Source organism: Allobosea sp. 05T438 (genome assembly GCF_056396025.1).
Genome location: NZ_JBFTKQ010000011.1, coordinates 108,115 through 163,907 on the forward strand (window position 1 = coordinate 108,115; position 55,793 = coordinate 163,907).

General features: G+C 66.6%; 49 protein-coding genes and 1 pseudogene (2 of these 50 only partly in view). 20 read left to right on the forward strand and 30 right to left on the reverse strand.

Annotated features, from left to right (window positions below; all coding sequences use genetic code 11):
• Positions 1-206, reverse strand: partial view of an aa3-type cytochrome c oxidase subunit IV gene (locus AC1DIN_RS20550; protein ID WP_441472945.1) — the 5' portion only. 79 nt of this gene lie to the left of the window's left edge; 206 of the gene's 285 nt are visible here — the first part of the coding sequence; its start codon is at positions 204-206; its stop codon lies beyond the left edge, outside the window.
• Between the two features lie 278 nt (positions 207-484).
• Here AC1DIN_RS20550 and AC1DIN_RS20555 point away from each other — a divergent pair, with 278 nt between their 5' ends.
• Complete coding sequence (locus AC1DIN_RS20555; RefSeq protein ID WP_476811121.1) at positions 485-703, forward strand: hypothetical protein; 219 nt, start codon at positions 485-487, stop codon at positions 701-703.
• Positions 704-708: 5 nt separating this feature from the next.
• On the opposite strand, the gene AC1DIN_RS20560 is transcribed toward AC1DIN_RS20555, so the two are convergent.
• Positions 709-2,076 (reverse strand): ABC1 kinase family protein, encoded by a 1,368-nt coding sequence (locus AC1DIN_RS20560; protein WP_476811122.1) that lies wholly within the window; start codon positions 2,074-2,076, stop codon positions 709-711.
• Between the two features lie 132 nt (positions 2,077-2,208).
• Here AC1DIN_RS20560 and AC1DIN_RS20565 point away from each other — a divergent pair, with 132 nt between their 5' ends.
• On the forward strand, positions 2,209-2,583 hold the full coding sequence (locus AC1DIN_RS20565; protein ID WP_476811123.1) for a DUF4180 domain-containing protein: 375 nt from the start codon (positions 2,209-2,211) through the stop codon (positions 2,581-2,583).
• Between the two features lie 13 nt (positions 2,584-2,596).
• On the opposite strand, the gene AC1DIN_RS20570 is transcribed toward AC1DIN_RS20565, so the two are convergent.
• Together AC1DIN_RS20570 and AC1DIN_RS20575 are read right to left on the reverse strand one after the other, a co-directional pair.
• On the reverse strand, positions 2,597-3,493 hold the full coding sequence (locus tag AC1DIN_RS20570) for a 3-keto-5-aminohexanoate cleavage protein (protein WP_476811124.1): 897 nt from the start codon (positions 3,491-3,493) through the stop codon (positions 2,597-2,599).
• Between the two features lie 47 nt (positions 3,494-3,540).
• Complete coding sequence (locus AC1DIN_RS20575) at positions 3,541-4,776, reverse strand: MFS transporter (RefSeq protein ID WP_476811125.1); 1,236 nt, start codon at positions 4,774-4,776, stop codon at positions 3,541-3,543.
• Between the two features lie 151 nt (positions 4,777-4,927).
• Between AC1DIN_RS20575 and AC1DIN_RS20580 the strand changes: the two are divergent.
• Positions 4,928-6,549: pseudogene (locus AC1DIN_RS20580) on the forward strand (acyl-CoA synthetase).
• Positions 6,550-6,666: 117 nt separating this feature from the next.
• Here AC1DIN_RS20580 and AC1DIN_RS20585 read toward each other — a convergent pair.
• Genes AC1DIN_RS20585 through AC1DIN_RS20595 form a run of 3 tightly spaced genes read right to left on the reverse strand, consistent with a single transcriptional unit; the run spans position 6,667 to position 10,033 of the window.
• Positions 6,667-7,518 carry a PCC domain-containing protein gene (locus tag AC1DIN_RS20585; RefSeq protein WP_476811126.1) on the reverse strand — a complete coding sequence of 284 codons (852 nt, stop codon included), beginning with the start codon at positions 7,516-7,518 and terminating at the stop codon, positions 6,667-6,669.
• Positions 7,515-9,149, reverse strand: a complete 1,635-nt coding sequence (locus tag AC1DIN_RS20590; protein ID WP_476811127.1) for an acyl-CoA synthetase — start codon at positions 9,147-9,149, stop codon at positions 7,515-7,517. Before AC1DIN_RS20590 ends, AC1DIN_RS20585 begins: the two co-directional genes overlap by 4 nt.
• Complete coding sequence (locus tag AC1DIN_RS20595) at positions 9,146-10,033, reverse strand: IclR family transcriptional regulator (RefSeq protein ID WP_476811128.1); 888 nt, start codon at positions 10,031-10,033, stop codon at positions 9,146-9,148. Before AC1DIN_RS20595 ends, AC1DIN_RS20590 begins: the two co-directional genes overlap by 4 nt.
• A gap of 226 nt (positions 10,034-10,259) precedes the next feature.
• Here AC1DIN_RS20595 and AC1DIN_RS20600 point away from each other — a divergent pair, with 226 nt between their 5' ends.
• The 8 genes from AC1DIN_RS20600 (at position 10,260) to iolB (ending at position 21,231) form a co-directional block, all read left to right on the forward strand.
• Complete coding sequence (locus tag AC1DIN_RS20600; protein ID WP_476811129.1) at positions 10,260-12,128, forward strand: TRAP transporter large permease; 1,869 nt, start codon at positions 10,260-10,262, stop codon at positions 12,126-12,128.
• 61 nt (positions 12,129-12,189) lie between these two features.
• Entirely contained in the window at positions 12,190-13,209 is a 1,020-nt protein-coding gene (locus AC1DIN_RS20605) for a TRAP transporter substrate-binding protein (protein ID WP_441472955.1), read from the forward strand.
• 154 nt (positions 13,210-13,363) lie between these two features.
• Positions 13,364-14,167 (forward strand): SDR family NAD(P)-dependent oxidoreductase, encoded by an 804-nt coding sequence (locus AC1DIN_RS20610; RefSeq protein ID WP_476765861.1) that lies wholly within the window; start codon positions 13,364-13,366, stop codon positions 14,165-14,167.
• A 215-nt stretch (positions 14,168-14,382) separates the two neighbouring features.
• On the forward strand, positions 14,383-15,249 hold the full coding sequence (locus tag AC1DIN_RS20615) for a MurR/RpiR family transcriptional regulator (protein WP_441472957.1): 867 nt from the start codon (positions 14,383-14,385) through the stop codon (positions 15,247-15,249).
• A 110-nt stretch (positions 15,250-15,359) separates the two neighbouring features.
• Complete coding sequence (locus AC1DIN_RS20620) at positions 15,360-17,294, forward strand: bifunctional 5-dehydro-2-deoxygluconokinase/5-dehydro-2-deoxyphosphogluconate aldolase (RefSeq protein ID WP_476811130.1); 1,935 nt, start codon at positions 15,360-15,362, stop codon at positions 17,292-17,294.
• A gap of 172 nt (positions 17,295-17,466) precedes the next feature.
• Positions 17,467-19,317 (forward strand): 3D-(3,5/4)-trihydroxycyclohexane-1,2-dione acylhydrolase (decyclizing), encoded by a 1,851-nt coding sequence (gene iolD, locus AC1DIN_RS20625; protein WP_476811131.1) that lies wholly within the window; start codon positions 17,467-17,469, stop codon positions 19,315-19,317.
• 118 nt (positions 19,318-19,435) lie between these two features.
• On the forward strand, positions 19,436-20,320 hold the full coding sequence (gene iolE / locus AC1DIN_RS20630; protein ID WP_476811159.1) for a myo-inosose-2 dehydratase: 885 nt from the start codon (positions 19,436-19,438) through the stop codon (positions 20,318-20,320).
• A gap of 113 nt (positions 20,321-20,433) precedes the next feature.
• Positions 20,434-21,231 (forward strand): 5-deoxy-glucuronate isomerase, encoded by a 798-nt coding sequence (iolB, locus tag AC1DIN_RS20635; protein WP_476765864.1) that lies wholly within the window; start codon positions 20,434-20,436, stop codon positions 21,229-21,231.
• Positions 21,232-21,299: 68 nt separating this feature from the next.
• Here the strand turns inward: iolB and AC1DIN_RS20640 are convergent, their stop codons facing one another.
• Positions 21,300-21,614, reverse strand: coding sequence for a hypothetical protein (locus tag AC1DIN_RS20640; protein ID WP_476811132.1), 315 nt, complete (start codon positions 21,612-21,614; stop codon positions 21,300-21,302).
• 249 nt (positions 21,615-21,863) lie between these two features.
• Here AC1DIN_RS20640 and AC1DIN_RS20645 point away from each other — a divergent pair, with 249 nt between their 5' ends.
• The gene (locus tag AC1DIN_RS20645; RefSeq protein WP_441472962.1) at positions 21,864-22,166 is read left to right on the forward strand and encodes a hypothetical protein; all 303 of its coding nucleotides are present in this window, start codon (positions 21,864-21,866) and stop codon (positions 22,164-22,166) included.
• 107 nt (positions 22,167-22,273) lie between these two features.
• Here the strand turns inward: AC1DIN_RS20645 and AC1DIN_RS20650 are convergent, their stop codons facing one another.
• Together AC1DIN_RS20650 and AC1DIN_RS20655 are read right to left on the reverse strand one after the other, a co-directional pair.
• Positions 22,274-22,939: a hypothetical protein gene (locus AC1DIN_RS20650; RefSeq protein WP_476765866.1), complete on the reverse strand. Its 666-nt coding sequence runs from the start codon at positions 22,937-22,939 to the stop codon at positions 22,274-22,276.
• 174 nt (positions 22,940-23,113) lie between these two features.
• Positions 23,114-23,407, reverse strand: a complete 294-nt coding sequence (locus AC1DIN_RS20655) for a hypothetical protein (RefSeq protein WP_476811133.1) — start codon at positions 23,405-23,407, stop codon at positions 23,114-23,116.
• A gap of 90 nt (positions 23,408-23,497) precedes the next feature.
• On the opposite strand from AC1DIN_RS20655, the gene AC1DIN_RS20660 reads away from it, so the two are divergent.
• A complete protein-coding gene (locus AC1DIN_RS20660) occupies positions 23,498-23,818 on the forward strand; it encodes a polyhydroxyalkanoic acid system family protein (RefSeq protein ID WP_441472965.1) in 321 nt (106 codons plus the stop codon).
• Between the two features lie 209 nt (positions 23,819-24,027).
• Positions 24,028-25,929, forward strand: coding sequence for a cation:proton antiporter domain-containing protein (locus tag AC1DIN_RS20665; protein ID WP_476811134.1), 1,902 nt, complete (start codon positions 24,028-24,030; stop codon positions 25,927-25,929).
• A gap of 64 nt (positions 25,930-25,993) precedes the next feature.
• Here the strand turns inward: AC1DIN_RS20665 and AC1DIN_RS20670 are convergent, their stop codons facing one another.
• The 3 genes from AC1DIN_RS20670 to AC1DIN_RS20680 all read right to left on the reverse strand — a co-directional run bounded on the left by AC1DIN_RS20670 (position 25,994) and on the right by AC1DIN_RS20680 (position 28,406).
• Positions 25,994-26,413 carry a DUF3830 family protein gene (locus AC1DIN_RS20670; protein WP_476765868.1) on the reverse strand — a complete coding sequence of 140 codons (420 nt, stop codon included), beginning with the start codon at positions 26,411-26,413 and terminating at the stop codon, positions 25,994-25,996.
• 140 nt (positions 26,414-26,553) lie between these two features.
• The gene (locus tag AC1DIN_RS20675) at positions 26,554-27,624 is read right to left on the reverse strand and encodes a patatin-like phospholipase family protein (protein WP_476811135.1); all 1,071 of its coding nucleotides are present in this window, start codon (positions 27,622-27,624) and stop codon (positions 26,554-26,556) included.
• Complete coding sequence (locus AC1DIN_RS20680) at positions 27,621-28,406, reverse strand: 3-hydroxybutyrate dehydrogenase (protein ID WP_476811136.1); 786 nt, start codon at positions 28,404-28,406, stop codon at positions 27,621-27,623. Before AC1DIN_RS20680 ends, AC1DIN_RS20675 begins: the two co-directional genes overlap by 4 nt.
• 112 nt (positions 28,407-28,518) lie before the next feature.
• On the opposite strand from AC1DIN_RS20680, the gene AC1DIN_RS20685 reads away from it, so the two are divergent.
• The 3 genes from AC1DIN_RS20685 (at position 28,519) to AC1DIN_RS20695 (ending at position 32,418) form a co-directional block, all read left to right on the forward strand.
• On the forward strand, positions 28,519-29,061 hold the full coding sequence (locus tag AC1DIN_RS20685; RefSeq protein WP_441472970.1) for a Fur family transcriptional regulator: 543 nt from the start codon (positions 28,519-28,521) through the stop codon (positions 29,059-29,061).
• A 38-nt stretch (positions 29,062-29,099) separates the two neighbouring features.
• On the forward strand, positions 29,100-30,374 hold the full coding sequence (gene ispG, locus AC1DIN_RS20690; RefSeq protein WP_476765869.1) for a flavodoxin-dependent (E)-4-hydroxy-3-methylbut-2-enyl-diphosphate synthase: 1,275 nt from the start codon (positions 29,100-29,102) through the stop codon (positions 30,372-30,374).
• A gap of 79 nt (positions 30,375-30,453) precedes the next feature.
• Positions 30,454-32,418, forward strand: a complete 1,965-nt coding sequence (locus tag AC1DIN_RS20695; protein ID WP_441472972.1) for a potassium transporter Kup — start codon at positions 30,454-30,456, stop codon at positions 32,416-32,418.
• A gap of 143 nt (positions 32,419-32,561) precedes the next feature.
• On the opposite strand, the gene AC1DIN_RS20700 is transcribed toward AC1DIN_RS20695, so the two are convergent.
• The 5 genes from AC1DIN_RS20700 to AC1DIN_RS20720 form a co-directional block, all read right to left on the reverse strand.
• Complete coding sequence (locus tag AC1DIN_RS20700; RefSeq protein WP_476811137.1) at positions 32,562-33,485, reverse strand: DMT family transporter; 924 nt, start codon at positions 33,483-33,485, stop codon at positions 32,562-32,564.
• 96 nt (positions 33,486-33,581) lie between these two features.
• A complete protein-coding gene (locus tag AC1DIN_RS20705; protein ID WP_441472974.1) occupies positions 33,582-34,064 on the reverse strand; it encodes a MarR family winged helix-turn-helix transcriptional regulator in 483 nt (160 codons plus the stop codon).
• A 102-nt stretch (positions 34,065-34,166) separates the two neighbouring features.
• Positions 34,167-34,748, reverse strand: a complete 582-nt coding sequence (locus AC1DIN_RS20710) for an NAD(P)H-dependent oxidoreductase (RefSeq protein ID WP_476765872.1) — start codon at positions 34,746-34,748, stop codon at positions 34,167-34,169.
• A gap of 163 nt (positions 34,749-34,911) precedes the next feature.
• Positions 34,912-36,336, reverse strand: a complete 1,425-nt coding sequence (locus AC1DIN_RS20715) for an FAD-binding oxidoreductase (RefSeq protein WP_476811138.1) — start codon at positions 36,334-36,336, stop codon at positions 34,912-34,914.
• A gap of 135 nt (positions 36,337-36,471) precedes the next feature.
• Positions 36,472-37,800, reverse strand: a complete 1,329-nt coding sequence (locus tag AC1DIN_RS20720) for a cytosine deaminase (RefSeq protein WP_476811139.1) — start codon at positions 37,798-37,800, stop codon at positions 36,472-36,474.
• Between the two features lie 193 nt (positions 37,801-37,993).
• On the opposite strand from AC1DIN_RS20720, the gene folD reads away from it, so the two are divergent.
• Positions 37,994-38,854: a bifunctional methylenetetrahydrofolate dehydrogenase/methenyltetrahydrofolate cyclohydrolase FolD gene (gene folD, locus AC1DIN_RS20725; protein WP_476765875.1), complete on the forward strand. Its 861-nt coding sequence runs from the start codon at positions 37,994-37,996 to the stop codon at positions 38,852-38,854.
• A 119-nt stretch (positions 38,855-38,973) separates the two neighbouring features.
• Here the strand turns inward: folD and lpdA are convergent, their stop codons facing one another.
• The gene (gene lpdA / locus AC1DIN_RS20730) at positions 38,974-40,374 is read right to left on the reverse strand and encodes a dihydrolipoyl dehydrogenase (protein WP_441472979.1); all 1,401 of its coding nucleotides are present in this window, start codon (positions 40,372-40,374) and stop codon (positions 38,974-38,976) included.
• 225 nt (positions 40,375-40,599) lie between these two features.
• On the opposite strand from lpdA, the gene AC1DIN_RS20735 reads away from it, so the two are divergent.
• Positions 40,600-42,261 (forward strand): L-lactate permease, encoded by a 1,662-nt coding sequence (locus AC1DIN_RS20735; RefSeq protein ID WP_476811140.1) that lies wholly within the window; start codon positions 40,600-40,602, stop codon positions 42,259-42,261.
• A 48-nt stretch (positions 42,262-42,309) separates the two neighbouring features.
• Here AC1DIN_RS20735 and AC1DIN_RS20740 read toward each other — a convergent pair whose 3' ends face one another.
• The 6 genes from AC1DIN_RS20740 to sucC form a co-directional block, all read right to left on the reverse strand.
• Positions 42,310-42,711: an MAPEG family protein gene (locus AC1DIN_RS20740; protein WP_476811141.1), complete on the reverse strand. Its 402-nt coding sequence runs from the start codon at positions 42,709-42,711 to the stop codon at positions 42,310-42,312.
• 185 nt (positions 42,712-42,896) lie between these two features.
• Positions 42,897-43,313, reverse strand: coding sequence for a VOC family protein (locus tag AC1DIN_RS20745; protein ID WP_441472981.1), 417 nt, complete (start codon positions 43,311-43,313; stop codon positions 42,897-42,899).
• Between the two features lie 40 nt (positions 43,314-43,353).
• Positions 43,354-44,580, reverse strand: coding sequence for a 2-oxoglutarate dehydrogenase complex dihydrolipoyllysine-residue succinyltransferase (gene odhB / locus AC1DIN_RS20750; protein WP_441472982.1), 1,227 nt, complete (start codon positions 44,578-44,580; stop codon positions 43,354-43,356).
• 125 nt (positions 44,581-44,705) lie between these two features.
• Positions 44,706-47,663: a 2-oxoglutarate dehydrogenase E1 component gene (locus AC1DIN_RS20755; RefSeq protein WP_476811142.1), complete on the reverse strand. Its 2,958-nt coding sequence runs from the start codon at positions 47,661-47,663 to the stop codon at positions 44,706-44,708.
• Positions 47,664-47,859: 196 nt separating this feature from the next.
• Entirely contained in the window at positions 47,860-48,744 is an 885-nt protein-coding gene (gene sucD / locus AC1DIN_RS20760; protein WP_441472984.1) for a succinate--CoA ligase subunit alpha, read from the reverse strand.
• 9 nt (positions 48,745-48,753) lie between these two features.
• Complete coding sequence (gene sucC / locus AC1DIN_RS20765) at positions 48,754-49,950, reverse strand: ADP-forming succinate--CoA ligase subunit beta (protein WP_476811143.1); 1,197 nt, start codon at positions 49,948-49,950, stop codon at positions 48,754-48,756.
• Positions 49,951-50,123: 173 nt separating this feature from the next.
• Between sucC and AC1DIN_RS20770 the strand changes: the two genes are divergently transcribed.
• A complete protein-coding gene (locus AC1DIN_RS20770; RefSeq protein WP_441472986.1) occupies positions 50,124-50,762 on the forward strand; it encodes a 2OG-Fe(II) oxygenase in 639 nt (212 codons plus the stop codon).
• A gap of 62 nt (positions 50,763-50,824) precedes the next feature.
• On the opposite strand, the gene mdh is transcribed toward AC1DIN_RS20770, so the two are convergent.
• The 5 genes from mdh to AC1DIN_RS20795 all read right to left on the reverse strand — a co-directional run.
• Positions 50,825-51,790, reverse strand: a complete 966-nt coding sequence (mdh, locus tag AC1DIN_RS20775) for a malate dehydrogenase (RefSeq protein WP_441472987.1) — start codon at positions 51,788-51,790, stop codon at positions 50,825-50,827.
• Between the two features lie 313 nt (positions 51,791-52,103).
• Positions 52,104-52,703 carry a TetR/AcrR family transcriptional regulator gene (locus tag AC1DIN_RS20780; protein WP_476811144.1) on the reverse strand — a complete coding sequence of 200 codons (600 nt, stop codon included), beginning with the start codon at positions 52,701-52,703 and terminating at the stop codon, positions 52,104-52,106.
• 170 nt (positions 52,704-52,873) lie between these two features.
• Complete coding sequence (zapE, locus tag AC1DIN_RS20785; protein WP_476765881.1) at positions 52,874-54,052, reverse strand: cell division protein ZapE; 1,179 nt, start codon at positions 54,050-54,052, stop codon at positions 52,874-52,876.
• Positions 54,053-54,232: 180 nt separating this feature from the next.
• On the reverse strand, positions 54,233-55,063 hold the full coding sequence (locus tag AC1DIN_RS20790) for an ABC transporter substrate-binding protein (protein WP_476765882.1): 831 nt from the start codon (positions 55,061-55,063) through the stop codon (positions 54,233-54,235).
• 35 nt (positions 55,064-55,098) lie between these two features.
• Positions 55,099-55,793, reverse strand: the 3' portion of a protein-coding gene (locus tag AC1DIN_RS20795) for an amino acid ABC transporter ATP-binding protein (protein ID WP_441472991.1). The gene runs 100 nt beyond the window's last position; 695 of the gene's 795 nt are visible here — the last part of the coding sequence; the start codon falls outside the window, past its right edge; its stop codon occupies positions 55,099-55,101.

Sequence of the window (55,793 nt, forward strand, 5' to 3'; positions counted from 1 at the left end):
CCGACACCGGCGCCGATCACCGCAAGAATCGTTCCGATCAGCGCAGTGCCCCAGGCATGTTTGGAGCCACCGACCGCGAGCGCCGCGACGATCGCGAGACAGGCGACGGTGCCGACCTCGGCGAAGTGCACGAAGCCGGTATAGGTGCGCTCGTGCTCCTCGTAGTCCATCGCGGGGATGTCGGCATGCTGGGCGTGGTCGGCCATGGTCTCGATCCTGAAAAAGACACAGTCTCTCTAAGCCTGTAGCGCACCCGCGACGGACGGGCAACGCACCAGCGCAACGCACCCCGGCACGACATCGTTCAGCGGGCGCTTGCTCGACTAATAGCGACGCCCTGACGGCAATTCAATCGATTTAAAGAACACAAGTTGCCCCGTGTCCGCCAACCCCGCATGATCGCCGTTAACATCGTTTCGGCGCGGGCAAGGACGGCCCTCCCGATCTCGGCTAAACCTCTCGCGACGGAGTGGAGACGCTTGTCGTGAACGATCCTGGAAAGGATAGCAGCAAGGACGATCCCTTTGCCCTCGACCCCGCCCTGCGGGAGAAGGCCAGGCGCTGGTTCGCCGAGGCGCGAGAGCAGACCAAACGCGACGAAGAGGAGATCGCCGCCTGGCGTCGCGACAACGGCCCGGCCGGGGGCGATGGAGGAAGCGGCGATTTCGGCGGCGATGGCGGGGACTGCGGGGGCGGCGACTGAACCGGTCAGGGCTGCGCCTTCAAACCCGCATCCGCCAGCGCCGCGCCCTGCCGCTCGGCGACACCCACCAAGGAAAAGCCTTCGATTTCCGCCTCGAACAGCCGGTGGAAGTTCAATTCGGCGTCGAGATGCAGGAAGACGCCGCCGAGCCCGATCGCGGCGCGGTCCATGAAGACGAATTCGCGCGGCACCGTCACCGGCCCGCGCCGCTTCAGCGCCTGATGCACCTGGAAAGCCTGCTTGCGGCCATATTCGGCCGGGCTGACATCTTCGGCGATGCGCCGTGTCCGGTCTTCCAGCAGCGGCCCGTAGATGAAGCGCGCCCAGATGTTGAGCGTGTCGACGAGGTCCTTGGTCAGCCCCTTGAAGCCCCAGGTCTCGTAGGCATGGACGACCCGTGCCTCCTCGCCGTCCCGCAGCCCCTGATAGAGATCGACCACCCCCCCGACGAAGGACGGCGGGAAGATGCGGATGCAGCCATAGTCGAGCAGGTTGATGCCTTCAGGCTCCCCGTCCTCCGAGAACACCGTGTAGTTGCCGAGATGCGGATCGCCATGGATGACGCCGTGATGGCTGAAGGGGCGCCACCAGGCCTTGAACATCGCTGTCGAGATGCGGTCGCGCGCCTGCTGCCCATCCTGCTTGTGCGAGAGGATCGGGCTGCCGTCGAGCCAGTGCATGGTCAGGAGGCGCCGGGTCGAGAGCCCCGCCTCGACCGCCGGCACGCGCACTTCCGGCGTATCCGCGAGAATGGCTTGATAAAGCGCGATGTGCCGGGCTTCGCGGCGATAGTCGAGCTCTTCGCGGACGCGCGCCCCGATTTCCTTGGCGATCTCGCTGGTATCAATCACAGCCCCCATCCGCCGGTGCAGCGCGAACAGCACCTCGAGCTGCGCGATATCAGCTTCGACTGCTGATTCCATGTCGGGATATTGCAGCTTGCAGGCCAGCGGCGCGCCGCCCAGCGTCGTCGCGCGATGCACCTGGCCGAGCGAGGCCGCGGCGGCCGGCTTCAGGTCGAATTCGCCGAAGCGCTCGCGCCATTGCGGGCCGAGCTCGGCCATCATCCGGCGCTTCACGAAGGCGGCGCCCATCGGCGGCGCCTGCGACTGCAGCTTCTGCAGCTCGGCGGCGTATTCGGGCGGCACGACGTCGGGGATGGTGGCGATGAGCTGCGCCACCTTCATGATCGGGCCCTTCAGCCCGCCGAGAGCCCGGGCCAGCGCCTCGGCATTAGAGGCGTCCCGCCCCTCCACCCCGAAGAGCCGGGAGCCGGCGATCCGCGCCGCCACCCCGCCGACATTGGCGCCGACGCGGGCATATCGCGCGGCACGGGCGGAAAGTCGATTGGCTTCGCTATCGCGTTCGGACATCGGCTCGCTTTCGCGGATCGCTCGTCCCCAGCATTTAAGACGCCGTCGCCGTCATTCCAATGCGGCAGCTTGGCCAACGGCTCCGCAGACGCCCAGCTTGTCACCGCTGGCGGGCGCCACTAGGCAGGAGCCATGTCTCGACTGATCGAAATCGGCGGCACCCGCGCCCTCCTCTTCGCCAGCACCGGACCGCTCCTGGCCAGCCCGGGCGACTCGAATGACTTCATCGGCGAGGCCTGGTCCGTCAGCGCCGACCTGCTCGCGATCCCCATCGAGCGTCTCGGCCCGGACGTGCTGAACCTGCGCACGCGCGTCGGCGGCGAGATCTTCCAGAAATTCGCGAATTATCGCCTGCGCTGCGCGATCGTCGGCGACATCAGCGCTGCCCTCGATGGCAGCGGCGCCCTGCGCGATTTCGTGCGCGAGACCAATGACGGCCCGGCGCTCTGGTTCGTCCGGGATATCGATCAGCTGCGCGCCCGGCTCGAAGCCGAAACCGCCGCCTAGCGATCGAAAGCCATCAAGAGCCGCTTACCGCGTCACGCGCCGCGAGATCGGCGCGCACCTCGGCGACGCTCGCCGGGCGGCCTCCCGCGGCCTCGACCTTGCGGACGAGATCTGCGATCAGCGCCGCATTGCTGCGTATCTCACCGAAGGGTGCATCCTCCAGCCCGCCGCGGACATGGATGCCGCGCGCAACGGCGGGCGCGATCAGCCCGGAGAGGTCGACGCCGAGCCCGGCGATCATCACCGGCGCATCGGGCGCATCCTCCGCCAGCAGCTTCAGATGAGCCTCCAGCGCCCATTCGCGCGGCGGAAAGCCCCAGGCGAAGGCGTCGGAGAACATCAGCCGGTAGATCGGTGTCGGCATGCCCGGATAGACTTGGGCCAGCGCAGCGCCCAATCGCGTGAAGCCCGGCTCGTAGATCGCATAGCTCGGATGAATCTTGTGGCGCTCAGCCACCTCCATCCCCTCGCGGATATGCTCGCCGGGGTTCTGGTAGATGAAGCCGGCCTCGCCCTGCGGGATGCCGGCGAAACTCGTCCAGTTGCAGGAACCGGGATCGAGCACGCCCCACTCGACCAGCCCGCGCTTCGCCAGTTCCTCGAGATGGGTGTAGCGGCCGGAACCGTGCATGTCGCCGGCGTAGGCGGAGCCGAGGATCGGGATCGTCGGATAGATGATGGCGTCGACCTTGGCGCGGATGCCCTCGATCGCCTGCGCATAGAGCTGCCAGTCGTCGCGCTGCCTGCCGGTCGCGACATCGTATACGTGGAGATGGACGATAGCCGCACCCGCCTCGGCAGCCGCAATGCCATCGGCGACGATGTCGGGAATGGTGATCGGGATGCCCGGCTGGCGCTCCTTGCCCCAGGGTCCGTTGATCGCAGCTTCGATCCAGATCGGCTTGGTCATGAGCTTATCCTTCCCGCAAGCCGCATGCGATCGAGCTGTCTGAACGGCTACGCGGCAAAGATCTCTTTTTCCGCCGGTATGATGCCAGCAGGCCTTCGCGCCCATCTTCCATCGAAAGCCAGCGTCGCCACAAGCCACAGCACCAGCGCGAGAATCGCCGTGGTTCCCAAGGTCAGGAACGCAGCCGGGTATCCGAACGCCTGCGCGACCGAGCCGCCGAGCGTCGGGCTGAGTGACGCACCGATGCCCTGTATGGTCATGACCGCGCCCAATCCCACATTGAAATGTCCGCTGCCCCGCAGAATGCCCGCGACGAGGCCCGGTAGGGCAACGCCGAGAAGCCCCGCCCCGACTCCGTCGAGAATCTGCACGGGCACGAGAACCCAATAGCCTTGGAAGCTCGCAGCGATGAGCCCGCGCAATGGCAGCGCGACGAGGGCGAGCACGATCACGATCCAGTACCCCCTGCGCTGCGCCAGCCGGGCGGCGAGGAGTGCCATCGGGATCATGGTCAGTTGCGCCACCACGACGGTCAAAGCGGTCGCCGCGCTCGGGTCGCCCTCGCCTCGGGCCACAATCGCTTGCCCGAGGAGCGGCAGCATCGCGCCATTGCCGAGATGGAAGAGCAGCATCACCAGCGCGGTCACCACCAGCGGCGTCGAGGTCAGCAACACCCGCCAGCCGGAGCCATCGCGTTCTTCGGCGTCCTGTGCCTCACAGCCACGCGCCGCTTCGTGATCGATGGCATCCGCAGGGATGCAGAGCGTCGCCGCGATCGCGCCGACCGCCATCGCGGCCATGAACCAGAACACCGCCTGCAAACCGAAGACGTAGCCGAGGCCGCCGCCGGCCAGCGCCGCGAACATGTTGCCGCCGTGATTGAACGCTTCGTTGCGGCCGAGCTGCTTTGCGAACCCGGCCTGCCGGACGAGCCCAAGCGTGATCGCAGCGATGGCCGGCGCGATGACGGCACCGGCGACGCCCTGTACGATCTGCGCCCCGAGCGTCACCGAGAGGCTGGGGACGTAAAGCATGGTCAGGCTCGCCACGATGATGGCGAGCGAGGCCGCGATCATCACCGCGCGTTTCGCCCGCGTCGCGTCGACGAAGGCTCCCAGCGGCGTCGTCGCGACCATCCCGGCGAGCCCGCCGACCGTCATGACGAAACCGATGTCCTGCGGCCCCCAGCCCTTCTCCTGCAGATAGACCCCGAGGAAGGGGCCGAGCCCGTCCCTGACATCGGCCATGAAGAAATTGAGGGCGTTCAGGGCCGGCAGGGACATCGGATTTCTTCCGCAGGGGGCGGCGGCAGAACGTCCGGAAAGGACGCCGGTTCCCGCAACGGCACGGTGCATGAAAATGCCGGGCGCGTGCCTTGCCGCGTGCTCGTATGGAGGCTCTAGTTGCGGCAGACGATAATGCCGGAGTGAGGACATGCTCGAACGCGGCACGACCTATGACGACACGCAGCGCCGCTTCGCCTGGCGCATTCCCGAGCGCTTCAACATCGGCACGGCCTGCTCGGACGCACATGCCGACGGCACCGGCAAGCCGGCGCTGATCTTCGAGGAGGACGGCGGCAAGGTCGCGACGCTCTCCTTCGACGATCTCTCCCGCGCCTCGAACCGCTTCGCCAATCTGCTCAACGCTCACGGCATCCGGCCGGGCGAGCGCGTCGGCATCCTCTTGCCGCAATCGCCGCAGACCGCGATCGCCCATCTCGGCGCCTATAAGCTGGGCGCCATCGCGCTGCCGCTCTTTATCCAGTTCGGTCCCGAGGCGCTGGAGCACCGCCTCGGCCATAGCGGCGCCAGCGTGCTCGTCACCGATGCCGAGAATATCGACAAGGTTGAGGCCATCCGCGACGCCCTGCCGGGCCTGCGCCGGATATTCGTCGTCGGCGGTGCCGGCCATCTCGATTTCGAGGCGGAGATGGCGAAGGCCTCCGACAGCTTCACTCACGCCGATACCCGCGCCGACGACCCGGCCGTGATCATCTACACCTCCGGCACGACGGGAAAGCCGAAGGGCGCGCTGCATGCCCACCGCGTCCTGCTCGGCCATCTGCCTGGTGTGCAGATGCCGCAGGAGTTCTTCCCGCAGGCCGGCGATCTGTTCTGGACGCCGGCAGACTGGGCCTGGATCGGCGGTTTGCTCGATGTGCTCCTGCCCAGCCTCTATTGCGGCGTGCCCGTGCTGGCCTCCCGCGCCCGCAAATTCGACCCCGAGGCCGCCTTCGCCCTGATGGCGCGCCACAAGGTGCGCAACGCCTTCCGCCGACCGCGCTCAAACTGATGCGGCAGGTCGGCAATCCCAAGCGCTTCGGCTATGCCATGCGCTCGATCGGCACCGGCGGCGAGACGCTGGGCGCCGACATGCTGGACTGGAGCCGCGAGACCTTCGGTTTCCCGGTCAGCGAGTTCTACGGCCAGACCGAAGCGAACCTGCTCGTCGCCAATTGCGCCAGCCTCTATCCCGTGAAGCCGGGCTCGATGGGCCGCGCCGTGCCCGGCCACCGCGTCGCGGTGATCTCGTCGGAAGGGCGCGAACTACCAGATGGCGAGCAAGGTCTGATCGCAGTCGCCAAACCCGATCCGGTGATGATGCTGGAATACTGGAACCAGCCCGAGGCGACGGCGGCGAAATTCATAGGCGACTGGCTGGTCACTGGCGACAGCGGCGCGCGCGACGAGGACGGCTATTTCTGGTTCCAAGGCCGCGACGACGACATCATCTCTTCCGGCTCCTACCGTATCGGGCCCGGCGATATCGAGGACTGCATCATCCGTCATCCCGCCGTGCTGATGGTCGCGGTCGTCGGCGTGCCCGATCCCGTCCGCACCGAGATCGTCAAGGCCTTCGTCCTGCCGAAGCCGGACGTGACGCCCTCGGCCGAACTGGCAGCCGAGATCCAGGCCTTCGTACGCGACCGGCTGGCGGCTTACCAATACCCGCGCGAGGTCCAATTCGTGACGGAACTGCCGCTGACCGCGACGGGGAAGATCATGCGCAAGGATTTGCGCAATCGCGAGATCGAGAAGCAGCGCGGCGGCTAGCACCACCGTCATGCTCGGGCTTGACCCGAGCATCTCAGGCCGGAAGAGACTCCCGCACCTTGTTCGGCAAGCGATTCTCGGGTCTGCGCTGCGCTTCGCCCGAGAATGACGAGGTGGTTACAGCGCCTCCAGGACCAGCTCGAAAGTCATAAGCACCGGGTTGTCGCCGCGGATCAGCCGCCCGCTCGCCAGCGCACCGCTGTAATCGACCAGCGCCACGTCGATCGCCGCCCGCAAACCGTCGCCGCCATCCGTGAAGCGCCCCTCGGTGATCGCAACCTCCGTAGCGAAGTTCTCGACCGCCCCGCCATCCGTGAACCGCGCCCCGATTGTCGAGCCGACGCCGCCATGGATCACCGCCTCGCGGATGCCGCGCTCGGCGCAGAACGCTTCCAGAACCCTGCAGAAATCGACATTCGGCTTCACCCGCAGCGCGAAGAAGCGCCCCTCCCCCGCCGCGCCTGACGGCGCCGGCTTCGGCCCGAACAGCTTGAAATGGGTCTCGCCGTCCGGCTCGGCGACGAAGGTCGCACCGTCGAGTCCGATGGCCGGCACGGTGATCGTCTCGGCGACCGTCGTCTCATCAGGCAGGATGTGCCCGCCGCTGCGCTTGCCGTCGCCTTCCGTCCAGAGCGCATGAGCGTGGAAGAAAGGCGCCCCGTCACGCTGGCCGAAGGTCATTGCGCCCACCTCGATGCGCGCGCCGCCTTCTGGCCGGAAGGTCTCGCTGTAGAATGCGGCATGCTCCGGCGTCTTCGACAGGGCCGGCATCACATAGGCAAAGGGCAAGAGCTTCAGCCCGTCGAGCTTCACCATGCCCGAGGCGAACCCCTCTGCCGCGAAACCGCTCCTCACCGCCTCCAGCAATGGCACACCAGCTGGCAACATCAGCGAAAAAGCGCGCCCGCCGCATTCCACCCATTGGATGCGCTCGGGCGTGCCGGTGCCGGGCTGCTCGATGCGCCTCATGACGCCTTCCCCTTCAGAAAATCGAGCTCGCCGCGCTTCTCCAGCTCGTCCTTGACCAGACGCTTCGGCACCTTGCCATAGCCCGATTTCGGCAGGGACTCCCAGAACAGGAAGCGCTTCGGCATCTTGTAGCGGGCGATCTTCGGCCCGAGGAAATCCGCGATCTCGGCCTCTGTCGCGCTCTGGCCGGGCCGGTTGACGCAGACCGCGATGCCGATCTCGCCCCAGACCGGATCGGGCACGCCGAGCACCGCGACCTCCGCGATCGCCGGATGGGTCAGGATCTTCTCCTCGATCTCGCGCGGATAGATATTGGAGCCGCCGGAGATGTACATGTCCGAGGCCCGGCCGGTGATGTAGACGAATCCCTGCTCGTCCATGTGACCGAGATCGCCGGTGCGGAACCAGCCGTCGCGGAAGGATTTCGCGTTGGCTTCCGGGTTGTCGTAATAGCCTGCGAAGACCGCGGGCCCGATCACGCAGATTTCGCCCTGAACGCCCGGCTCGACCTCCTTGCCGTCCTCATCCTGGATCTGCACCTGCATGCCCGTGCGCTCGAAGCCGCAGGTGCCGATGCGGGCATTCGGCCCGTCCTCGGCCTCGTGCAGGGCCGGCGGCAGCACGGTGATGTTGCCGGTGACTTCGCCCAGCCCGAAATACTGCACGATCACCTTGCCGAGCTTCTTCAGCGCCGCCTTCTGGTCCTCGCGATACATCGGCGCGCCCGCATAGATGATGTAGCGCAGGCTGGAGTGATCGTGCTGGTCGGCGGCGGGATGCTCGACCAGCATCTTCAGGATCGTCGGCACGGTGAAGATGTTGCTGACGCGGTGCTTGGCGATCAGGCGATAGGCCTCGTCGATGTCGAAGCGTTCGGTCGGCAGCAGGATCGAGGCGGCGCCCCGCGCCGAGATCACCAGCTGGTGCACGCCCGCGCCATGCGAAAGCGGCGCCACCACCAGCGAGGCATCGGCCTCGGTCGAGCCCGGCACGAGGTCGCAGAGATGGTTGGTGATGACGAAGCCCATCTGGCCGTGGGTCAGCACCGCGGCCTTGGAGCGCCCCGTCGTGCCCGAGGTGAAGAAGAACCAGCAGGGATCGCCATGCTCGACCGCAGCGTTCTCGACCTTCTCGCCGCGATGGCGTTCGATCACCGCGCCGACCTCGTCTTCGCCGAAGACGCCCGCTCCGATCCGCCAGGTGAACTCCGGCGCGGGGCTCGAAGCAGCGACAGCCGCCGCATGCTCCGGGAAATCGCCATGGCAGAGGAAACCTTTCGCCCCCGAAGCCGTGGCGAGATAGGCGACCTCGTCGGGCAGAAGGCGGAAATTGGTGGGCACCCAGACGGCGCCGAGCCGGAAGGTCGCGAACATCGAGACGAACATCGCGTCGCAATTCTTGGAATGGACGAGCAGGCGGTCGCCCTTGCCGATGCCGCGCGCCCGCAGGCCTGCCGCCAGCGCCGAGACCTGCGCATCGATCTCGGCCCAATCGAGGGTCTTTTCGCCCCAGATGAAGGCGGGATGCCCGGCCAGGCGGCGCGCATTCTGCGTCACGATATGGGCGAGGTTCATCACCCGCCGCGTCATCGGCACGACGCCCCCGATGGGGGCTGCGGTTGCGGAGCTCATCTTGCGGCTCTCCCTGTCTCGATCTGTCGTGGCGCGGCCGCCACAATGGGCTTGCTGCCCTGCTTGGAAACGAACATCTGCGCCAGCAGCGCTTCCATCCGCGCGGCCTCGCGTGCCAGCAGCCGCGAAAGCTCCTCCTGCCGGGCCGGCGCCATGCGGCTGTCGATCGCGGCAATCGAGAAGGCCCCGGCGACGCGCCCGTCCGGATAACGGAAAGCCCGCCCGACGCCCCAGGAACTGGCGACGAGCCGGCCGGGGTTGAGCGAGAAGCCACGCTCGCGGGTCTCGGCGATATCGACCCTCAGCGCGTCCGGCGCAAAGCCGGGGTAGCGCGCCAGCAGCGCCGCTTCGTTGGCGGCGATAATGCGGTCAACATCTTCGTCCGGCAGCGCGGCGAGGAGCGCGAGCGCGCCGGCGCCGACGCCGAGCGGATGCTGGTCACCGGTCTGCAGCGCATGGGTGCGCACCGGATAGGTGCCCTCCTCCCGGTGCAGGCAGATCGCGTAGTTCTCGCGCCGGATGGTGAGAAAGCTCGTATCCTGCGTCTCGCCCGAAAGCCGGCGCAAGCTGTCCATCGCCAGCTCGAGCAGGCCGTGGCGGCGCGCCGCCAGCACGCCCAGCACGAAAGCCTCCTCGCCAAGGCAATAACGGCGCGTCTGCGGCTCCTGTTCGACCAGCCCGGCCCGCATGAGGGCCAGCAGCAGCCGGCGCGTGGTCGGCTTGTTGAGCCCACTGCCGGAGACGATCTCGCCGAGCGGCAGGCCTTCGGCCGGCTCCCGCCCGATCAGCGAGAGCAGCCCGAGCGCACGGTCGACGCTCTGCGAGCCGGACAGGCCGGCTTCGGGCGCGGAACTCTGCGGCAAGCGTTCCTCCTGATAGTCCATATCATGGACCTTGTTCTTATCGCCTGAGCCTAGATTGGCGCATTGCCGATTGCAACGCCGCCTTCGACGTGTAAATCTGCCGACCGTCCGCTGCTCACAGTATGGACCGAAATCGACGCCGGCGACCCACAAGATCGGCGCGAAGGGAGGATGAACGATGGCCCTCGTGGCAACCTGCGTAGCGGGCGCAAGCGCGCGCCGTCCGAGCTTCGGCTGAGGCCGCGGCATGGTCGATGTCGCCGATACCCTGACGATCCCCGAGAATCTGAGCGAGAACGCCGACGCGCGTCCGGGCTCCGCCATCATGCGCCCGGTCGAGATCGCCGCCGCCGCGCTGGTCGCCTTCATCATCGGCGTGCTGCTGCTCGGCGTCGTCTCGCGCTATGTCTTCTCGCTGCCCTTCGTCTGGGTCGACGAGGTCGCCTCGATCGCCTTCATCTGGCTCGCCATGCTCGGCGCCGCCATTGCGGTCGACCGCAACGAGCATCTGCGATTGACGCTCTTCGTCGGCATGATGCCCACGAGGCTGCGCGAATTCGTCGAGACACTGGCGCTGACCGCCGTGGCCGCCTTCCTGGCCGCGATGGTCGACCCGGCCATCGAATATGCGGTGGAAGAGAGCTACGTCACCTCGGCCGCGCTCAACATTCCCGTCAGCTGGCGCGTCTCGGCCCTCGCCGTCGGCATCGTGCTGATGGCGCTGCTCACCCTGCGCTATCTGTTCAAGACCGCGCGCCTGGTCGACATCGCCGCCGCGGCCCTCGTCGTCGGCGGGTTCGGTCTCGCCTTCTGGCTCCTCGGGCCGACGCTGAAGGGGCTCGGCTACTATAACATCCTGATCTTCCTGATCGGCGTCGTCGCCGCCTGCCTCGTCGCGGGCGTTCCCATCGCCTTCTGCTTCGGGCTGGGCACGCTCGCCTTCCTCGCCTTCTCGACCAACGTCCCGATCATCGTCATGGTCGGGCGCATGGACGAGGGCATGTCGAGCCTCATCCTGCTATCCGTGCCCATCTTCGTGCTGCTCGGCTGCATCCTCGACGCCACCGGAATGGGCAAGGCGATCGTCGATTTCCTCGCATCGCTGCTCGGCCATGTCCGCGCCGGCATGTCCTATGTCCTGCTCGGCTCGCTCTACCTCGTCTCGGGCATTTCGGGTTCCAAGGTCTCGGACATGGCGACGGTCGCGCCGGCACTGTTCCCGGAGATGAAGCGGCGCGGCTACAAGCCCAAGGACCTGATCGCGCTGCTCTCCACCGGCGCCGCGATGGCCGACACCGTGCCGCCCTCGATCGTGCTGATCGTGCTCGGCTCGGTCGCCGGCGTCTCGATCGCCGGCCTGTTCAATGCCGGCTTCGTCATCGCCGGCGTGCTGCTGGTCGCGCTCGCGGGCCTCGCCCGCTGGAAGGCGGCGGCGGAGGACATGAAGGGCGTGCGCCGCGCTCCGCTCGCGGTCATCGGCAAGGTCGCGCTCGTCGCGGCTCCCGCCCTGGTCCTGCCCTTCATCATCCGTGCCGCGGTCGGCGGCGGCGTCGCAACCGCGACCGAAGTCTCGACCATCGCGGTGCTTTATGCGCTCGTCATCGGCATCGTCCTCTATGGCGGCATCGGCCCGCGCAAGTTCTACGCGATGCTGGTCGAGACGGCGGCGCTCTCCGGCGCGATCCTGATGATCCTCGGCACGGCGCTCGCCATGGCCTGGGCCCTGACCCAGACCGGCTTCGCCCGCGACCTCGCCAGCTTCATGGCGCATCTGCCCGGCGGCTGGCTCAGCTTCATGGCGGTGTCGATCGTCGTCTTCATGATCCTCGGCTGCGTGCTGGAAGGCCTGCCGGCGATCGTGTTGCTGGCGCCCTTGATGTTCCCGATCGCCAAGAGCCTCGGCATCAACGACGTGCACTATGCGATGGTCGTGGTCACCGCGATGAATATCGGCCTGATGGCGCCGCCGATCGGCATCGGTTTCTACATCGCCTGCAAGATCGGCAACGTCTCGCCTGACGAGGCAATGGGCGCGATCTGGCCCTATCTCATCGCCCTGCTCGTTGGCCTCGTCGTCATCGCCCTCGTCCCAGGCCTCTCGACCTGGGTGCTGTGAAGCTCACCGCTAACCATAAGAAACCCGCAAGACAACCGACGTTCTCAAGGAGAAAACGCCCATGACCATCTCGCGCCGCACCCTGCTCCAGGCGACAGCCGCCGCCTCCGCCATCGGCACCTTCCATATTGGCCGCGCCAACGCGCAGGCCGCCGAGTTCACCTACAAATACGCCAACAACCTGCCCGTCGCGCACCCGATGAACACCCGCGCCAACGAGGCCGTTGCGAAGATCAAGGAAGAGACGAAGGGCCGCGTCGACATCCAGATCTTCCCGAACAACCAGCTCGGCTCCGACACGGACATGCTGAGCCAGGTCCGCTCGGGCGGCGTCGAGTTCTTCACCCTCTCGCCGCTGATCCTGTCGACGCTGGTCGCCAACGCCTCGCTCTCGGGCATCGGCTTCGCCTTCCCGAACTATGACGCGGTCTGGAAGGCGATGGACGGCGAGCTCGGCGCTTACGTCCGCGGCCAGATCAACAAGGCCAACCTCGTCGTCATGGACAAGATCTGGGACAACGGCTTCCGCCAGATCACCTCGTCCAAGGGCCCGATCAACACGCCCGACGACCTCAAGGGCTTCAAGATCCGCGTGCCGGTCTCCCCGCTCTGGACCTCGATGTTCACCGCGCTCCAGTCGGCACCGGCCTCGATCAACTTCGCCGAGGTCTACACCGCGCTGCAGACCAAGATCGTCGACGGCCAGGAGAACCCGCTCGCGATCATCTCGACCGCCAAGCTCTTCGAGGTGCAGAAGTACCTCTCGCTGACCAACCATATGTGGGACGGCTTCTGGTTCCTGGCCAACCGCCGCGCCTGGGAGAAGCTGCCGGAAGACCTGCGCGCCATCGTCGCCAAGAACATCAACGCCGCCGCGCTGCTGGAGCGCCAGGACGTCGCCAAGCTCAATGCCGGCCTGCAGGGCGAGCTCGCCTCCAAGGGCATGACCATCAACGAGACCAAGGCCGACGCCTTCCGCGACGCTCTGCGCAAGGCCGGCTTCTACGCCGAGTGGAAGAAGAAGTACGGCGACGAAGCCTGGGGCATCCTGGAGAAGGCCGTCGGCAGCTCGCTGAGCTGATCGGCCAACGACCGCTCCGCGGTCATCCCGGACAAGCTGCGAAGCCGCGCCGATCCGGGATCCATGCCTGAACCGTTCCGGCATGGATCCCGGGTCTTCGCTTCGCTCCGCCCGGGATGACTGCGCTCGTTTCTATTGCTGGAAGAATGACACCATGGCCGACCGGCTGAAGGGCAAGATCGCGATCGTCTTCGGCGCCGGCTCCTCCGGCCCCGGCTGGGGCAACGGCAAGGCCGCCGCCGTCGCCTATGCCCGCGAGGGCGCCGGCGTCGCCTGCATCGACCTGAACCTGGCAGCAGCGGAAGAGACCGCCGCGATCATCGCCGGAGAAGGCGGCAACGCCCTGGCGCTGGCGGCCGATGTCACCAACCTCGCCTCGGTCGAGGCCTGCGTCGCGGACGCTGCGCAGCATTTCGGCCGCATCGACATCCTCCACAACAATGTCGGGGTCACCCATATGGGCGGCCCGGTCGAGCTGTCGGAGGAGCAGTTCAACGCCTCGCTCCAGCTCAATCTCGGCTCGGTCTATCGCTGTGCCAAGGCCGTGATTCCGCAGATGCTGAAGAGCGGCGGCGGCGCGATCGTCAACATCTCCTCGCTCGCCGCCATCCGCTGGACCGGCTATCCCTATTTCGCCTACTACGCCACCAAGGCGGCGGTGAACCAGGCGACGGTGGCGCTCGCGATGCAGTACGCGAAGCAGAACATCCGCGCGAACTGCATCATGCCCGGCCTGATCGACACGCCGCTGATCTACAAGCAGATCTCCTCGCAATACGCCTCCGTCGAGGAGATGGTCGCCGCCCGTGACGCGCAGGTGCCGATGGGCAAGATGGGCACGGCCTGGGACATCGCCAACGCCGCCGTCTTCCTCGCCTCGGACGAGGCCAAGTTCATCACCGGCGTCTGCCTGCCGGTCGATGGCGGCCAGAGTTGCACCGCCGGCCTGCCGGGCTGAGCCACGGCGGCGTTCCCGGGCGAAGCGAAGCGGAGGCACGGGAATTTCGTGCCGGGAAAGCAGCTGGAATCTCCTGCGGCAAGAGATGCTCGGGTCAAGCCCGAGCATGACAGCCCCCTTCCCCGGTCGATTGTTCATTCCCCTATTGGAACGCTTGCTCCATTTCCGCTTCGCTGCCAGAACTGTCGCAACGGGGACGGCAACGGGAATCCAGGATGAGCGAAACCGCCGTTGCGGAACTGCCGCGTGATTTCGACGGCCTGCGCACGCTGATTCTCGCCCAGCGCGAGAGCCTGCCCAAGCGCATCGCCCAGATCGCGGCCTATGCGCTCGACAATCCCGACGAGATCGCCTTCGGCACCGCCGCCAGCATCGCTGTCTCGGCCGGCGTGCAGCCCTCGACGCTGATCCGCTTCGCCCAGCATCTCGGCTTCGACGGCTTCACCAGCCTGCAGGGCGTCTTCCGCGAGCGGCTGCGCGAGCGCAATTCGAGCTATGAGGAGCGGCTCAACACGCTGCGCGCCGGCGAGGACGCGGCCGCTGGCAATCACCGCATCCTCGACGGCTTCCTGACCGCCTCGCGCAAATCGCTCGACGTGATGAGCCGCTCGCTCGACCACGGAGCGCTCGACCACGCGATCGCGACGCTGGCCGAGGCCGAGACGATTTATATCCTCGCCCGCCGCCGCTCCTTTCCGGTCGCGAGCTACCTCGCCTACGCGCTCGGCAAGCTCGAGGTGCGCAACCAGCTGGTCGAATCCGCGGCGGGCCTGAGCCCCGAGATCATCTCCTTCGCCACGCCGGGGGATGCCGCCCTCGTCGTCAGCTTCTCGCCCTATACGCCGGCGACGATCGAGGATGCGCGCGGCCTCGCCGAGCGGGGCGTGCCGGTTGTCGCCATCACCGACAGCGCCTTCTCGCCCCTCGCCAGTTTCGCGCAGACCTGGTTCGAGGTGGCCGAGGCGGATTTCGGCGGCTTCCGCACGCTGTCCTCGACCATGGCGCTCGCCATGGCGCTCGCCGTCGGCATCGGCGATGCCCGCCGCGCCGGGCGCGGCCGTCGCCGCCGCTCGCGTGAGTAGGAACAAGTATTCCGCATTGACGGCGTAATGGAATTATTATTTCATACCGTCAGCGCGGAGCCGTTCGGCCGACCGCGCCTCACAAGAAGCGACAAGGCCTGGAGGAACATATGACGGGACCGCTCGGCGGATCGGCGCAGGCGCTCGACGTCATCACCATCGGCCGCGCTTCGGTCGATCTCTACGGCCAGCAGATCGGCTCGCGGCTGGAGGATGTCACCAGCTTCGCCAAGTCGGTGGGCGGCTGCCCGGCGAACATCGCCATCGGCACGGCGCGGCTCGGCCTGCGCTCGGCCCTGCTCACCCGCGTCGGCAACGAGCAGTTCGGCCGCTTCCTGCGCGAGCAGCTCGCCCGCGAAGGCGTCAATCTCGACGGCCTCAAGACCGACTCCGAACGCCTCACCGCACTCGCCATCCTCTCGGTCGAGAGCGACAAATCCTTCCCGCTGCTGTTCTACCGCGAGAACTGCGCCGACATGGCGCTGGAGGAAGGCGACATCGACCCCGCCTTCATCGCGAAGGCCCGCGCCGTCGTCGTCACCGGCACGCATTTCGCCCGGCCCAAGCCCGAGGCCGCCCAGCGCAAGGCGATGAAGCTGATGCGCGAGAACGGCGGCAAGGTCGTGCTCGATATCGACTACCGACCTAATCTTTGGGGCCTTGCCGGCCACGACGCCGGCGACAACCGCTACATCGCCTCGCAGGCCGTCTCCGAGCGGATGAAGACCGTGCTGCCCGGCTGCGACCTGATCATCGGCACCGAGGAAGAGGTGCTGATCGCCTCGGGCGAGAGCGAGCTCTTGCAGGCGCTGAGGACAATCCGCTCCATCACCCCCGCCACCATCGTGCTCAAGCGCGGCCCGATGGGCTGCATCGTCTATGAAGGCGCGATCCCGGACGATCTCGAGGACGGCATTGTCGGCAAGGGCTTCCCGATCGAGGTCTACAATGTGCTCGGCGCCGGCGACGCCTTCATGTCCGGCTTCCTGCGCGGCTGGCTCGGGGGCGAGAGCCTCCAGACCGCCGCGACCTGGGCCAATGCCTGCGGCGCCTTCGCCGTCTCGCGCCTGCTCTGCTCGCCGGAGAGCCCGACCTTCGAGGAGTTGCAGTATTTCCTTGGGAATGGCAGCCCGCACCGCGCCTTGCGCAAGGACGAGGCCATCAACCACATCCACTGGGCGACGACGCGCCGGCGCGACATCCCCTCGCTGATGGCGCTCGCCTGCGACCACCGCATCCAGCTGGAAGAGCTTGCCGCGAAGCTCGGTGCCGACCCCGCCCGCATCCGTGACTTCAAGGTCCTCGCGGTCAAGGCTGCCGCCCGGGTCGCCGATGGCCGGCCCGGCTACGGCATGCTGCTCGACGAGAAGCATGGACGCGAGGCGATGTTCGAATTCGCGCGTCATCCCTTCGCCTGGCTCGGCCGCCCGGTCGAGCTGCCGGGATCGCGCCCGCTGCGCTTCGAGACGAGCCAGGACATCGGCTCGCTGCTGCCGGAATGGCCGGTCGACCACTGCATCAAGGCTCTCTGCTTCTATCACCCGGACGATTCCGAAGAGCTGAAGCAGGCACAGCAGGACAAGCTGCGCGGTCTGTTCGAGGCGGCGCGCAAGGTCGGCCGCGAATTGCTGATCGAGATCATCGCCAGCAAGAACGGCCCGCTGGGGCCGGACACGATCGCTCGCGCGATGGAGGAGATCTACGCGCTGGGCATCAAGCCGGACTGGTGGAAGCTCGAGCCGCAATCCTCTCCAGCCGCCTGGGCGGCCATCGAGAAGACCATCGCGAAGCACGATCCCTGGTGCCGCGGCGTGCTCCTGCTCGGGCTCGACGCCCCTGCCGAGGAGCTGGAGGCAGGCTTCGCCGCCACGGCCGCCGCCCCCATCGTCAAGGGCTTCGCCGTCGGCCGCACCATCTTCATGGCCGCAGCGGAAGGCTGGCTCGCCGGCAAGCTCGACGACGAAGCCGCCATCGCCGACATGGCCCGGCGTTTCGAGGCACTGACCGACCTCTGGCTTGCCACGCGCGGCCGCAAGGCGGCGTAGGCTCGGTGCTGCACTTTCATCCTCGCGGGTCATCCCGGACAAGCCGCGATAGCGGCGCCGATCCGGGATCCATTCCGGAGCTTTCATCGGTTAGGCTCCGGAATGGATCCCCGGTCTCGCTTCGCTCGTCCGGGATGACATCGTTACTTGTTATAGAGAGTCGGAAACCGACATGACTCGTACCGTCCGCCTCACCATGGCGCAGGCGCTGACGCGCTATCTCGCGGCGCAGATGACGGAGGTCGACGGGCAGCGCCTGCCGATCTTCGGCGGCGTCTGGGCGATCTTCGGGCATGGCAACGTCGCGGGCCTCGGCGAAGCGCTATGGCACGAGCGCGAGCGCCTGCCGACCTTCCGCGCCCATAACGAGCAGGCCATGGCGCATGCGGCCATCGCCTATGCCAAAGCGAACATGCGCCGCCGCTTCATGGCCGCGACCACCTCGATCGGCCCCGGCGCGACCAACCTCGTCACCGCCGCGGCGCTCGCTCATGTCAACCGCCTGCCGGTGCTGCTGCTGCCGGGCGACGTCTTCGCCAACCGCATTCCCGATCCCGTCCTCCAGCAGGTCGAGGATTTCGGCGACGGCACCGTCTCGGCCAATGACTGCTTCCGCCCCGTCTCGCGCTATTTCGACCGCATCACCCGGCCCGAGCAGATCATCCCGGCGCTCGCCCGGACCATGCAGGTGCTGACCGATCCGGCCGAATGCGGGCCGGTGACACTGGCGCTCTGCCAGGACGTGCAGGCGGAAGCCTATGACTATCCCGAGAGCTTCTTCGCCGAACGGCTCTGGACGCCGCGCCGACCCCGGACGGACCGCGACGAGCTGAAGGCTGCCGCAGCAGCGCTGAAAGGCGCGAAGAAGCCTCTGATCGTCGCGGGCGGCGGCGTACTCTATTCCGGCGCTTCCGACGAACTCGCCCGCTTCTCGGCCACGACGGGCATTCCCGTCTGCGAGACGCAGGGCGGCAAATCCGCCCTCCCCGACGACGACGCGCTCAACATGGCGGCCGTCGGCGTCACCGGCACCGCAGCGGCCAACCACCTGGCCGCCGAGGCGGACCTCATCCTCGCCATCGGCACCCGCCTGCAGGACTTCACCACCGGCTCCTGGGCGCTGTTCGGCGCGCAGCAGAAGACGATCATCGGCCTCAACGTCCAGCCCTTCGACGCTGGCAAGCACCGCGCCCTGCCCCTCGTCGCCGATGCCCGCGAGGGCCTGGCCGAGCTGGCGGAGATCATCGGCGGCTGGAAGGCGCCCGAGAGCTGGACAGCCGATGCCAAGGCCGGCAAGGCCGACTGGCGCGAGGAGGCAGACAAGGTCACCGCTGCCACCAACGCGGCGCTCCCCTCGGACGCGCAGGTCATCGGCGCGGTCCAGCGCGCGCTGGGCTCGGACGTCGTCCTGCTCCACGCTGCCGGCGGGCTGCCCGGCGAATTGCACAAGCTCTGGCAGGCCGGGGCACCCGGCTCCTACCACGCCGAATACGGCTTCTCCTGCATGGGCTACGAGATCGCCGGCGGTCTCGGCGCCAAGATGGCGCGCCCCGACAAGGAAGTCGTCGTCATGGTCGGCGACGGCTCCTATCTGATGCTGAATTCCGAGATCGCGACCTCGGTGATGCTGGGGCTCAAGCTCACCATCGTCCTGCTCGACAATCGCGGCTTCGGCTGCATCAACCGGCTCCAGAACGCGACCGGCGGCCAGAGCTTCAACAACCTGCTCCGGGATTCCCGGCACGAGACGCTGCCGGAGATCGACTTCGTCGCCCACGCCGCCAGCATGGGCGCGATCGCGACCAAGGCCGCCTCCATCGCCGAGCTAGAAGCCGCGCTGGCGCAGGCGAAGACCAACAGCCGCACGACCGTCGTCGTCATCGACACCGACCCGTTGATCTCGACCAGCGCCGGCGGTGCCTGGTGGGATGTCGCCGTGCCGGAAGTCAGCGAGCGCGGCGAGGTCCGCACGGCACGGGCGAATTACGACGAACGACGCAAACAGCAGCGCGTCGGTGAATAACAGGCCGTCATTGCGAGCGTAGCGAAGCAATCCAGGAGACGTCGAGCTCCACGAGACCTGGATTGCTTCGCTACGCTCGCAATGACGGCGGCAACCATGAATGAGAAAGACCCGACACATGATCCGCATCGGCGCGAACCCCATCGGCTGGTCGAATGACGACATGCTCGAGATCGGCGGCGACATCCCGCTCGAAACCTGCCTGAAGGAGGCGCGTGAAGCCGGCTTCACCGGCATGGAACTCGGGAACAAGTTCCCGCGCGAGGCCGCCCGGCTGAAGCCGATCCTCGACGCCCACGGCCATGCGCTGGTCTCCGGCTGGTATTCGACCGAGCTGCTCGTCCGCGACGTCGCCGCCGAGATGGAAGCGGTGAAGGCGCATGCGACGCTGCTGCGCGACATGGGCTGCTCGGTGCTGATCGCCGCCGAGACCTCGAACGCGATCCACTCCGACATCACCAAGCCGCTCTCGGCCCGCCCCATGCTGCCCAAGGCCCGCTGGGACGATTTCGGCGCGCGCTACACCAACTTCGCCGAGGCGGTGAAGGCGGAGTACGGCCTGCAGCTCGTCTATCACCACCACATGGGCACGGTCGTGCAGACCGAGGCCGAGATCGACCGGTTCATGGGCGTCACCGGCCCGGCCGTCGGCCTGCTGCTCGACACCGGCCACGCCACCTGGGGCGGCGGCGATCCCGCTCGCATCGCCCGCCACTGGAAGGCGCGCATCCACCACGTCCATTGCAAGGATATCCGCGAGGAGGTGATGTGGCGTTCCAATCGCGAGGACTGGTCCTTCCTCGAATCCGTCCTCGCAGGCGTCTACACCGTGCCGGGCGATGGCCTGATCGACTATGTCCGCGTGCTGAGAGAGCTCTGGGACTATTCGGGCTGGATCGTGGTCGAGGCCGAGCAGGACCCGAAGAAGGCCGAGCCAGCCGCTTACGCGAAGCTCGGGCATGCCAATCTGGCGCGCTTCATCAAGGAAGCGGGCCTGGTCTGAATACAACGTCATTCTCGGGCGAAGCGAAGCGCAAACCCGAGAATCTCTTGCCGGAGACGCTCGGGTCGAGCCCGAGCATGACGAGCCCACCGAGAATGCGCTGGAGAGCCCCCATGTCCCATCTCAAGGTCAAGCCCAACGGCTCCCACGGCCACGTCACGCATGTCACGCCGGAGAATGCCGGCTGGACCTATGTCGGCTTCGATCTGCACCGCTTGAAGCCGGGCGAGACCGTCTCGGCCCCGACCGGCGATCGCGAGACCTGCCTTGTCTTCGTCACCGGCAAGGGCAAGGCGGAAGCCGGCGGCAAGGAACTCGGCGAGCTCGGCCAGCGCATGAGCCCCTTCGAGGGCAAACCCTGGTCGGTCTATGTTCCGCAAGGCTCGGACTGGTCCGTCACCGCCACCACCGATCTCGAACTCGCGGTCTGCACGGCCCCCGGTCTCGGAGGCGGCTTGCCCGTGCGCGTCATCGGACCGGACGATCTCGGCCAGGAGATTCGCGGCAAGGGTTCCAACACCCGCCACGTCACCAACATCCTGCCGGAAGGCGAGCCGGCGGATTCGCTGCTCGTCGTCGAGGTCATCACCCCCGCCGGCAACACCTCGAGCTACCCGCCGCACAAGCACGATCGGGACGACCTGCCGCAGGAGTCCTATCTTGAAGAGACCTATTACCACCGCCTCAACCCGCCTCAGGGCTTCGGCTTCCAGCGCGTCTACACGGATGACCGCAGCCTCGACGAAGCCATGGCGATCGAGGACGGCGACGTCGTGCTGGTGCCGAAGGGCTATCACCCCTGCGCCACCTGCCACGGCTACGATCTTTATTATCTCAACGTCATGGCCGGCCCGAAGCGGACCTGGAAATTCCACAACGCCGCCGAGCATGAGTGGCTGCTGAAGGGCTGATTGCCGGCTCCTTGCGGGCGCCTGGCTCAGGCCCCCGCCCTCTTACCGGAACGAGCCGGCCACCCGGCTCACCGGACGCACTCGTAGACCGTGCCCGATGTGTCCGGCCCCTTCCACTTGATGTCGGCGGCGCTGGAGACGACATGGCTCCCGCCCATCTCCGCCGCCCTGATCTTCAGACGCGTCACGATCGTATCGCGCGCCGTATCGGTGAGCAGCACCGAATGCAGATCGGACTTGCCGTCGATCACGCCGAGCTTGGTGCAGCCCTCCACCACGCTCTGCGTATCCGTGACCACGACCGCGCTGCTCCGCGAGGTGTGATAGGCGCAAGCTCCCAGAAACAAAGCCGGCAGAAGAAGGAAGAAACGCGGCATCGACATGGTCCAGACTGTCCTGATCGGTTTGGCCATCATGTTCCGCTGCTGTCGCGCAAATGCAAGCCCGGATCTGTGCATGCCCCTTCGGGTTCCTTCACCAGATCGGGGTTCACTCAATTTGAGCGGAATTGTGCGGCTATTGAATGATTTCGGCTGTGCGAACTTTAACGCAAGACCTGAGACATTCTTGACCTGCAACGACGGCTGCTCTTAAGTCCCCGCAGGCCAATGGGAGGCTGAAAAGGATAAAATATGCGTAGCATTCTGATCGTCGGCGCGATGGCCGCTCTCCTCGCCGGTTGCCAGACCGCGCAGGAGTCCATGGCTGACGCTGAAGTCACCTGTGAGGCCCAGGGCTTCCGTCCCGGCACTCGCGCTTACCAGCAGTGCCGCTCGGCGAACTATGTCGAGAACCGTCGCGCTTCGAACGAGGCCGGCAACGCGGTCGCCGCAGGTGTGGCTGCGGGCGTCGTTGGCGGCGCGATCGCGGCCGGCGCCAGCCGCAACTACTACTACGGCCCCGGTTATTACGGCCCGCGCCGCTACTGGTGGTAACAATTGAGCGGCGCCTCCCGGAGGCGCCGCTCAAGCAATTCGGGAGCCCTGCGACGCCTCGCGCCGCAGGGCTTTTCCTTATGCGCTTTCGAAACCCCTGATTCCGCTCAGCGCTTGGTTGAGCGCCTGCGGGCCGGAGCGGGCGCCGGCTCCTCCCTGCTCGAGGCCGAGGCCAGCAGAGAGCCGATCACGTAGACGGCGAGTCCGAGCCCGACCAGGGCGGCCATCGGCTCGCGCTCGGCCCGCTTGACCAGCATGCGCCCGCCCGTGTCGGCGTATTCGCGCGCGCGCGACGCATAGTCGTTGGCGCGATCCGCATAGTCGTCCGCGAGGTCGCGGCGGGCGCTCAGCCAGTTGCTGCCAGCCTTCAAGGCACGGCTTCCGGCTTCCGCGGCGTCGGAGCCGTAGTCATTGAGCCAGCCACGCACCCGGCCATAGTCGGGCTGATAACGCTCCCAGCGCGAGACAGGCCGGCTGCGCAGCGTAGCCCAGGCGATCAGCCCGATGCTCACGGCACCGAGACCGAGCGTCGCGAGCGGATGCCGCTCCACCGTCCGCGCCACGGCTTGCCCGCCTTCACGGGCCGTCGCGATCGGGTCGGCCTCGTCCCAGGCTTCCCTCGCCCGCTCATAGCCGTCCTTCACGGTCTCGCTCGCCTTGTCGGCCATATCCGCCGCCTTGCCGCGCAGCGTGCTCACCGTGGACTCGACCTGATCCTGAGCTTCCTCGGCAGTGGTAGGCACATCCGGCGGAAATCTGTTGGCGATCGCCATGGCGGTCTCTCCGTTTCTGAAAGGGGGCACGGCCATGGAACGAGGGACGGAGCGGCTGGGTTCCCGCCGACGCGTGAAAAGACGGCCGACGCGAAAAGCCATGGGTCATCATTCTTCGCTGTTCGGCCATAACCCGGTCATGTTTGGATGCGATCTCCCCGGGAACAGGGGCAATCAACGAGAAGGAGACGCTATATGCACGTTCAGCACCTCCAGATCGCACATCCCTCGGTTCTCTCGGATCCGGAATGGATCGCGCTGGAAAGCATCGAAGAAAAGACCCAGCATTTCATCTTCGACGATACGATGCTGCTCGCCTTGCGCGATCGCGGGCTCGTCGAGACGGATGGAGCCGCGTGGCACGTCACGCAATCCGGTCAGCAGCGCCTGAGCGAACGCAGCTGAGCTCCCGGCAGATCGCCGGGCTCTCTCGCGCTTATCTTTCAGGATTATCTTGTCGATCGTCACGCCCGCTTTTCGGCGGGCTTTCGGCGGCGCTGGAAAATCTCCGGCGCCGTCGCCATGTCTGGCTGCAGTTCCACTGCTCGATGAGGCGCCATGGGCAAGCCCGTCTCCATTACCATCTCGCATGATCTCGGCCGCGAGGCCGCGCTCAACCGCCTGCGCAGCGGGATCGATCGCATCCGCGACAGGCTCGGCATGGTCAGGATGCAGCTCGTCGAGGAGCGTTGGGAGGGCGACAGCCTGCATTTCGGCGTCGGCGCGCTCGGCCACACCGTCCATGGCCGCGTCGAGGTCGAGGAGCGCCTCATCCGCGTCGAGGTGACGCTGCCCTGGATGCTCGCCGTCTTCGCCGAGAAGCTGAAGATCGGGGTCGAGAAGCAGGGCCAGGTCCTGCTCGAGAAACCCAAGGCGTAGGACTTACCCGTCATTCGCCGTTTGCGTCGCGGTCACCCGGCCGCCGACGTCGCTTCCTCATGTCCGCGGCTCACGCCGAAGGGACAGAAAATTCGCCATGGCAAGCCTAAAAGACGTACGTCTTTCGGTTGAAATCGGCGGTCTCAGTCCCCATGCTCCGAAACGTTCCAACATTTTCGATTTCTTGACGTTTCGGATTCGGGAGACCCATGCATCACGGCCCGCTGATCGCCATCATTGTCGCGGGCCTAGGCCTTGCTTTCGTCTTCGGGGCGCTTGCCCAAAAACTGCGGATTTCCCCCCTCGTCGGCTATCTCGTCGCCGGCGTCGCCGTCGGCCCGTTCACGCCCGGCTTCGTCGCCGATCAGAACCTCGCGAATGAGCTGGCCGAGATCGGCGTCATCCTGCTGATGTTCGGCGTCGGCCTGCATTTCTCCCTCAAGGACCTGCTTTCGGTGAAGGCGATCGCCGTGCCCGGCGCCGTCGTCCAGATCGGCATCGCCACGCTGCTCGGCCTCGGACTCGGCACGCTGCTCGGCTGGAGCTGGTTCTCCGGCGCGGTCTTCGGCCTTGCCCTCTCCACCGCCTCGACCGTCGTGCTGCTGCGTGCCTTGCAGGAGCGCCGGATGGTCCAGACCGAGCGCGGCCGCATCGCCGTCGGCTGGCTGATCGTCGAGGATATGGCCATGGTGCTGGCGCTGGTATTGCTGCCGGTGCTGGCCGACATCATCAACGGCGGCTCGCAGCCGGGCGCGAGCGCGCCGCTGGCGACCCGCTTCGACCTCGGCATCTGGGGCGTAATCGGCCTGACCTTCGCCAAGCTGATCGGCTTCCTCGCCTTCATGCTCGTCGTCGGGCGGCGCGTCATCCCCTGGGTGTTGCACTGGGTCGCCCATACCGGCTCGCGCGAGCTCTTCCGCCTCGCCGTGCTCGCAGTCGCCCTGGGCGTCGCCTATTCGGCCGCCACCCTGTTCGGCGTCTCCTTCGCGCTCGGCGCCTTCTTCGCCGGCATGATCCTGTCGGAGTCGCCGCTCTCGCAGCGCGCAGCCGAGGAGACGCTGCCGCTGCGCGACGCTTTCGCGGTGCTGTTCTTCGTCTCGGTCGGCATGCTCTTCGACCCCGGCATCATCCTGCGGGCGCCGGGTCCGCTGATCGCGACGCTCGCCATCATCCTGATCGGCAAATCCGTCGCCGCCTGGATGATCGTGCGCGCCTTCGGCCGCTCGAACGCGGTCGCGCTAACCATCTCGGCCTCTCTCGCGCAGATCGGCGAGTTCTCGTTCATTCTGGCCGGGCTCGGGAGCGCGCTCGGAATCCTGCCGGCCCAGGGCCGCGATCTGATCCTCGCCGGCGCGATCCTGTCGATCCTGTTCAATCCCGTGATGTTCGCGCTGGCCGAGCGCCTGGCCTCGGAGCCGCCCGCGGCGGCGAAGCCGAAGCCAAAGCCCGCCGCCGCTCCAACCGAGCCGGCCCCGGCGGAAAAGGCCGCGGCTCCTGCTCCCCAGCCCGAAACACCGCCGGAGCGCGACATCACTCCCACCAGCCTCAACGATCATATTGTCGTGGTCGGTTACGGCCGGGTGGGCAGCCTGCTCGGTGCCGGCCTGCTGGCGCAGGGCTCGAAGCTGCTGGTGATCGAGGACAATCCGGACGCGGTCGAAACCGCAAAGCGCGACGGCGCCGAGCTGCTCGTCGGCAATGCGGCCGATCCCGAGGTGTTGTCCGCGGCGGCGGTCGGGCGCGCCATCCGCCTCTTCGTCGCCATCCCCGGCAGCTTCGAGGCCGGCCAGGTCTGCGAGCAGGCCCGTGCCGAAAATCCGACCCTGCCGATCGTCGCCCGCGCCCATTCCGATGCGGAGGTTGCCCATCTCACCAAATGCGGCGCGACGCTGACGATCATGGGCGAGGCCGAGATCGCGCGGGCGATGCTGGGCCTGTGCCAGAACCTGGCCGCCACGGCACAGCCCGAGGCCGAAGCGGAAACGAAGGCCGCGCCGCCCGAGACGCGGGCCGACGAGGCGCCACCAGCCGAAGCGGCCGAGCCCCGCATGTTGAGGCCGCGCAAGCCGGCGGCGGAGAGCCCGCCGGAAGATCCGCCGGCCGCCGCGTGAAAGAGAAAGGGCGGGACGCCATGCGTCCCGCCCTTCTTGTCTCAACCCGTGCGCTGGATGCGGCTCAGCCGGCCAGCTCGAAGCGGATGTCCTGCGCGCCTTCCCAGAGGGTCTTGCGGCCGAGCGCGTAGAGGTTCTCAAGCCCCGAGGTCAGGGTAAGGAAGTGGTTGCCGGAGAGGACACCGGCCTTGCTGGCGAATTGCACGCCGCCATAGGCGAGCAGGATCTCGGTCTCGCTCACACCGCCCGGATAGAGGATGATCTGGCCCGGAGCCGGATAGGCCGTGTTGTTCTCGTAGCCGACGCCGAAATCGAGATCGCCGAGCGGCATCCAGACGCCCTCGCCGCTCCAGCGCACATGCACGATCTTGCTGACGAAGGGCAGGTGCCGCAGGAAGGCGGCGCAGGTCTTCGGCGCGGCCTCGAGCTCGAGCTTCGCGTCGAAGCTGTAGGGGCCGGCGGTGACGATCAGCTTGCTGCTCATGGAAAATCCCTGTCCTTCTGAAAACGGGTCCCTGACGGTGAATGGCATTTCGCCTCGCCCTCGCGCAAGCGCGGTCCCGGGAACAGGTGAGACGCCGGAACGCGAAGAATCCTGCAATCAGGGGACTGGGTTCCGAAGTCTCAGGTGATCGCCTCCCGGAGGTCGAGCGTCTCCGTGTGGCCGATCGCGGCATAATTGCGCTTCAGCCAGCGCTTGGCCGCCCCGCGGCCTATGTCCCGCAGCCGCAGCAGGAAGGACCAGTCGGCGTTCATCCGTGACGAGGAGGTCAGTTCGGCCAGCGGCGGGCCGCCGTCGATCCGGTGCATCAGCACGCGCTTGTACTCGTCGCGCGGCACCTTGCCGGCATCGACGAGGCGGTTGACGAAGTCGATGGCGCGCAACTCACGCAGCAGCGAGGCGTTGAAGGTGATCTCGTTGATCCGGTCCTGGATCTCGCGCGCCTTGGTCGGCAGCTCCTTGCGCTGGACCGGGTTGATCTGCACCAGCAGGATGTCGTCGCAATCAGCCTTGTAGAACAGCGGGAACAGGGCCGGGTTGCTCATATAGCCGCCGTCCCAATAGGCCTCCCCGTCGATCTCCACGGCCTGGAAGACCATCGGCAGGCAGGCCGACGCCATCACATGGTCCGGGGTCAGGTCCTTGCCGTCGAACACGGCGATCTTGCCGGTACGGACATTGGTCGCGGCGATGAAGAGTTTCACCGCGTCGCAGGCCCGGACCTTCTCGAAATCGATCAGATCGGCGACGACGCCGCGCAGCGGGTTGATGTTGAGCGGGTTGATGTCGTAGGGGCTCGCGACCTTCGAGAACATCTCCAGGAAGAGCAGGCCGGGCGGCGTGCCGTCATGGCCCCAGGAACCGAGCATCGTGTCGAGCAGCGAGCGCTCCGAGCCAGCATATTTGCCGTCGACGCTGATCGCCCGCCAGAAGGCTTCAAGCTTGGCGCGCGCGCCGTCTGCGCCCCCGTCGATCCAGCCTTCGACCAGCACCACGGCATTCATCGCGCCGGCGCTGGTCCCGGTCAGGGCCTCGATGCCGAGGCGCCCGTCTTCGAGGATGACGTCGAGCACGCCCCAGGTGAAGGCGCCATGGGCGCCTCCGCCTTGCAGGGCCAGCGAGACCGTCTTTTCCGCCTTCGGCCCGGCCAGTCCCTTGACCGGCTCGGCCTTGCGGGAGGGGCGCCCGCTCACGCGGCTGTCCAGCCGCCGTCGATTGGCAGGGTAGCTCCCGTGATCGACTTCGCCCCGTCGGTGCAAAGGAAGACGGCGAGCGCCGCGACCTGCTCGACCGTCACGAACTCCTTGGTCGGCTGGGCGTCGAGCAGCACGTCGTTGATGACCTGTTCCTTGGTCATGTTGCGCGCCTTCATCGTGTCGGGGATCTGCTTCTCGACCAGAGGCGTCCAGACATAGCCAGGCGCAATGGCGTTGACGGTGATGCCCTTGGTCGCGACTTCCAGCGCCACCGTCTTGGTCAGCCCGGCGATGCCATGCTTGGCGGCGACATAGGCTGATTTGAACGGCGAGGCGACGAAGGCGTGCGCCGACGCGGTGTTGATGATGCGGCCCCAGCCCTTCTCCTTCATCTTCGGCAGGGCGGCGCGGATGGTGTGGAAGGCTGAGGACAGGTTGATCGCGATGATCTGGTCCCACTTTTCCAGCGGAAACTCGTCGATGGGCGCGACGTACTGGATGCCGGCATTGTTGATCAGGATGTCGATGGCGCCGAACGCCTTTTCGCCCTCGGCAATGAAGCCGGCGATCTCGGCGGGCTTCGTCATGTCCGCCGGCGAGAACACCACCTTGACGCCGAACTCCTTCTCCAGGTCGGTGCGCAGCTTCTCTGCATCGGCTGGCGGCAGGATGCCGTTGATGACGAGATTGGCGCCCTCCGCAGCAAGCGCGCGGGCGTAGGCGAGGCCGATGCCGGAGGTCGAGCCGGTGATGGCCGCAGTACGGTCTTTGAGGAACATGAGCGTCAAGGCCCCTGACAATCGAGGAGAAAATGCTTAGGTTCGGGCTGAACGTGGCAATGCCGCAACGACAGGCACTCGCAAGTTGCCCGATGACTCTTTGCAACGCAACATGACGAAAATGCAGCCAAACGCGCATACGCATGACAACCATGTGCATCATACGCATGACGGCGATTGCCGCCATGCGGAGGATCATCGCCGCCACGCCGCCGAGGCGCTGGCGCGCGCCGAGCGGATCTGCCGCGAGCGCGGCCTTCGCCTCACTCCGATCCGGCGGCAGGCGCTGGAAGCGCTCCACGCGGACCATCGTCCGGTCGGCGCCTATGACCTCGCTGACCGCATTTCGCCGAAAGGCGGGCGGCGCCTCGCCCCGATCTCGATCTACCGCGCTCTCGATTTTCTCGTCGAGCAGGGTTTCGTCCACCGCCTCTCCTCGAAGAACGCCTATGTCGCCTGCCTTCACGGCCATGGCGCGAACGAGGTCGTAGCCTTCCTGATCTGCGAGGTCTGCGGCGGCGTCGATGAGGATTCCTCGCCCGCCATGAAGAAAGCGGTGGCGGCCATCGCCGAAACCCGGCAATTCTCGCCCTCTCATCAAATGGTCGAGATCGTCGGCCGCTGCGAGCATTGCCGGAACGCCGCTTCGTCATGAGGCTGTCAGAAACCATGAAAACGCTCTAGAGCAGCCGCATGAATGAGCGCGCCTTCTCCCATCTGACCCCGGAACGCGCCGGCCCGCTCGCCCGGCAGCTCACCGTGCCGGTCAAGGTCGGCCACGTCGTCGTCGGCGGCGGCGCGCCGATCGTCGTGCAGTCGATGACCAACACCGACACGGCCGATATCGCGGCTACGGTGGCCCAGGTCGCCGCGCTCGCGCGGCAAGGTTCGGAGCTGGTGCGCATCACCGTCGACCGCGACGAGGCCGCTGCCGCCGTGCCGAAGATCCGCGAGCGGCTCGACCGCATCGGCGTCGATGTGCCGCTGGTCGGCGACTTCCACTATATCGGCCACAAGCTGCTGGCCGATCATCCGGCTTGCGCCGAGGCGCTGGCGAAGTACCGGATCAACCCCGGCAATGTCGGCTTCAAGGACAAGAAGGACAAGCAGTTCGCCCAGATCGTCGAGATGGCGATCCGGCACCGCAAGCCCGTCCGCATCGGCGCCAACTGGGGCTCGCTCGACCAGGAGCTGCTCACCGCCCTGATGGACGAGAACGCCCGTGCCCAGCGCCCGCTCGACGCCCGCGCCATCATGCGCGAGGCCATGGTGCAGTCGGCGCTGCTCTCGGCGGAGCGTGCCGAGGAGCTCGGCCTCGCCCGCGAATACATCATCCTCTCGGCCAAGGTATCGGGCGTGCAGGACCTGATCACCGTCTACCGCATGCTGGCGAGCCGGGCGAACTACGCCATCCATCTCGGCCTGACCGAAGCCGGCATGGGCTCGAAGGGCATTGTCTCCTCCTCGGCCGCGCTCGGCATCCTGCTGCAGGAAGGCATCGGCGACACCATCCGCTATTCGCTGACGCCGGAGCCGGGCGGCGACCGCACGCTCGAGGTCAAGACGGCACAGGAACTGCTCCAGACCATGGGTTTCCGCGCCTTCGTGCCGCTCGTCGCGGCCTGCCCCGGCTGCGGGCGCACGACGTCGACCGTGTTCCAGGAGTTGGCGCGCGACATCCAGAACTGGATTTCGACCTCCATGCCGGAATGGAAGACGCGCTACCCCGGCGTGGAGAACCTCAACGTCGCGGTGATGGGTTGCATCGTCAACGGCCCCGGCGAGTCGAAGCACGCCGATATCGGCATCTCGCTCCCGGGAACCGGCGAGGCGCCGACCGCGCCGGTCTTCGTCGACGGCAAGAAGGTCGCCACGCTCAGGGGCGCCGGCATTGCGGAGGAGTTCAAGACCATGGTCGCGAGCTATGTCGAGCGGCGCTTCGGTGCCGGGCTCGGCGCCTCCAACTGAACCCTGCCTTTGCGCGCCGTTCGCATTATGCTAGAGCCCCCGGCCTTTCGCTGCACCGCAGCGTGTGCGGAGATCCCTGATGGGGCATGAGAAGCCGAATCCTGCGACCGTCCGGCCAGAGGATTCCCGTTTCGGACTCGACGATGGCCAAGGCCAGGCTGCGAGCCAGGGACACGGCAGGACCGGCTTCGCCGCTCTGGCTTTGGGCGCGCTCGGCGTCGTCTATGGCGATATCGGCACGAGTCCGCTCTATGCGCTTCGCGAAACGATCCTCGCCGCGACCGGCGGACAGGAGAACGTCACGGTTCCGCCGACCGTCGTGATCGGCGTCCTCTCGCTGATCCTGTGGTCGCTCGTCGTCGTCGTGACGCTGAAATATGTCGTGCTGCTGATGCGGGCCGACAACAACGGCGAAGGCGGCATCCTGACCCTCGTCGCGCTCGCCCAGCGCAGCCTCGGCCGGGCGCGCAGCCATGTTGCGCTGCTGCTCGGCATGATCGGCGCCGGCCTGTTCTACGGCGACACGGTCATCACCCCCGCCATCTCGGTGCTCTCGGCGATCGAGGGCGTCAAGCTGATCACCCCGGCCCTCGACGATTACATCCTCTGGATCGCCTCGGTGATCCTGATCGGCCTTTTCGTGATGCAGAGCCACGGCACCCATCGCGTCGCGACCTTCTTCGGCCCGATCATGCTGGTCTGGTTCCTGACGCTGGCCGGGCTCGGCATCTACCACATTGCCGACGATCTCAGCGTTTTCCGCTCGATCAACCCCTACTACGCCCTGCTGTTCTTCCGCGACCACGCCGGCGTCTCGCTCGCCGTGCTCGGTTCGGTCTGTCTGGCCGTGACGGGTGCCGAAGCGCTCTATGCCGATATGGGCCATTTCGGCCGCGGCCCGATCCGTGGCGCCTGGCTCTATGTCGTCTTTCCGGCGCTGTGGCTGAACTATCTCGGCCAGGGCGCGCTGATCCTGTCCGATCCGAGCGCCATCGACAACCCGTTCTACCGCCTCGCGCCGCAGGGCCTGCTGCTGCCCTTCGTCATCATGGCGACGGTGGCGACCATCATCGCCAGCCAGTCGGTCATCACCGGCGCCTTCTCGCTGACGCGGCAGGCGATCCAGCTCGGCCTGCTGCCGCGCATGGAGATCCGCCACACCTCCGAGCAGACCTCGGGCCAGATCTACGTGCCGCGCGTCAACCTGCTGCTGCTCGTGGTCGTGCTGATCCTGGTCTGGTCGTTCCGTACCTCCTCCAGCCTGTCGCACGCCTACGGCATCTCGGTCTTCGGCACGATGGTGGTCTCCTCTCTGCTCGCCGCCATCGTCATCCGTCGCCACTGGGGCTGGAGCCTGCCGGCCACCGCCGCGCTCATCCTCCCCTTCCTGCTGGTCGACGTCTCGTTCTTCTCGGCCAACATGCTGAAGCTGTTCCACGGCGGCTATGTGCCGGTGCTGCTCGCCATGGCGCTGACGCTGGTGATGTGGACCTGGATGCGCGGCACCAAGATCCTGTTCGACAAGACCCGCAAGACCGACGTGCCGCTGCTCGAGCTCGTCACCATGCTGTCGAAGAGCCCGCCGGCCCGGGTGAAGGGCATGGCAGTCTTCCTGACCAGCGACCCTGAGACGGCGCCGGCCTCGCTCCTGCACAACCTCAAGCACAACAAGGTCCTGCACGAGCGCAACGTCGTCCTGACCGTGCGCTCGGCCGACACCCCGCGCGTGCCCGAGGAAGAGCGTGTGCGCCTCGCCCGCATCACCGACGACTTCTGGCGGGTCGACATGGTCTATGGCTACATGGAAAGCCCGAACGTGCCCAAGGGCCTCGCCATGCTGCGCAAGCAGGGCTTCAAGTTCGACATCATGTCGACCTCGTTCTTCCTGTCGCGCCGCTCGATCAAGCCCTCGCCGCAATCCGGCATGCCGATCTGGCAGGACAATCTCTTCATCGGCCTGACCAAGAGCGCGACCGACGCGACGGACTTCTTCCAGATCCCGACCGGCCGCGTCGTCGAGGTCGGCACGCAGGTTACGGTCTGAACGGCTCCCCCGCCCCAGGGGGCGTCATGCTCGGGCTTGCCCCGAGCATCTCGTGATCCAGAAGGGCAGATTTACCCGCGCTTCTCTTTCATGGAGATTCTCGGGTCGTCGCTGGCGCGCCGCCCGAGAATGACCCTGCAATCTCAATCCAACCGTGCCGAAGCCGCTTCCTGCGGCACATGCCGCACACGCTCGCGATAGAGCAGATAGAGCCCCGAGGCGATGACGATCCCGGCGCCGGCAAAGGTCCAGCGATCCGGCCACTGGCCGAAGACGAGCCAGCCGAGCAGCACCATCCAGACGATCTGCGAGTAGATGAACGGCGCCAGCACCGTGGCCGGTGCGAGCCGATGCGCCAGGATCAGCAGCCAGTGGCCGAAGCCGCCGAGCACGCCGACCAGGACCATCAGCAGCCAGGGCAGCAGCCCCTGCGGCGTCTCCCAGATCCAGGGCAGCAGCGGAATCGTGGCGAGCGTTCCGGCGGCGCCGGAATAGATCATCGTCGTTTCCGATGAATCATGGGCCGAGAGCACGCGGGTCGACAGCGCGTAGAAGGCGAAGCAGAAGCAGCCGAGCACGCTGAGGAGCGCGGCCGGATGCATGCCGCCGATGCCCGGCCGCGTCACCACCAGCACGCCGAGAAAGCCGACGGCGATCGCCACCAGCCGGCGTGGGCCCGGCCATTCGCCGAGGAGCGGCCCGGAGACCAGCGCCACGAGAAACGGCGCCGCGAACATGATCGAAATCGTCTCGGCCAGCTGGAGATAGCGCAGGGCGATGAAATTCAGCGCGGTCGAGGCGAGCAGGAGCAGCGAGCGCCCCCATTGCAACCAGGGGCGCTTGGTCCGCAGCACGCCGGGATGCGTCCACGGATTGATCAGGGCGAAGACCAGGATCATGCTGCCGGCGTAGCGCGCAAACACCACCTGCAGCGGGTTCATCGACTGCCCCAGCCATTTCGCGCTGGCATCGAGCATCGAGAACAGCAGGACGGCCACGCCCATCAGGCCTATGGCCGCGAGCCGGGCTCGCCCCGCTTCGGAAGAGGCCTCGGATGGCAGGGGCACGTCCGGTTTCGCCATGCTCTGGAGGAATGACAAAACCAGATTGAACCGATTTAGACGCCTTCGCCAGTGCAGGAGCGCATGCGCTCCATGCAGAAATCAGGCGTCGCTATCGGCCTCGTCGATATCGCTGTCCGGGTCGTCGTGATCGGCGCCGGCCTTGGACAGGCCTTTCGCCGCCTTGCGCAGCAGCTTGCGCAACTGCTTGCGCTCCTTGCCGTCGAGCTTGTCGAGAAGTTCCTCCTCGACGTCGTTCCAGACGGCATCGAGTTCGATTGCTGTCTTCTGCCCGGCTTCCGTCAGGGCAACCTGGACCAGTCGGCCGTCACGGTTGCCGCCTTCGCGCGTCACCAGCCCCTGCAGCGACAACCGCCCGATCGTCTTCGACACGGTCGGCGGCTTCACGCGCAGCAGCGAGGCGAGCTCGCCCATCGTCATCGGCGCCGGTTGCAGCGCCTTCAGCGCCTGCTCCTGCCCTGGAAACAGGCCGAGCCCGTTCAGCCTCTCGCCCATCCGCGACCGATGCAGCCGGGCGGTGACGAGCAGGGCACGGCCGACGCTTTTCTCGATTGCCTTGGTCATAGGTCGATCCTTCGGGCCGATCCTTGGACGGATAAGCAGACGCTTCGCCGGCTGCGTAATCGCGCGCGAACATGACAGACAGATGACAATCCGATGTCAGAGCTAAAACACTGTCAGCTTCGTGGCGACTTTTTGCAGGAATGCCCCCCGGCTCTCCACGGTCGAGAGATTCATCTCATAATGAGCCAGATAAGTCGTGCGCGCCAGCGGATGGCAAACGGCGCGCAGCGCCCGGCAAACGGCCTTGCGCGGCGGATCGCCCACCAGAAAGGCGCGCCAGCGCGAGCCGCCATAGCTCGTCACAGCCGCAAGTCTGCGGATATTGTGGAGCGCGGGCTGAGCCTTTCCGTCGACCATCTTGAACGAGACGCCGGGCAGGAAGACCCGGTCGAGGAAACCCTTCAGGATCGCCGGGTAGCCGAAGTTCCAGACCGGAAAGCACAGCACCAGAGCCTCTGCGGCCCTGACGCGCTCGACATAGCCGGCAACCGGCAATGTGTTGCTGGCTGTGTCGTGATAGCCGCGGCGCTCGCCGCAGCTCAGCACCGGGTCGAAGCCCTCCGCATAGAGATCGCAATCGTCGACATCGTGCCCCGCCCGCTTCAGCGTCGCGACCACCGTCTGATGGATCGCGGCACCGAAGCTTTCCGGAACCGGATGGGCATAGAGGACGAGCACGCGCATGGCTGAGGCCTCCGTTCGACCATTTGTCGAGCCCTCATCCTGAGGAGCCGCGAAGCGGCGTCTCGAAGGATGCTTAAGCAGGCTCCGGAACCATCTCGATCATCCTTCGAGACGCAGCCTGCGGCTGCTCCTCAGGATGAGGGCTGAAGCTTCAAAAGATCTCTTAGCCGACACCGGCCTCGGCGAGGCTGCGGAACAGGAAGGTCTTCCCCGAGCGGTAATCGTAGCTCGGATCCTCCCAGGCGATCATCTTGCCGGGATTGAGCAGGCCCTGCGGATCGGCCTCGCGCTTGAAGGCGAGCTGCGTCTCGTCGGTCTGCTTCATGCCGCCCTCCTCCAGCGTATAGCGGTGCGGGTTGAAGATCGGCGCGCCCATCCCCTCATGAACAGCGATGATCTCCTCCAGCCGCTCCTCGGTGGTGAAACGGATGAGCGGCAGGCCGAAGCAGGTGATCTTGCCGTCGAAGCGCACGAATTCGAGATGGCAGGTCACCTCGTCGCCGAAGCGGGCATGGATCTTGTCGACCAGCTCGACCTGGTTCGGGAAGGGGTAGAGCACCTGCAGATAGGTGATCGCCGGGTCGACGCGCAGCGCCCTCAGCGTCGTGTGGTTCCAGCCGAGCTCATAGGCCGGCGGCAGGCCCTTCGCATCCTCGGGCGCGAGCTTGTCGGTGCGCAGCAGCAGCTCCGCCCCCTTGAAGCGGCGCGCATAGGCGCAGAGCGCATCCACCGCGAAATCGGCGGCCATGACAATGACGAGATGGCTGTCGCGCGGCAGGAACTTGCGGTGGCGCAGGAAGTATTCGTGCGGAGCGGGCGCAGCCACGACGCAGAGGTTCTTGAGCGCGAGCCCGTCCTGCTCGCCGACGGCATTGGCGAATTCGGTCGCGGCACGCAGGCTCTCGAAACCGATGATGACGTCGACCCAGTTATAGGCCGGCCCCAGCGGCATCTCGACCTCGGTGATGATGCCGTTGGTGCCATAGGCATGGGCGACCTTGTGCAGATCCTCGCCCGAAAATTCGAGGATGCGCGGGCTTGCCTCCATCGTCGCGACCTTGAGCCGGATGATGTTGCCCCAGTCGCGCAAGCCCCCCCATTTGATCGAGCCGACGCCGCCGGAGCCGCCGGCAATGAAGCCGCCGATCGAGGCCGTCTGGTAGGTAGAGGGATGCAGGCGCAGTTCCTGCCGCGAATGCGCCCGCGTCTCGTCATCGATGCGGGCCATGATCGCGCCTGGCTCGGCTACATAGCGGCCAGCGGCGATCTCCTTGACCTTGTTGAAGCCGGAGAGGTCGAGCAGAACGCCGCCGGAGAGCGGCATCGCCTGGCCGTAATTGCCCGTGCCGGTGCCGCGCGGCGTGACGGGAATGCCGAGCTCGTGGCAGGCGGCGAGAACCTGCAGAACCTGCGCCTCGCTCGTCGGCGAGACGACGATGTCGGCCACGACATGATCGAGCTGGCGCTTCAGCACCGGCGAGTACCAGAAGAAATCCCGGCTCTTCTGCTTCACCAGCGCCGGATTCTCTTCGGTGCGGATGCCGCTGATGCGGGTCTTCAGCGTGGCGATGTCGTAGCGTTCGGTCATGCGAGGCGTTCCTGTGGCGTCATGCTCGCCCTTGTGGCGAGCATCCCCGTCTTGAACACCGCCCGCGACGGAGGAAGACGTGGATGGTCGGCACAAGGCCGACCATGACGGGAAAGGTCATGGCGGGAAAGGTCGTCACTTGGCGCTCGCCATCAGATGGTCGAGTTCGCGGTAGTCCGGCAGCGTCCGGTCGATCGGCTTGCCCGCGACCAGCACGGTACGGTCGGCCTGCGGCCGGGAGAAGAGTTCTGTCCAGTCGCGTGCCCGCGTCAGGATGAGGTCGGCGGTCGCCCCGACAGCGATGACGCCGGTATCCCGCAGGCCCATCGCCTCGGCCGGGCTGCGCGCCACGGCGTTGGCCCAATCCGGCCCGGAATGGTCGAGCTGGAGGATACGCGTGCCCTCGCGCAGCACCTCGACGAGGTCGAGATCGCCATAGGCATAGAACGGGTCGCGCGTATTGTCGGAGGCGATCATCACCGGCACGCCGGCCGCCTTCAGCTCATGCAGGGCGGCGACACCGCGCCAGCGCGGCGTGCGACCGGGTTGCCGGTCCTGCAGGTACATGTTGCACATCGGCAGCGAGACCACGGCGATGCCGGCCTCGCGCAGCTTGGCGATGATGCGCGCCTCGTCCTCCGGCCCCTGCAGGCTGAGCGAGCAGCAATGCCCGCAGAGGATGCGACCGGTGAAGCGATGGCGCAGCGCCGCATCCGCGATGTGCTCCAGCGAGCGCGCCGCCGGGTCGTTGGTCTCGTCGACATGGAAATCGAGGTCGAAGCCGTTCTCGATCGCCGCCTGGAACAGGATGTCGAGCGCCCGGTCGAGCTCCGGGATCATGTAGGTGACGCAGCCGAGCAGACCGTCGCCATGCGCCTTCACCGCGGCGATCACCGCCGCCATATGCGCCGGATCGAGCGCGGCGTCGGCGCCGAACAGCGGCGACGCCTGCAGCGCGATGCGCCCCGCCCATTCCGCCCGAACCTCGGCATAAGCCGGCCAGGAGATGCCGATCTGCTTGCCCAGCGAGTCGAGATGGGTGCGCAACGCCGCCGTGCCGTGAGCGAAAGCGGTGCGCAGCGAGAAATCCATCCGCGTCCGCACATCCCCGGCGGACCAGTTCGCCTCGCGGTCGGCCCCGACGGTTTCGAGCGCCCCCGGAAAGGTGCCGTCCGGGTTGGGGCTGCGCGGCCAGATATGGCCCTTGTCGATATGAGTATGGCAGTCGACCAAGCGCGGCAGCGCGATGCCGCCGTCGAGATCGAGGCTCGGCGCCGTCACCGTCGCCACCGCGCCAACGGGCTCGATCGCCTCGATGCGGCCATCGGCAATGGCGAGATCCACCCGCGCCAGCCCATGGCGGTCGGCGGCGATGTCGGCGCCCTCGATCAGGCAGGCAGGGATACGCAGATCGGTGAGGCGGAAGGCCGGCGCGTCGGGCAAGCGGGCGAAACCAGTCGTCACGTTGTCCTTGCCCCTTCCGCTCACAGCCTGTGCGGGTTCGTCGATACCGGGCTGCCCGTAAGCCCGCAAGCCACGCCGGCCGCTCCTCCCCCGCCGATGGCGCCTGGCGCCATGCGAGCGTCGCATTCGGACTTGTCCGGGGCGGCCGGATCGCGCATGACGACGGCGTCATCACCAAGAACGAGGTCGGACCATGACCGGCGAAGCCCGCATCATCGACGGCAAAGCCGCCGCCGCCGCGCTCAGGGCCGAGATCGGCCGCGAGGTTGCAGCGATCAAGGCTATCAGCGGACTCGTTCCGGGCCTCCATGTCGTCCTCGTCGGCGAGGATCCGGCGAGCAAGGTCTATGTCGCGTCGAAGGAAAAGCTCGCCGTCGAAGTCGGCATGAACTCGGTGGCCCACCGGCTGCCGGCCGAGACGAGCGAAGCGGAATTGCTCGCCAAACTGGCCGAGCTGAACGCCGACGACGGCGTCGATGGCATCCTCGTCCAGCTGCCGCTGCCCAAGCATATCGACACCGGCCGCATCATCGACGCCATCGATCCCGCCAAGGATGTCGACGGGCTGCACCCGATCAATGCCGGCCTGCTCGCCGGCGGCAAGAACGGGCTGGTGCCCTGCACGCCGCTCGGCTGCATGCTCCTGCTGAGGCAGACGCTGCCRTCGCTGTCCGGGCTCGACGCCGTGGTGATCGGCCGCTCGGAGCTGGTCGGCCGTCCGGTCGCGCAGTTGCTGCTCCAGGCCGACTGCACCGTCACCATCGCCCATTCGCGCACGCGCGACCTCCCCGGCGTCATCAGCCGCGCCGACATCGTCGTCGCGGCGGTCGGCCGCCCGCGCATGATCAAGGGCGACTGGATCAAGCCCGGCGCCACCGTGATCGATGTCGGCATCAATCGCCTGCCCGACGGCAAGCTGACCGGCGATGTCGACTTCACTGACGCGGTGAAGGTCGCGGGCGCCATCACCCCGGTCCCCGGCGGCGTCGGCCCGATGACCATCGCCTGCCTGCTCAAGAACACGCTGACGGCGTTCCACGCCCGGCGGGGATAATTGTTTCCAGCCGTCATGGTCGGCCTTGAGCCGACCATCTCGGAAACCAGTGTTCTCTCTCGTCGCGAGATTCTCGGGTCGAAGCGATGCTTCGCCCGAGAATGACGCAGACGCGTCGATCACATATGGATCTGGCGCTTCTCCACCGCCATCGCGGCTTCCTTCACGGCCTCGGCCAGCGTCGGATGCGCATGGCAGGTGCGGGCGAGGTCTTCCGACGAGCCGCCGAACTCCATCAGCACCGTCACTTCGGCGATCAGGTCGCCGGCATGCGGGCCGATGATGTGGCAGCCGAGCACGCGGTCGGTCGCCGCATCGGCCAGCACCTTCACGAAGCCGTCGGTGTGGCGGATGGCGCGGGCGCGGCCGTTCGCCGTGAACGGGAACTTGCCGATCTTGTAGGCGACGCCGGCAGCCTTGAGCTCTTCCTCGGTCTTGCCGATCGCGGCGACTTCGGGGGCGGTGTAGACGATGCCCGGAATGGCGTCGTAGTTCACATGGCCCGCCTTGCCGGCGATGATCTCGGCGACCGCGACGCCCTCATCCTCGGCCTTGTGCGCCAGCATCGGCCCGCGCACCACGTCGCCGATGGCATAGATGCCCGCGACATTGGTCTTGAAGTGGTCGTCGATGACGACGCGCCCCCGGTCGGTCGCGACGCCCGCCTGGTCGAGGCCGAGGCCGTCGGTGTTCGGACGGCGGCCGATCGCAACCAGCACGATGTCGGCGTTGAGCGTCCTGGCCTCGCCCCCGGCGGCAGGCTCGACGGTGACGGTCGCGCCGCCCGTCTTGGCCACGTCGACCTTGGTGACCTTGGAGCCCAGCTGGAAGGTGAAGCCCTGCTTCTCCAGGATGCGCTGGAACTGCTTGGCGACCTCGCCATCCATGCCGGGCAGGATGCGGTCAAGGAACTCTACGACGGTGACCTTGGCGCCGAGACGGCTCCAGACCGAGCCGATCTCGAGGCCGATCACGCCGGCGCCGACCACGACGAGTTCCTTCGGAACCGCGCCGATCTCGAGCGCGCCGGTCGAGGTGACCACCGTCTTCTCGTCGATCTCGACGCCCGGCAGCGGCGCCGATTCCGAACCCGTCGCGATGACGATGTTCTTGGTCTCGAGCTCCTGAGCCTTGCCGTCCTCGGCGGTGACGACGACCTTGCCGGCGGCCGGGATCGAGGCCGTGCCGTGGAAGGCGTCGATCTTGTTCTTCTTGAGCAGGAAACCGACGCCGTTGACGTTGGCGTCGATGGTCTCCTGCTTGTGCGCCATCATCGCCTTGAGGTCGAGCTTGGGCGTGCCGACGACGACGCCGAGCTTCTCGAAGGTGTGGCCGGCTTCCTCGAACATCTCGGAGGCGTGCAGCAGCGCCTTGGACGGAATGCAGCCGACGTTCAGGCAGGTGCCGCCATGCGTCTTGCGTTTCTCGACAACGGCGACCTTGAGGCCGAGCTGGGCGGCGCGAATGGCGCAGACATAGCCCCCGGGGCCGGTTCCGATGACGACGAGATCGTAGGCCATGACGTCCTTCCGCTGATCGGCTGAAGACCGCGGGCGAAGGCCGCGGCAGATGGCGGCCGGCATACATCGGTTCTGCGCCTAGCGCTACGGCATTCCTGTGTTGACCGCAGCCGCGGTGCTTGCCGCGGCTCAGGGAGCGGCGCTTACTGCGCCGAACACAACAAAAGGACGAAACGCCATTCGCTGAAATCTCTGCAGATCAGCCCGCTGGAGGGGCACGCCGTCATGTGGAATCAGGTCTATGATCCATTCGGCAACAGCGTCCTGTCGACGCTCGCGGCCGCGCTACCCGTCGTCGTTCTGCTCGGTCTCATCGCATCCAATGCCGTCAAGGCGCATATCGCCGCCGTCATCGCGCTCATCGTCGCCAATCTCGTGGCGATCTTCATCTTCACCATGCCGGCCGGCATGTCGCTGCGCGCCACCCTGCTCGGCGCCGTCACCGGCTTCTTCCCGATCGGCTGGATCGTTCTCAACGTCATCTTCCTCTACCGGCTGACGGTCGAGAAAGGCGCCTTCAAGATCCTGCAGACCACGATCGGCGGCGTCACCGATGACCGGCGCATCCAGCTGCTGCTGATCGCCTTCGCCTTCGGCGCCTTCTTCGAGGGCGCATCCGGCTTCGGCACGCCGGTCGCGGTCACCGGCGCGATCCTGATCGGCCTCGGCTTCTCGCCGCTGGCGGCCTCGGGCCTTTCGCTCATCGCCAACACGGCACCCGTCGCCTATGGCGCGCTCGGCACGCCGATCCAGGGCCTGAGCCAGGTCACCGGCATCGATCCCTTCCTGCTCGGCGCCATGGTCGGGCGCCAGCTCCCGTTCTTCTCGGTGCTGGTGCCGTTCTGGCTGATCTGCGTCTTCGCCGGCTGGCGCGGCATGCTGCAGATCTGGCCGGCAGTCCTCGTCACCGGCATCTCCTTCGCCGTGCCGCAATTCCTGATCTCGAACTACGTAAATCCCTGGATCGTCGATATCGGCGCTTCGCTGATCTCCATGGCCTGTCTGATCGGCTTCCTCCAGGTCTGGAAGCCGAGGGAGGTCTGGACCTCGCCGAAGCTGCGCGGCCACGACATCTCCGACGACGGGAGCCTTGTCCCGCCCGCTGCCACGACCAGGCCAAGCTCGTCGCAGGTCTGGATGGCGCTGACGCCCTGGATCATCGTCTGCGTCATCCTGCTGATCTGGGGCACGGGCTGGTTCAAGAATGCGGTCAACCCCTGGGCGACGTGGAACTATGCCGTTCCCGACCTGCACAACATGATCAACAAGGTCGCGCCCGTCGCGGCCAGGCCGACACCTGAAGGAGCCGTCTTCTCCTTCACCTGGCTCTCCTATACCGGCTCGGGCATGCTGATTGCCGCCATCATCTCGGGCTTCGCCCTCGGCTTCGGTCCGCTGAAGATGGCGCAGGTTTATGGCAGGACGCTGAAACTCTGCGCCTATTCGCTGATCACCATCGCCGCGATGCTGGCGATCGGCACCCTGACGCGGCTTTCGGGCATCGACGCCACGCTTGGCCTCGCCTTCGCCGGAACGGGGGTGCTGTATCCTTTCTTCGGCACGCTGCTCGGTTGGCTCGGCGTCGCGCTGACGGGCTCCGACACCGCCTCGAACGTGCTCTTCGGCAATCTCCAGAGGGTCACCTCGGAGCAGCTCGGCCTCTCGCCGATCCTGATGGGCGCGGCGAACTCCTCCGGTGGCGTGATGGGCAAGATGATCGACGCCCAATCGATCGTCGTCGCGTCCACGGCAACCGGCTGGTTCGGCCATGAGGGCGTGATCCTGCGCTTCGTCTTCTGGCACTCGATCGTGCTGGCGAGCCTGGTCGGCGGCTTCGTGATGCTGCAGGCCTATGTCCATCCCTTCTCGGCGATGGTCGTGAAATAGGCCGAGCCCGGAGGGCGGCGGCCGTGCCGCCGCACCTCTCCTCTCCGCTCAACTCATCAGGCGATAGAGCATCATCACAAGACCGGCGAACGAGGCGGCCCAGACCAGGGTGCGAAGCACCGGGACACCGGCTGCGTAGAGTGCGACATACACGACCCGCGCGGCGAGATAGATCCAGGCACCCGTCGCGGCGCTGCCTCCCGCCTTGCCCGTGATCGTAAGCGCAAGCGCCAGCGCGACGAAGGCCGGATAGGTTTCGAGCAGATTGTCGAGTGCCCGCTTGAGACGCCGCGAGACGATATTCGGTTCGCGCGGCTCGTCGCGCGGGCTGGCCAGATAGCCCGGTCCGAGATCGGCCGAGGTGCCGGCCTGCAGGACGATCTGGATCAGCAGGAGCAGCACGCTCCAGCCGAGAACGGTGATTTCAGTCGTCATGGGCAATGCGGTCATGGCTCACTCCAGCTGCGGCATCGGACCGAAAAGCGGCTTCCACCTTGTCCGAGAATCCGCTGCCAGACAAAGAGATAGATCGTCACTCCGCGTTCGACGGGGCGCTTGACGATCCAGCGAGGAGGAGGATGACAGCTTGTTCGGCCCAGGCCAATCCGGGCGGCGACGCGGCGGCTCAGTATCGGCTACAACGGCGCGTTGAAGGCCCAGACATGGCCGAAGGGATCGCGCAGGCGGCCATAGCGGGCGCCCCAGAACACGTCGCTCGCCGGCATGAACACGTCGGCGCCAGCGGCCTCGGCTTTCGCGAGGGCAGCGTCGACATCGGCCGGCGTGGGCAGGTTGATGTTGATGGCGACGCCCGTGCCCTTCAGGCTCGACGGCGCCATGATGTGGCCGCCGAACTCCGGAAACTCGTCGTGCAGCAGGATCTCGCTGCCGAAGAGGGCGAGATTGGCGTGCATCACGCGCTCGCCATCCTCAGCCGCCTGCATGAAGGTGCAGGTTGCGCCGAACGCCTTCTCGTAGAAGGCGATCGCCGCCTTGCCGCCCTTCACGCAAAGGTGCGGCTGCAGCGGCGGGACATTCGGTTGAAAAGCCATGGCCTGTCTCCTCCTGTCCCGCAGCCGCGGGTCTGGTGTCTCAGAGATCGAGCACGAGGCGCGCCGGATCCTCCAGGCCTTCCTTGATGCGGACGAGGAAGGTCACGGCTTCCTTGCCGTCGATGATGCGGTGGTCGTAGCTGACGGCCAGATACATCATCGGGCGGATCTCGATCTTGCCGCCGACCACGACCGGACGCTCCTGGATCTTGTGCATGCCCAGGATCGCCGACTGAGGCGCGTTCAGGATCGGGGTCGACATCAGCGAGCCATAGACGCCGCCGTTCGAGATCGTGAAGGTGCCGCCCTGCATCTCCTCGATCTTGAGCTGGCCGTCACGGGCCTTCTTGCCGAACTCGCCGATCTTCTTCTCGACGCCGGCAATCGAAAGCGCGTCCGCATCGCGCACCACCGGAACCACCAGGCCCTTCTCGGTGCCGACCGCGACGCCGATATGGTAGTAGTTCTTGTAGATGATGTCGGTGCCGTCGATCTCGGCATTGACCGCCGGGATCTCCTTCAGCGCCTGGACGCAGGCCTTCACGAAGAAGCCCATGAAGCCGAGCTTCACGCCGTGCTTCTTCTCGAACACGTCCTTGTACTGGTTGCGCAGCGCCATGACGTTGGTCATGTCGACCTCGTTGAAGGTCGTCAGCATCGCTGCGTTGGACTGGGCTTCCTTGAGGCGGCGCGCGATGGTCTGGCGCAGCTTCGTCATCTTGACGCGCTCTTCGCGGGAGGCGTCGTCCGGCGCCGACGGAGCGCGGACCTGCACCGGAGCCGCCGCCGCAGGCGCAGCGCTGACGCCGGTTGCGATTGCGGCGAGCATGTCGCCCTTGGTCACGCGGCCGTCCTTGCCCGAAGCCGGGACCGACGAGGCGTTGATGCCGCTCTCGGCGGCGAGGCGCGCCACGGCCGGGCCGGAATCCGCGGCCTTGGTCGCAGCCGCCTTCGGGGCCTCGGCGGCCGGAGCAGCAGCGGCGGGCTTGGCCTCCGCCTTTGGAGCGGGCGCCGCAGCGGCGGCAGCACCGCCATCGGCAATCGAGCCGAGCAGCGCGTTGACGCCGACCGTCTCGCCTTCCTTGGCGACGATCTCGCCGAGCACGCCGGCGGCCGGGGCGTTGACCTCGAGCGTCACCTTGTCGGTTTCCAGCTCGACGAGAGGCTCGTCGGCCTTCACCGCCTCGCCCGGCTTCTTGAACCACTTGCCGATCGTGGCCTCGGAAACGGATTCGCCGAGGGTAGGTACGCGGATTTCGGTCGCCATGTCAGGCCTCTGTTGTCTCGTTCTCTGGCGGTCGGTTTGGCATCGGCTGAAGCCCGGGAGCGGCCTTCAGGCGCCGATGCGGCATCGAACCCGGCAACACCGAAGCGGTGTCGCCGGGAGGTTGATCAGGCCGCGAAGGCCTCGTCGAGGAAGGCGTTGAGCTGCGCGGTGTGCTTCGACATCAGGCCGGTCGCGGTCGCGGCCGAGGCCGGGCGGCCGACATAGCGCGGCCGCTTCGACTTGGAGCCGGCATGGCCCAGCACCCATTCGAGATAGGGCTCGACGAAGGTCCAGGAGCCCATGTTCTTCGGCTCCTCCTGGCACCAGACCACATCCGCGGCCTTGAAGCGCGCCAGCTCCTGCGCCAGCGTCTTCAGCGGGAACGGATAGAGCTGCTCGACGCGCATCAGATAGACGTCGTCGACACCCCGCTTCTCGCGCTCCTCCAGCAGATCGTAATAGACCTTGCCGGTGCAGAGCACGACGCGGCGGATCTTCGCGTCCTTGACCAGCTTGGTGGTCGACTTGCCGCGCTCGGCATCGTCGTGCAGCACGCGGTGAAAGGTCGAGCCTTCGGCCAGTTCGCTCAGGTCGGAGACGCAGCGCTTGTGGCGCAGCAGCGACTTCGGCGTCATCAGGATCAGCGGCTTGCGGAAGTCGCGCTTCAGCTGCCGGCGCAGGATGTGGAAGTAGCTCGCCGGCGTCGAGCAGTTCGCCACCTGCATGTTGTCCTCGGCGCACATCTGCAGGAAGCGCTCGAGCCGGGCGGAGGAGTGCTCCGGCCCCTGCCCCTCATAGCCATGCGGCAGCAGGCAGACGAGGCCGGACATGCGCAGCCACTTGCGCTCACCCGAGGAGATGAACTGGTCGAACACGACCTGCGCACCGTTGGCGAAGTCGCCGAACTGCGCCTCCCACATCGTCAGAGCGTTCGGCTCCGACAGGGTGTAGCCGTATTCGAAGCCGAGCACCGCCTCTTCCGAAAGCATCGAGTTGATGACCTCGTAGCGGGCCTGCCCCTCGCGGATATTGTTCAGCGAGGTGTGGCGCGCCTCGGTCTCCTGGTCGATCAGGACGGAGTGGCGCTGCGAGAAGGTGCCGCGCTCGCAATCCTGGCCGGAAAGACGGACGGGGTTGCCGTCGAGCAGCAGCGAGCCGAAGGCCAGCGCCTCGGCGGTCGCCCAGTCGATGCCCTCGCCCGCCTCGACCGCCTTCTTGCGGTTGTCGAGGAAGCGCTGGATCGTGCGGTGCACGTTGAAGCCGGCCGGAACCGCCGTGATCTTCTCGGTGATCTCCTTCAGCGTCGCTGCCGGCACGCCAGTGGCACCGCGGCGCGGATCGTCCTCATCGGCGCGGATCGCCTTCATGCCGGCCCAGCGGCCGTCGAGCCAGTCCGCCTTGTTCGGCTTGAAGGCTTGCCCTGCGTCGAACTCGACCTCGAGCTTGGCCTTCCAGGCCGCGCGCATCTCGTCGAGCTCGCCGGCGGCGATCACGCCTTCGGCCTCGAGCTTGGCGCCATAGAGCTCCAGCGTCGTCTTGTGGCCGCGGATCTTGCGGTACATCAGCGGCTGGGTGAAGCCCGGCTCGTCGCCTTCGTTGTGGCCGAAGCGGCGATAGCAGAACATGTCGATCACGACCGGCTTGTGGAACTTCTGCCGGAACTCGATCGCAACCTTGGCGGCGAACACGACCGCCTCCGGATCGTCGCCGTTCACATGGAACACCGGCGCCTCGACCATCTTCGCCACGTCGGACGGATAGGGCGAGGAGCGCGAATAGCGCGGATAGGTGGTGAAACCGATCTGGTTGTTGATGATGAAGTGCAGCGAGCCGCCGGTGCGGTGGCCCTTCAGGCCGGAGAGGCCGAGGCACTCCGCCACGACGCCCTGGCCGGCGAAGGCCGCGTCGCCGTGGATCAGGAGCGGCAGCACCTTGGAGCGCTCGACGATGTCGCCGAACTGGTCCTGCTTGGCGCGCACCTTGCCGAGCACGACGGGGTCGACGATCTCGAGATGCGACGGGTTGGCGGTCAGCGAGACATGGACGTTGTTGCCGTCGAATTCGCGATCGCTGGAAGCACCGAGATGGTACTTCACGTCGCCCGAGCCCTCGACGTCGTCAGGCGCGAAGGAGCCGCCCTTGAACTCGTGGAACAGCGCGCGATGCGGCTTGCCCAGCACCTGGGTGAGCACGTTGAGGCGGCCGCGATGGGCCATGCCGAAGACGATGTCGCGCACGCCGAGCGCGCCGCCGCGCTTGATGATCTGCTCCAGCGCCGGAACCAGCGCCTCGCCGCCATCCAGGCCGAAGCGCTTGGTACCGGTGAACTTCAGATCGAGGAACTTCTCGAAGCCTTCGGTCTCGACGAGCTTGTTGACGATCGCGCGCTTGCCCTCGCGGGTGAAGGCGATCTCCTTGTCCGGCCCCTCGATGCGCTCCTGCAGCCAGGCCTTCTGCTCGGGGTCGGAGATATGCATGAACTCGATGCCGACCGTGCCGCAATAGGTCCGCTGCAGGATCGCGACCATCTCGCGGACGGTGGCGAACTCCATGCCGAGCACGTTGTCGATGAAGATCTTGCGGTCGAGATCGGCCTCGCCGAAGCCGAAGGCCGCGGGTGACAGCTCTTCGGGATCGTTGCGGCTCTCGATGCCGAGCGGGTCGAGCTTGGCATGGAGATGGCCGCGCATCCGGTAGGCGCGGATCAGCATGATCGCGCGCACGGAATCGCGGGTCGCCTGCTGGACATCGGCCGGCGAGAGCGCCGTTCCGGCAGCCTTGGCCTTGGCGCCGAGCTTGTCCGAGACGACCTTCTCGACCACGGCCCAGTTGCCGTCGAGCGCCGAGATCAGCTCGCCATTGGCGACCACCGGCCAGTTCGGCTTCTTCCAGGAGGCGCCCTTGGCGTTCTCCAGCACCGACTGCTTGTCGTCCTGCAGCGCCCCGAAGAAGCTCTGCCACTGCTCGTCGACCGACTTCGGATCGGCCTCGTAGCGGGCGTAGAGATCCTCGATGTAAGCCGCGTTGCCGCCGTAGAGGAACCCGGTCTGCGCGAGAGCCTCGTTGATATCCTGGCGAGCCATGATGCTCCTGCCTTCCTTCACCGCTTGCGACATGCCCGGACCCTTGCCCGGACATCCTGTTCAACCTGTCATGCCCGGAGCCTGCCCCCGGGCATCTGCAATCTGTCGTCATGCCCGAGGCTGGCCCGGGCATTTCCTGGGATTTGGTGGCACGCGATGGCCGGCTCCAGGCCGGCCATCATGCGCGCAGGGCGCCTCAGCCCTTCAACACCTCGACCAAGGTCTTTCCAAGGCGCGCCGGCGAGGGCGAGACCCGGATGCCGGCCGCTTCCATGGCCGCGATCTTGTCTTCGGCGCCGCCCTTGCCGCCCGAGATGATCGCGCCGGCATGGCCCATGCGACGGCCCGGAGGAGCCGTGCGGCCGGCGATGAAGCCGACCATCGGCTTCTTGCGGCCGCGCTTGGCCTCGTCCTTGATGAACTGCGCCGCGTCCTCCTCGGCCGAGCCGCCAATCTCGCCGATCATGACGATCGACTCGGTCTTGTCGTCGGCCAGGAACATCTCGAGCATGTCGATGAACTCGGTGCCCTTGACCGGGTCGCCGCCGATGCCGACCGCAGTGGTCTGGCCGAGGCCCTCGCGGGTGGTCTGGAACACCGCCTCATAGGTCAGCGTGCCCGAACGCGAGACGATGCCGACCGAGCCGGGCTTGAAGATGTTGGCCGGCATGATGCCGATCTTCGACTCGCCCGCCGTGACGACGCCCGGGCAGTTCGGCCCGATCAGCCGCGACTTCGAGCCCGAGAGCGAGCGCTTGACCCTGACCATGTCCAGCACCGGGATGCCCTCGGTGATGCAGATGATCAGCGGGATCTCGGCGTCGATCGCCTCGCAGATCGCGTCCGCGGCGCCCGGAGGCGGAACGTAGACGACGGAAGCGGTGGCGCCGGTCTTCTCCTTGGCTTCGGCAACCGTGTCGAAGACGGGCAGGCCGAGATGAACCGAGCCGCCCTTCCCCGGCGAGGTGCCGCCGACCATGATCGTGCCGTAGGCGATCGCCTGCTCGGAGTGGAAGGTCCCGTTCTTGCCGGTGAAGCCCTGGGTGATGACCTTGGTGTTCTTGTCGATCAGGATGGACATGTCTGCTCCTCAGGCCTTCTTGACCGCTGCGACGATCTTCTGCGCGGCGTCGTCGAGGTCGTCGGCGGGGATGACGTTGAGGCCGGACTCGCGGATGATCGTCTTGCCTTCCTCGACATTCGTGCCTTCGAGGCGGACGACCAGCGGAACCTTGAGACCGACGGCCTTCACCGCCGCGATCACGCCGCGGGCGATGACGTCGCACTTCATGATGCCGCCGAAGATGTTGACGAGGATGCCCTGCACCTTCGGGTCGGCGGTGATGATCTTGAACGCCGCCGTCACCTTCTCTTCCGAGGCGCCGCCGCCGACGTCGAGGAAGTTCGCCGGGCTTTCGCCGTAGAGCTGGATGATGTCGAGCGTCGCCATGGCCAGGCCGGCGCCGTTGACCATGCAGCCGATCGTGCCGTCGAGCGCGATGTAGGCGAGGTCGTACTTCGAGGCCTCGATCTCCTTGGCGTCCTCCTCGGTCTCGTCGCGCAGCGCGACGACGTCCGGGTGGCGGTAGAGCGAGTTGGAATCGAAGTTCACCTTCGCGTCGAGGCACTTGATCTGACCTTGCGTGGTCACGATCAGCGGGTTGATCTCGAGCATCGCCATGTCCTTGGCGACGAAGGCGTTGTAGATCTGGGTCAGAACCGTGCCGGCCTGCTTGGCGAGGTCGCCGGTCAGCCCCAGCGCCTTGGCGACGGTGCGGCCGTGGTGCGGCATGATGCCGGTGGCGGGATCGACCGAGAAGGTCAGGATCTTCTCAGGCGTGTCGTGGGCGACGGCCTCGATGTCCATGCCGCCCTCGGTCGAGACGACGAAGGCGATGCGCGAGGTCTCGCGGTCGACCAGCGCCGAGAGGTAGAACTCCTTCTCGATGTCCGAGCCGTCCTCGATATAGAGGCGGTTGACCTGCTTGCCGGCCGGGCCGGTCTGCACGGTCACGAGCGTGTTGCCGAGCATCTCCTTGGCGAAGGTCTCGACCTCCTCGACCGACTTGGCGAGGCGCACGCCGCCCTTGGCCTCGGCGGGCAGTTCCTTGAACTTGCCCTTGCCGCGGCCGCCGGCGTGGATCTGCGACTTCACGACGTAAAGCGGACCCGGCAGCTTCCTGGCGGCCTCGACCGCCTCCGCCACCGTGAGCGCCGGGAAGCCGGCCGAGACGGGCGCGCCGAATTCCTTGAGAATGGCTTTGCCCTGGTATTCGTGGATGTTCATCCGGTAGCTCCTGACTGGGCTTTGGAAAAAGAAGGGCCGGAACCGGGCACCGTACCCCATCTGCAAGACGGCGAAACCCCGGCGCGAGCGGCCCTCGCGGCCGATTGCACGGGCAAGGATTTCGATGATAGGACGGAACAATCAGACTGAAGATCTGATTGGAGGATCAACCTATGCCGATGTCGTATTCCTGCATCAACATCGATTCCGTTCGCTCGGCGCGGACCGAGCGAGAACCCTACAACTACTTGGTGGCCGGCAACGTCATCTTGCCGGGGGCTGTCGACAGCTTGCGCAGCGATTTCCCCGACATCCGCGAGTCGGGCTACCATCCCGAGGAAGACCTCAAGCGGCACGGCGCCTTCGCGAAACTCCTCGAGGAGATGAAGGGCCGCGAGATGTCCGAGATCGTCTCCGAGAAGCTCGACATCGACCTCGTCGACAAGCCGAAGATGATCACGATCCGCAAGATCTCCGCCGCGAAGGATGGACGCATCCATACCGACAGCGAGTCGAAGATCGCGACCCTGCTCGTGTACCTCAACGACGCCTGGCAGGACTCGCCCGCCGGACGCCTGCGGGTGCTCTACAACGGCACCGACTTCGAGAACATGAAGGAGGAGATCAGCCCGGTCACCGGCTCGCTCTTCGCGTTCCGTCGCGCGGACAACTCCTGGCACGGGCACACATCCTTCGTCGGCGAACGGCGCGTCGTCCAGATGACCTGGCTCAGAAGCCAGGCCGACGTCGAGCGCAAGAAGAGCCGCGGCTCCTTCACCCACCTGGTCAAGAAGGTGCTGCATCTCGGGTGACGGCCGCAGCCGTCCCCCGATAGCCTGCTTCTTATGTGCCTGCGCCCGGCGCATCGCTCGCCTTAGCCGGCCAGCGACGCGTCGACGCCCTTGCAGGCGTCGACCAGGCCCTGCACCGAGGCCACCGACTTCGCCAGCATCTCCTTCTCGGCGCCATTGAGGCGGATCTTCACGACCCGCTCGACACCCTTGGCGCCGATGACCACCGGCACGCCGACGAACATGTCCTTCACGCCGTACTGACCCTTGAGATAGGCGGCGGCCGGCAGGACGCGCTTCTGGTCCTTGAGGTAGCTCTCCGCCATCGCGATGGCGGAAGCCGCCGGCGCATAGAAGGCCGAGCCGGTCTTGAGCAGGTTGACGATCTCGCCGCCGCCCTTGCGGGTGCGCTCGACGATGGCGTCCAGCTTCTCCTGCGTCGTCCACTTCATCTTCACGAGGTCCGGCAGCGGGATGCCGGCGACGCCGGAGTAGCGGACCAGCGGCACCATGTCGTCGCCGTGGCCGCCGAGCACGAAGGCCGAGACGTCCTTGACCGAAACCTGGAATTCCTCGGCGAGGAAGTGGCGGAAGCGGGCGGAGTCGAGCACGCCGGCCATGCCGCAGATCATGTTCGGCTTGATGCCCGAGAACTTCTGGAGCGCCCAGACCATGGCGTCGAGCGGGTTGGTGATGCAGATCACGAAAGCCTTCGGCGCATACTGCTTGATGCCCTCGCCGACCGACTTCATCACCTTGAGGTTGATGCCGATCAGGTCGTCGCGGCTCATGCCGGGCTTGCGCGGCACGCCGGCGGTGACGATCACGACGTCGGCGCCCTTGATGTCCTCATAGGAGTTCGTGCCCTTGTAGCCGGCATCGAAGCCGTCGACCGGAGCGGACTCGGCGATGTCGAGGCCCTTGCCCTGCGGGATGCCCTCGGCGATGTCGAACAGGACGACGTCCCCCAGTTCCTTGAGGCCGGCGAGGTGGGCGAGCGTGCCGCCGATCTGACCGGAGCCGATGAGGGCGATCTTCTTACGGGCCATTGCCTAGTCCTTTTGTTTCTGGCGCTACCATCGACACCGGCAGCTGCCGGCTTCGACATCCACAATGCCTTGGCTCAGCGACAGGCCGGTGGCCCGGCCGAAGCGTGCGTTCCTTTGGCCCAAACCGGGCTTTTGCTGCAACCCTTGCCCGAAAAGCGGCTTTTCTCGGGCATTGAGCGCAGATCGGACGATGGCGCTGCGCCAAGCTCGATTTTTCAACGACTTATCGACGAAGGCTTCGCGCGCTCGGTTCCGTTTGGGACGAAGGAGGAAAGTTACAACTTACTTATATTGTAATTCGTAACCAGATTATTCACACGATACCGCTGCCGAGCACCCGCAGGATCACCCGGATCAGGGTCGACAGCCGCGTATCCACCGAGGCCTGCGGCACGTCGGCTTCCAGCGCCAGCGAGGCGGGGTGGATGAAGCGGTTCGTCGCGTCGATCACGAACGCGACCGCGCGCTCGCGGTCGCGCGGCTCGAAGACGCCCGTTGCGACCCCCTCGTCGACGACGCGCTCGAACAGGGCCCTCACCCGCGTGCGGTTGCGCCGGCTGATGGCATGGCGCTTGGCGACGGCAAGCGACAGCGCCGCGAAGAGATGCGGGTCTTCCTGCAACAGGTCGCGGTTGGCCTTGGCCAGCGCCAGGATCAGCCGTTCGAGTTTATCGTCGGCCGGGTCCGGACCATCGGCGATATCGGCGAGCTTTCGCTCCGTCGCCTTCAGCCAGACGTCGACCACCGCGTCGATCAACGCCACGCGGGAGGGAAAGTAGCGGTAGACATTGGCATGCGTCATGCCCGCCTCTTCCGCCACGGCGACGACGGTGAAGCGCTTCAGCCCGAACTTGCGCAGATGCTCGCAGGCGACCGAAAGGATGCGGGTCTCGCTCGGCTCGCGCTGCGGCATGGGTCAGCGGCTCCCCGGTTTTGGATTCGCAAGGAAACACGCCGTCATCCCGGGCTTGATCCGGGATCCATGCCGGAGCGCTGCTGAGCAAGGTTCAGGCATGGCCCCCCGGTCGGCACTGCGCCGCAGCTCGCCCGGGACGATCCCCTCCCTATCGCCGACGACGAAACTCACGTCTCGACCAGCCCGGTGGTGTCGCCGCTCGCCGTCGAATCCGGCCTACCATGCGGCAGGGCCAGATAATCCTCCGAGCGCATCTCGATCAGCCGCGAGACCGTGCGGTCGAACTCGAAAGCCTCGCGCCCCTGCTTGGCGTGATAGAGTTCATGCGGCTCGGCCGCCGCCGAGGCCACGAGCTTCACATGGTGCTCGTAGAGCGTGTCGATCAGTATGATGAAGCGCTTGGCCTCGTTGCGCCGGTCGAGATTGAGGATCGGAATGTCGTCGAGCACCAGCGTGTGGAAGCGCTGCGCCAGCGCGATGTAATCCGAGGCGCCGTAGGCCTGGCTGCAGAGATCGCCGAAGCCGGCCCGGGCAACGCCGCCCGCCGCCTGCGGCAGGACGAGTTCGTGGCCTTGCACGGGGAGGACTGCCCGGTGCCCTCGCGCCACGCCCGAGAGCGCCTTGAAGGCCGCATCGAGAGCGGCCCTGGCCTTCGCATCGGCGGGGACATGGTAGACCGGCGCGCCGCCGAGCTTCTCCAGCCGGAAATCGGTGCGGGCGTCGAGCTTGAGGACCTCGACCTTGGTCTGCAGCAGCTGGATGAACGGCAGGAACAGCGCCCGGTTGAGCCCGCCCTCATAGAGCCGGGACGGCTCGACATTCGACGTCGCCACAACGACGACCCCGGCGGCGAACAGCGCCGTGAACAGCCGCCCGAGGATCATCGCGTCCGCGATGTCGGTCACGGTGAACTCGTCGAAGCAGAGCAGGTAGGCTTCGTCCGCGAGATCGGCCGCAACCGGCGCGATCGGATCGGAATCCTTGACCTCGCCGCTCTTGATCTTCTGGCGATAGGCGTTGATGCGGCGGTGGACGTCGGCGAGGAACTCGTGGAAATGCACGCGGCGCTTGCGCTTCACCGGCGCGGCCTCGAAGAACATGTCCATCAGCATGGTCTTGCCGCGGCCGACCGAGCCCCAGATGTAGAGCCCCTTCGGCGCCTGCGCCGTGTCCGGCTTCTTGCCGAAGAGCCAGCCCAGCGCGCTGCCCTTGCGCGCCAGGCGGCGGGCGGCAAGCGTCGCGGTCAGAGCCTCGAGCTTCTTCAGCGCCGTCACCTGCGCCGGATCGCGCTCGATGGCGCCCGCCTCGACCAGGGCGGCATAGCGGTCGGTGATCGAGGCTGTCATGGCGGCGGGCGGTGGCGATCCGAGGAAGTCCAGACCGGGTTAAGGCAGCCCCGCGACCATCGCAACCCCATGCGGCTCCGCCCCGCTGCCCCGTCTCCGGGATACCCGCCCAAAAATTACCCCGGCGCGGGCATGGCCCGGCCGGGGTGACGATCAATCGCGCCGAGCGGGTAAGTCCGCTCACTCGCCCTTGTTCAGGGTGATCGGCTTGATCGCGTTGTTGGCGAGGCCGTACTTCTGGATCAGCGCGTCATAGGTGCCGTTCGCCTGCAGCCGGTCGAGCGCGCCCTTGACGGCGTCGCGCAGCTGCGTGCCTTCCGCCGTCTTGGCGAAGGGGATGCCGGCGAGCGAATGGGTGAAGGGCTTGCCGAGCGGGATGTAGGTGTTCGGCTCCAGCTTCTGGAAGTGGCTCATCGTCTCGCTGCCCTGGACGCCGCCCTGCAGGCGCTGCGTCTTGAGCTGGGTGCGGGCGTCGACCGAGCCTTCGGTGCCGACCACGTTGATCGCCGGCTTGCCCTTGGCGACGCAATTCGCCTCGCTCCATTCGCCGATCTGGCGCGGCCAGTTGGTCGCGCGGCTGGCGCCGACGCTCTTGCCGCAGAGGTCTTCCGGGGTCTTGATCGTGTCGGCGAAGGCCGTGACCGTGTAGAACTGCGCGCCGGAATCCATGTAGTCGACGAAATCGGCGCTCTCGCGCCGCGCCGGCAGGTCGCTCATGCCGGCCATCACCGCATCGACGCGGCCGGTCTGCAGCGAGGGCAGCATCTGGGCGAAGGCGGTCTCCTGCCACTCGACCTTGACGCCGAGCTCCTTGGCGATGGCCTCGCCCAGCTCGATGTCGAAGCCGGCGAGCTGGTTGGTCGCGACGTCCTTGTAGGCGATCGGTGGATAGTTCGGCTGGGTCGCGATCACGATCTTGCCGGCGGTCTTGACGCGGTCCGGCAGGGCCTGGGCCTGCGCGGCAAGCGCTGTGCCGGCGAGCAAGGCCGCGGCGATGGTCAAACGAAGCATGGTTCTCTCCCGGTTGTGAACTGTTTGCGCCATCGTCACTTCAGGACGGCGGCGATGAAGTCGCGCGTGCGCGCCTGTTTCGGCGCAACGAGAACGGTCTGCGGCGGACCCTGCTCGACGATCTCGCCCTTGTCCATGAAGACGACGTCGTTGGCCACCTCGCGGGCGAAGCCGAGCTCATGCGTGACCACGATCATGGTCATGCCGGAGGCCGCCAGATCGCGCATCACGTTGAGCACCTCGCCGACGAGTTCGGGGTCAAGCGCCGAGGTCGGCTCGTCGAACAGCATCAGCTTCGGCTTCATCGCCAGGGCGCGGGCAATGGCGATGCGCTGCTGCTGCCCGCCTGAGAGCTCGCTCGGATAGGCGTCGCGCTTGTCGGCAAGGCCGACGCGCTCCAGCAGTGCCGTCGCTTCGGCGACGATCTCCTTGCGCGGACGCTTCAGGACGGTGAGCGGCCCCTCGATGATGTTCTGCAGCGCCGTCATGTGGTTGAACAGGTTGAAGCGCTGGAAGACCATGCCGGTGACGAGGCGCTGGCGCGCGATCTCCGGATCGGTCAGCTCATGCAGCTCATTGCCCACGCGGCGATAGCCGATCAGCTCGCCATCGACGCGGATCGCGCCCTGGTCGATCTTCTCGAGCTGGTTGATGCAGCGCAGCAACGTCGACTTGCCCGAGCCCGACGGCCCGATGATGCACTGGACCATGCCGGGCTCGATCGAGAGCG

Excerpts from the sequence above, each read along its gene's own strand:
- AC1DIN_RS20560 (WP_476811122.1), bottom strand. The coding sequence starts at position 2,076 with ATGTCCGAACGCGATAGCGAAGCCAATCGACTTTCCGCCCGTGCCGCG.
- AC1DIN_RS20565 (WP_476811123.1), top strand. The coding sequence starts at position 2,209 with ATGTCTCGACTGATCGAAATCGGCGGCACCCGCGCCCTCCTCTTCGCC.
- AC1DIN_RS20570 (WP_476811124.1), bottom strand. The coding sequence starts at position 3,493 with ATGACCAAGCCGATCTGGATCGAAGCTGCGATCAACGGACCCTGGGGC.
- AC1DIN_RS20575 (WP_476811125.1), bottom strand. The coding sequence starts at position 4,776 with ATGTCCCTGCCGGCCCTGAACGCCCTCAATTTCTTCATGGCCGATGTC.
- AC1DIN_RS20585 (WP_476811126.1), bottom strand. The coding sequence starts at position 7,518 with ATGAGGCGCATCGAGCAGCCCGGCACCGGCACGCCCGAGCGCATCCAA.
- AC1DIN_RS20590 (WP_476811127.1), bottom strand. The coding sequence starts at position 9,149 with ATGAGCTCCGCAACCGCAGCCCCCATCGGGGGCGTCGTGCCGATGACG.
- AC1DIN_RS20595 (WP_476811128.1), bottom strand. The coding sequence starts at position 10,033 with ATGGACTATCAGGAGGAACGCTTGCCGCAGAGTTCCGCGCCCGAAGCC.
- AC1DIN_RS20600 (WP_476811129.1), top strand. The coding sequence starts at position 10,260 with ATGGTCGATGTCGCCGATACCCTGACGATCCCCGAGAATCTGAGCGAG.
- AC1DIN_RS20605 (WP_441472955.1), top strand. The coding sequence starts at position 12,190 with ATGACCATCTCGCGCCGCACCCTGCTCCAGGCGACAGCCGCCGCCTCC.
- AC1DIN_RS20610 (WP_476765861.1), top strand. The coding sequence starts at position 13,364 with ATGGCCGACCGGCTGAAGGGCAAGATCGCGATCGTCTTCGGCGCCGGC.
- AC1DIN_RS20615 (WP_441472957.1), top strand. The coding sequence starts at position 14,383 with ATGAGCGAAACCGCCGTTGCGGAACTGCCGCGTGATTTCGACGGCCTG.
- AC1DIN_RS20620 (WP_476811130.1), top strand. The coding sequence starts at position 15,360 with ATGACGGGACCGCTCGGCGGATCGGCGCAGGCGCTCGACGTCATCACC.
- iolD (WP_476811131.1), top strand. The coding sequence starts at position 17,467 with ATGACTCGTACCGTCCGCCTCACCATGGCGCAGGCGCTGACGCGCTAT.
- iolE (WP_476811159.1), top strand. The coding sequence starts at position 19,436 with ATGATCCGCATCGGCGCGAACCCCATCGGCTGGTCGAATGACGACATG.
- iolB (WP_476765864.1), top strand. The coding sequence starts at position 20,434 with ATGTCCCATCTCAAGGTCAAGCCCAACGGCTCCCACGGCCACGTCACG.
- AC1DIN_RS20640 (WP_476811132.1), bottom strand. The coding sequence starts at position 21,614 with ATGTCGATGCCGCGTTTCTTCCTTCTTCTGCCGGCTTTGTTTCTGGGA.
- AC1DIN_RS20645 (WP_441472962.1), top strand. The coding sequence starts at position 21,864 with ATGCGTAGCATTCTGATCGTCGGCGCGATGGCCGCTCTCCTCGCCGGT.
- AC1DIN_RS20650 (WP_476765866.1), bottom strand. The coding sequence starts at position 22,939 with ATGGCGATCGCCAACAGATTTCCGCCGGATGTGCCTACCACTGCCGAG.
- AC1DIN_RS20660 (WP_441472965.1), top strand. The coding sequence starts at position 23,498 with ATGGGCAAGCCCGTCTCCATTACCATCTCGCATGATCTCGGCCGCGAG.
- AC1DIN_RS20665 (WP_476811134.1), top strand. The coding sequence starts at position 24,028 with ATGCATCACGGCCCGCTGATCGCCATCATTGTCGCGGGCCTAGGCCTT.
- AC1DIN_RS20670 (WP_476765868.1), bottom strand. The coding sequence starts at position 26,413 with ATGAGCAGCAAGCTGATCGTCACCGCCGGCCCCTACAGCTTCGACGCG.
- AC1DIN_RS20680 (WP_476811136.1), bottom strand. The coding sequence starts at position 28,406 with ATGTTCCTCAAAGACCGTACTGCGGCCATCACCGGCTCGACCTCCGGC.
- AC1DIN_RS20685 (WP_441472970.1), top strand. The coding sequence starts at position 28,519 with ATGACGAAAATGCAGCCAAACGCGCATACGCATGACAACCATGTGCAT.
- ispG (WP_476765869.1), top strand. The coding sequence starts at position 29,100 with ATGAATGAGCGCGCCTTCTCCCATCTGACCCCGGAACGCGCCGGCCCG.
- AC1DIN_RS20695 (WP_441472972.1), top strand. The coding sequence starts at position 30,454 with ATGGGGCATGAGAAGCCGAATCCTGCGACCGTCCGGCCAGAGGATTCC.
- AC1DIN_RS20705 (WP_441472974.1), bottom strand. The coding sequence starts at position 34,064 with ATGACCAAGGCAATCGAGAAAAGCGTCGGCCGTGCCCTGCTCGTCACC.
- AC1DIN_RS20710 (WP_476765872.1), bottom strand. The coding sequence starts at position 34,748 with ATGCGCGTGCTCGTCCTCTATGCCCATCCGGTTCCGGAAAGCTTCGGT.
- AC1DIN_RS20715 (WP_476811138.1), bottom strand. The coding sequence starts at position 36,336 with ATGACCGAACGCTACGACATCGCCACGCTGAAGACCCGCATCAGCGGC.
- lpdA (WP_441472979.1), bottom strand. The coding sequence starts at position 40,374 with ATGGCCTACGATCTCGTCGTCATCGGAACCGGCCCCGGGGGCTATGTC.
- AC1DIN_RS20735 (WP_476811140.1), top strand. The coding sequence starts at position 40,600 with ATGTGGAATCAGGTCTATGATCCATTCGGCAACAGCGTCCTGTCGACG.
- AC1DIN_RS20740 (WP_476811141.1), bottom strand. The coding sequence starts at position 42,711 with ATGACCGCATTGCCCATGACGACTGAAATCACCGTTCTCGGCTGGAGC.
- AC1DIN_RS20745 (WP_441472981.1), bottom strand. The coding sequence starts at position 43,313 with ATGGCTTTTCAACCGAATGTCCCGCCGCTGCAGCCGCACCTTTGCGTG.
- odhB (WP_441472982.1), bottom strand. The coding sequence starts at position 44,580 with ATGGCGACCGAAATCCGCGTACCTACCCTCGGCGAATCCGTTTCCGAG.
- AC1DIN_RS20755 (WP_476811142.1), bottom strand. The coding sequence starts at position 47,663 with ATGGCTCGCCAGGATATCAACGAGGCTCTCGCGCAGACCGGGTTCCTC.
- sucD (WP_441472984.1), bottom strand. The coding sequence starts at position 48,744 with ATGTCCATCCTGATCGACAAGAACACCAAGGTCATCACCCAGGGCTTC.
- sucC (WP_476811143.1), bottom strand. The coding sequence starts at position 49,950 with ATGAACATCCACGAATACCAGGGCAAAGCCATTCTCAAGGAATTCGGC.
- AC1DIN_RS20770 (WP_441472986.1), top strand. The coding sequence starts at position 50,124 with ATGCCGATGTCGTATTCCTGCATCAACATCGATTCCGTTCGCTCGGCG.
- mdh (WP_441472987.1), bottom strand. The coding sequence starts at position 51,790 with ATGGCCCGTAAGAAGATCGCCCTCATCGGCTCCGGTCAGATCGGCGGC.
- AC1DIN_RS20780 (WP_476811144.1), bottom strand. The coding sequence starts at position 52,703 with ATGCCGCAGCGCGAGCCGAGCGAGACCCGCATCCTTTCGGTCGCCTGC.
- zapE (WP_476765881.1), bottom strand. The coding sequence starts at position 54,052 with ATGACAGCCTCGATCACCGACCGCTATGCCGCCCTGGTCGAGGCGGGC.
- AC1DIN_RS20790 (WP_476765882.1), bottom strand. The coding sequence starts at position 55,063 with ATGCTTCGTTTGACCATCGCCGCGGCCTTGCTCGCCGGCACAGCGCTT.